Origin of the sequence: Rhizobium sp. BK456 (genome assembly GCF_014194045.1) — a bacterium.
GTDB lineage: Bacteria > Pseudomonadota > Alphaproteobacteria > Rhizobiales > Rhizobiaceae > Rhizobium > Rhizobium redzepovicii.
In genome coordinates, this window is the sequence record NZ_JACIAO010000009.1 from 167,688 (window position 1) to 223,565 (window position 55,878).

Below are 55,878 nucleotides of genomic sequence, written 5' to 3' on the forward strand. Positions count from 1 at the left end.
TGGTCAGGTTGATGGCGATATTGGAAGACTGCGTAAGGATCGCCACGCCGCATTCGATGCGCTTCATGCCGTGCTGGTCGGGCCAGAGCAGCGCGCCGTCGAGACCGTTGATCAGTCCGTAGCAGTTGGGCCCAAGGATCGGCATGTTGCCGGCCGCCGAAAGCAGCGCCTGCTGCAGGTCGGCGCCATCGGCAAGTTCCGCCGTCGCCTCGCTGAAGCCTGATGCATAACAGACCGCGCCGCCGGCGCCGGCCGCAGAAAGGCTGCGCACGATATCTACGGTGAGCGCCCTGTTGACGCCGACGAAGGCGGCGTCCGGAGCGGAAGGCAGATCGGCGACCGAGCGATAACACAGCCGCCCGAGCACCTCGTCGAGTTTGGGATGGACGGGCCAGATCTTGCCTGAAAAGCCCATGCGGTCGCACTGCTCGATCACCCTGCGCGCCTCGCGGCCGCCGAAGACGGCGATCGTTTGCGGTCTGAGCAGGCGGTCGAGCGGGCTGGATGTCATCGGCTCAAGCTCCCAAAGGCCGAAGCAGGTCGCGGCTGATGATATGACGCTGAATTTCGGAGGTGCCGTCCCAGATGCGCTCGACGCGGGCATCGCGCCAGAAGCGGGCGAGCGGCAGGTCGTCCATCAGGCCCATGCCGCCGAAGATCTGGATCGCCTCATCCGTCACGCGGGCGAGCATTTCGGAGGCATAGAGCTTGGCAGAAGCGATCTGCCGGTCTGCCGGAAGGCCGGCATCGAGCCGCCAGGCGGCTGAAAGCGTCAACCACTCGGCCGCGTCGATCTCGGTGATCATGTCGGCAAGCTTGAACGAGACGCCCTGATTGGCGCCGATCGGCTTGCCGAACTGCTTGCGCTCGGCGGCGTAGGGCAGGGCCATCTCGAAGACGCGCCGCGCCCGGCCGACGCAGGTGGCGGCCACCGTTAACCGCGTGCCGTAAAGCCATTGATTGGCGATATCGAAACCGCGATGCACCTCGCCCAGCACCTGGGCTTCCGGTATGCGGCAATCTTCGAAGCTGAGCGTCGAGTTATGGTAACCGCGATGCGAAACGGAATCGTAGCCCTTGCGGATCTCGAAACCCGGCGTGCCACGATCGACGAGGAAGGCGGTGATCTTCTTCTTGATGCCCTTCGGCGTCTCCTCCTCACCCGTCGCGGCAAAGACGATGACGAAATCGGCGACATCGGCATGCGAGATGAAGTGCTTTGTGCCGTTCAGCACGAAGTCTCCGCCATCGCGGCGGGCGGCGCATTTCATGCCGCGCATGTCCGAACCGGCATCCGGTTCGGTGATGGCGAGCGCGTCGATCTTGTCGCCGCGCACCGCCGGCAGGAGGTAACGCTCGCGCTGCTCACCCTCGCAGGCCATCAGGATGCCGGAGGGCCGGCCGAAGAAAACCGTCAGCCCGAGCGAACCGCGCCCGAGCTCCCGTTCGACCAGCGTGAAGGTGACATGGTCGAGCCCGGCACCGCCGATCTCCTCGGGGAAATTGCAGGCATAGAAGCCGAGATCGATGCATTTGCGCTGGATTTCGCGGCCAAGCTCCGGCGGGACGATGCCGGTCCGCTCGACCTCGTTCTCATGCGGATAGATCTCGGTTTCGACAAAGGCGCGAACCGTCTCGACGATCATTTCCTGTTCCTGGCTGAGACCGAAATCCATGCCCTGTCTCCTACCGTTTCTGGCCGACGTACCGGCCGGCGCCTTCGGGCAGCGCCAACGCCGCTTGGGCGCTGGCGATCGCCTTGACCTTGTCGAGCACCGCGGCCGGCGCCGGCGCGGCCTTGCCGACCTTGCTGTCGACATGCAGCAGCATGTGCTCGGCGGTTGCGAGGGGCTCGCCCGTCGCCGTGTCGGAGAGGGTATGGAAGAGATGCAGCCGCTTTTCGTCGACCGACAGGATCCGGCAGGTCGAGTGGATCGCCTGGCCGAGCTTCGCCTCGCCGAGATGGCGGATGTGGCTTTCCACCGTATAATAGCTCTGCCCCGCCTCGACATAGGCGAGATCGACGCCGATCAAGCGCAGCAAAGCATCTGATGTATCGCCGAAAATCTGCAGGTAGCGGTGCTCGGTCATATGGCCGTTATAGTCGACCCAAGCCGGGCTGACCTTCGTCTCGACGAGCCTCAGCGGCTTCGACGGGTCGAATGACTTCGTCGCGCCGCCGCCCGCTGCCCAGAGCGATTGCTCGAAATCCTTCAGCAGCTTGCCGGCGCCCCAACCCTTGCCGCCGTCGCCGCCCTTCAGCGCCTGCAGGATGCCGACGAGGTTTTCGTCGCGGATGCGTTCGAGCGCACGGATCGACAGGCCGTCCGCCTGCTCGTCGGACTGTCTGCCGATCTTTTCGATCAGGGCGTCGTCGAGATCGACGACATCGGTGAGTTTGGTCCAGGGCCACGCAAGGCAGGGGCCGAACTGGGCGAGGAAATGACGCATCCCGGCCTCGCCGCCGGCGATGCGGTAGGTCTGGAACAGGCCCATCTGCGCCCAGCGCAGGCCGAAGGAGTAGCGGATGACATCATCGAGCGTCTCGACGGTGCAGATATCATCATGGATGAGCCACAGGGCCTCGCGCCAGAGCGCTTCGAGCAGTCGGTCGCCGACGAAGGCTTCGATCTCCTTGGCGATGTGGACACCCTTCATGCCGATCAGCGGCAGTCTTTCCATCGCCGCCTGGATGGTCGCCGGCGAGGTCTTTGCCCCGCCGACGATTTCGACCAGCGGCAGCAGATAGACGGGATTATAAGGGTGGGCGACGAAGAGGCGTTCGGGATGCGTCATGTCGCGCTGCAGATCGGTCGGCAGCAGCCCCGACGTAGAGGAGCCGATCAGCGCTTCCGGGCGGGCCGCGGCGTCGATCTCGGTCAGCACGCGGCGCTTGAGGTCGAGCCTTTCCGGTACGCTTTCCTGGATCCAGTCGGCGTCAGTGACGGCTTTAGCGAGCGTCGGGCAGAAGCGCAGCCTGCCTCGCGGCGGCAGCGGTGCGCCTGTCAGCATGGCATAGGCTTTTTCGGCGTTGGCGATCACCTCGCCAACGATGCGGCTTGCTTCCGGATGAGGGTCGAACACATCGACGTCGATGCCGGCCAGCAGGAAACGGGCGATCCATCCGCCACCGATAACGCCGCCGCCGATACAGGCCGCCTTGCTGATCTTAGTCATGATATCCTCAGCGTTTCGTCAGCTTCAGCTTCTTGCGCACATCTTCCGGTCCGATGATGCGCGCTCCCATGCCCTCGACCACCTGCACGGCCTTTTCGACGAGCTGCGCATTGGTGGCGAGCTGGCCTTTGCCGACGAAGAGGTTATCCTCCAGGCCGACGCGCACATTGCCGCCGGCCAGCACCGCCGCGGCCGGATAGGCCATGGCGTTGCGGCCGATCGAAAAGGCCGAGAAGGTCCAGCTCTGAGGCAGGTTGTTGACCATCGCCATGAACGTGTTGAGGTCGTCGGGCGCACCCCATGGAATGCCCATGCAGAGCTGGATCAGCACCGGGTCTTCGATCAGGCCTTCCTCGGCAAGCTGCCTGGCGAACCAGAGATGGCCGGTGTCGAAGGCCTCGATCTCCGGTCGCACGCCGAGATCCGTCATCTTCCTCGCCATGGCCCGCAGCATGGCCGGCGTATTGGTCATGACATAATCGCCGAGGTTGAAGTTCATCGTGCCGCAGTCGAGCGTGCAGATCTCGGGCAGGCATTCGGCGACATGGCTGACGCGCTCGCTGGCGCCCGCCATGTCAGTGCCTCTCGGATTGAGGGGAAGGGGGCTTTCGACATTGCCGAAGACCAGATCACCGCCCATGCCGGCGGTTAGATTGAGGACCACATCGATATCGGCCGAGCGGATGCGGTCGGTGACTTCCCTGTAGAGATCGTTGCGGCGGCTGGCGGCCCCCGTTTCCGGATCGCGGACATGGCAGTGAACAACGGCCGCCCCAGCCTTGGCGGCGTCGATCGCGGAGTCCGCGATCTGCTTGGGAGTAATGGGAACATGGCTGGATTTGGAAACCGTATCGCCGGCGCCGGTGACGGCGCAGGTGATGAAGACATCGCGGTTCATCGCAAGAGGCATGATTTTTGTTCTCCCCGTGTTGTCAGGCATTACGCGGCAGGATCGGCGGAGATGCTTTGCATTCTCGGAAGCTATCGATACATTATCGGAACTAGAGGAGATGACCTTGCTGCAGCGATCAACGGAACCGCTCGATATCGACCTTCTCGTCCTACCGGAGACGAACCTGATCCTGATCGCGTCGGTCATCGAGCCGCTGCGCGGCGCCAACCGCATCGCCGGCAGCGAACTCTATCGCTGGCGGCTCTTGACGCCGGACGGAGCGCCGGTCCCGACCACCAGCGCGATCGCCATCCCGGCTGAGGGCACCTTCCAGGCGACGACCGAGGAGACGCCGCTTTTCGTGCTGGCCAGCTACAACTGGCGCCGCAGCGCGACGCCGGCGCTGAAGATGCAGCTGTCGCAGGCGGCCCGACACCGCACGATCATTGCCGGCATCGAGTCCGGCACATGGCTGCTGGCGGAAGCAAGTCTGCTCGACGGGCTGCCGGCGACCGTCCACTGGGAGGATTACGAGGATTTTGCGCTGGCCTATCCTGAGGTCAGGGCCGTCAAAGACCGTTTCGTCATCGACGGCAAGCGGTTGACGACATCGGGTTCGCTGCCGACCGTCGACCTGATGCTTGAGGTGATCCGGCAGCGGCAGGGTTATTCGCTGGCGCTCGAGGTCAGCCGGCTGTTCCGTTACGAGCAGCCCTCCTTTCATATCGATGAACCGCTGTCGGCGGCCTCGGCGGGACTGCGCATGCATGATCCCCGCGTGACGCAGGCGGTACGACTGATGGAGGAGCATATCGAGCAGCCGCTGATTTTGGCGCGGCTCGCCCGCAGGGTGGGCGTCAGCGCCCGGCATCTGCAGGATCTTTTCCAACAGAGTATCGGCGCGCCGCCGCATGTGCATTATCTGGCGCTGCGGCTGAATGCGGCGCGCCGCAAGGTGATCGAAACAACAGCCTCCTTCGCCGACATCGCGGCGGCGACCGGCTTCAATTCAGCCTCGGCCTTTGCAAGAAGCTACCGGGCGAGTTTTTCCGAGAGCCCGTCCGAAACCCGTCGCCGCCTGCGCCGCCGCATCACGCCATCGCCGGCGCCGCCATAGGCTGGAAGGCTTCGCGCACCATTTCGGCGAGTTCCCGGACGGCCTCGCTGGAACGGAACGTGCTGCGGCGAAGCACGACCTTCGAGGAATCGACCGGCGGAAAACCGTCTTCGGCGGTCAGTTCCCGGCAGCCGGGCGGGATGCTGCTGCGGGAAAGCGTGGTGACGGCAAGGCCTGCGGTCACCGCGTTCTTCAGTCCCGAGCCGGTATCGGCGATGAAGGCGATACGGTAGCTGCGGCCGATCTGTTCCAGCGAGCGGAGCGCAAAATCGCGTGACCAGGTGGAATTGCGATAGGTCGCGACGGGCAGTGGATCGATGTCATGCAGCCGGTGGACCATCGATGTGACCCAGACTGTGGGATCAATGCAGAGGACCTCGCCCTTGTTCTGGTCGCTCCAGTCGAAAACGACGGCGAGATCGAGTTCGTCCCGTTCCAGCGCGGCGAGGTTTCGGACCGTGTAGTCGCAGGACACCGTGACCTCGACCGCCGGATGGCGCACGGCGAAAGCCGCAAGGGCTGCCGGCAGCACCGTCTGGCTGTATTCCTCGGGAATTCCGATCCGCACTGGCCCGTCGAGCGGCTTGCTGCGGATCGTCGCGGCGGCCTCGTTGAGGAGGTCGATCACCCTGCGGGCATAAGGCACCAGCTGGATGCCCTGGCGGGTGAGCAGTACACCGCGGGCGCCACGCTCGAAGAGGATCTCGCCGATCGCCGCCTCGAGCCTCTTAATCTGGGTGCTGACGGCCGACTGCGTCCGCCCGATGCGTTGGGCAGCTGCAGAGAAATTCGACGTCTCGGCAACGACCAGGAAGGTCCTCAAGAGGTCGCTCTCGATAGGTTCATGCATGACAGAGCCATAGAAAAAATCGATAAGAGCTATCTCTACTATTCGTTTGTCTTATGTCAATTACCGGCGCAGAAATGAGCGGCGTTCGACTTCCTTCTTTGAGACCATTTGCGTGACCATTGAAAATCCGACCACGCGCCTCGCAGGCAGCGAGCACGAGAAGGGTGTGCTTCTCATCGTTGCCGCGACGCTCGCCTGGAGTGCGAGCGGCGTTTACTCGCGGCTGCTCACGACCGACGTATGGACGGCGATCGCCTGGCGGTCGTTGTTCGGAGGCCTGTTCCTGCTGATCCCCTGCCTTTTCCTCGAAGGGGGCATCTCGCGGCGGCAATGGCGTTCCGTCTTCCATCCCTCCGGTCTTGCGATGATCGCATGCCAGACCTTCAGTCAGGGATGTTTCATCGGGGCGCTCTACATGACCACCGTCGCCAATGTGACGATGATCTATGCGACGACGCCCTTCATTGCGGCTCTGTTCGGCTGGCTCATCCTCGGAGAGAGGGTCGCCAGGCGGACGCTGATCGCCGGCGCCGTGTCCCTCTTCGGCGTCGGCGTCATCGTCGCCTCGTCGATCGGCGGCGGCACTGGTTGGGGCGACCTCTTAGCGCTCGGCATGACCGCGTCCTTCGCGCTCGTCATCATCATTCCGCGCATCAATCCCGGCGTGCCGAGCCTGCCGCCGACCGTCGTCAGCGCTTTCCTGACCCTCGTCATCTTCGCGCCGTTCGGTTCGGTCGGCTCGCTCGACCTGCACAACTGGATCGTCCTTGCCGCCTTCGGCGCCACCAATTTCTCGCTAGCGCTGGTGCTCTTCCTCGCCGGCGCAAAACGGATGCCGCCGGCAGAAGCCGCGCTGATCGGCACGATGGAAATCGTGCTGACGCCCTTCTGGGTCTGGCTGCTGTTTTCGGAACAGCCGCCGGTCGCCACCTATTTCGGCGGCGCAATCATCCTCGGCGCCGTGTTCTGGCACACGGCAATCGACTTCAACCGCAGCCAGCAGTCACGCGACCGCTAAGCATGTCGCGCAAAAGTGTGCAGCGGTTTTCCCAGGCAAAGCGCGAAGCGCTTTTGCCGTAACGACATGCGTAAAAACAAAGATCTAAAGCGCAAGGAGCGAATCTGAAAGATCGCGACGCGCTTTAGAGCCGGCTTTGCAGCGTCATGGGGTCTTTAGCCTCAATTAGCCGAAGAACGCACGAAGCTGAGCGAAAAATCCGCTTGGTTGAGGATCTGCCATCTTACGCACGCGGCGAGCGACTGTTGCCGCGCTGACGCGTTCACCAAAATGACAGAAGCAGACAAGCTCGTGCAGTTCCCCGTCGCTGAGTTCGAAGAACCGTTTGGCTTCTCCGTAACTATCATTTTCCATTCCTGCCGCCCGCAGAATGGGATCAGCGAATGCAACCGAGATCGGCGTGTCGTCATCCCGCATGGCTATGCGATCTGCGATCGGCTGATATTCCGTTTCGTGAAGCGTCTTAAGAAACGGTCTGGGGCTGCGTTCGAGACTTTCGGCCCACCGTTCAATCCGTTCGCGCCGCGTCAAGTCAAGGCGCTTGCAGGTCGTGCTGACCTTCGCAATCGTTTTCAACTGCTCCAGTGCATACTGTTCCATTTCGGCCTCCTATCTCCGAGAAAAATAGATGGTCCGCTCCCAAAAATAGCGTGGCTCAGGTCGCAGCCGATGTCCAATCACGATTGGCAACGGCATCTGCCGCTGGTCGGACAGAGGCGATCACAGCGCGACAACCGGCAGAGAAACCTTGCATTGCTCAGGCCATTTGATCGGAGATCTGCAATTCAAATCTTCTGAACCGATCCGGAAAACCGCCCTATTCCGGGGATCAACTCATAGCTTCCGGCGGCATGCTATCGGAGTTTTCCGACTGTCGTCTTTGAGTTGCGCCCATGTCGTTTTTTCGGGCGCTGTTTTCCGCCGGGCATGGTTTGCTTGTGATGTTCAAGGCGCTCGTCACTGGCGACAGAACCGTTGGAAGGCCGACCGAAGATTCCAAGATGAATCGAAAGGAGGTTCTGGAGTCCGAAACCAGCTCTTTGCGCAGCAAATCGGCGGATTGCGGCGGTGATGACGAGCGGAAACGACAGGCCAGACCTATCGTCTTCACTCTTCCCCTCCATCCAATCTGTCCCCGCCTATTTGCGAAATTCGTATATCGCCCGATGCGGCGTTGTGAATACCGGGCTGCAGAGGAGGCAGGCCGGAGGAAAAATTGCCATCGATTGCATCGGTTGCAGATCGAGGCATTCAACGAATGGGAGGAATCCATGAGCAAGAATAGAGGCGTCGTTTATCTCCGGCCGGGCAAGGTCGAAGTTCGCGACATCGACGACCCGAAGCTGGAAGCGCCCGACGGCCGCCGCATCGAGCACGGCGTCATCCTGAAGGTGATCTCCACCAATATCTGCGGCTCCGACCAGCACATGGTCCGCGGCCGCACGACGGCGATGCCGGGCCTGGTCCTCGGTCATGAAATCACCGGCGAGATCATCGAGAAAGGCGTCGACGTCGAGATGCTCGACATCGGCGATATCGTCTCGGTGCCATTCAATGTCGCCTGCGGCCGTTGCCGCTGCTGCAAGTCCCAGGATACCGGCGTCTGCCTGACGGTCAATCCGGCCCGCGCCGGCGGCGCTTATGGTTATGTCGACATGGGCGGCTGGATCGGTGGACAGGCGCGCTACGTCACCATTCCCTATGCCGATTTCAACCTGCTCAAAATCCCTGATCGGGACAAGGCGATGGCGAAGATCCGCGATCTCACCATGCTCTCCGATATTCTGCCAACCGGCTTCCATGGCGCTGTGCGCGCAGGCGTCGGGGTCGGATCGACCGTCTACGTCGCAGGCGCCGGCCCTGTCGGCCTTGCGGCTGCCGCTTCGGCGCGCATCCTCGGCGCCGCCGTCGTCATGGTCGGTGATTTCAATAAGGATCGCCTGGCGCATGCGGCAAGGGTCGGTTTCGAACCGATCGATCTCTCCAAGAGCGACCGCCTCGGCGACATGATCGCCCAGGTCGTCGGTAGCAATGAAGTGGACAGCGCCATCGACGCGGTCGGCTTCGAAGCGCGCGGCCATTCGGGCGGCGAACAGCCGGCGATCGTGCTCAATCAGATGATGGAGATCACCCGCGCCGCAGGTTCGATCGGTATTCCCGGCCTCTACGTCACGGAGGATCCTGGTGCCGTCGACAATGCCGCCAAGCACGGCAATCTGTCGCTCCGCTTCGGCCTCGGCTGGGCCAAGGCGCAGTCTTTCCACACCGGCCAGACGCCGGTGCTCAAGTACAATCGGCAGCTCATGCAGGCGATCCTGCACGACCGGCTGCCGATTGCCGATATCGTCAACGCCAAGGTCATTCCGCTCGACGAGGCCGCCGCCGGATATGAGAGCTTCGACCACGGAGCGGCGACGAAATTCGTCCTCGATCCGCATGGGGACGTCGCGAAAGCCGCTTAGCGGTTACGATTGAACACTCGACGCGATGGGATGGCCGGCCGCAAGCCGGCCATCCTGCATTCATCAGGAATTTGCCGGCGGAATTACTGGATGCTGAACGGGAAATATTTTGCGTTGATCATGTCGTAGGTCCCATCCGCCTTGATGCTCTTCAACGCTTCGTTCAAGCGTGTAAGACGCTCCTTGTCATCCAGGCGCAGCGCGATGCCGGCACCTTCGCCGAAGTATGTGACGTCGACCAGATCCGGTCCTTTGAACTCGCAGCAGGTTCCCGCCTTGGTGTTGGCGATCCAGTCGTAGATGGCGAGTTTGTCCTCCAGGATGATATCGACGCTGCCATCCGACAACCCCTTGTACAATTCAGGCGAAGACCGGAAGATCTTCTTTTTCATCTCCGGATAGAGATGGTTGGCGTAGGATTCCTGCGCCGTCGACGACGTCACTCCGAGAATCTTGCCGCTGAGGCCAGTGGGGCTGACATCGCTGATCGGCGAATCCTTCCGAGCGATGAACACGGAGGGACTGTTGTAGTATTTTTCCGTGAAGGCAACCTTTTGACGCCGCTCGAGACTCATCGACATGGACGAGATGATTGCGTCGTATTTATCGGCAACGAGGTTGGGGATTATGTCGTCCCATTTCTCGATGATGAACTGGCATTCGAACTTGCCGACCTCGCAAAGCGCATTGGCAATATCGATGTCGAAGCCCTGAAGCTTGTTGTTTGCATCGAGATAATTGAAGGGCGGAAATGCGCCTTCGACGGCAATTCGCATCGGCATACGATCTTGCGCGGCAGCCTGGATTGGCGCGGCCGCGGCCAACAACATACCGAAGCCCCCCGCCATCAGCGCTGCGCGCAACATCATCTGAAGGGATATGCGCAGCATCGTCGTGTGCTCCTTGGGGCTATTCGATCTCGCCCATAGTGCGCCCCAGCTTTTAATTCTACGTGAACGCTTCTTTGCTAGCGTCGACGCATGCGCCCATATCGTGGTGTTCAGGGGTCTAGGCTTGCACATCGTTGTTCCTTCCAGCTCCAATACGTTTCAGCAATCCTGGATCGCCTCGGGAAGGATTCTCTTTCTGATCGCCGTCAGCGGGCTGGGAGCGATTGGGCTCGTCGTGCTTTCGGCGCTCTGGGCAGGAACCGAGAGCGACGCCGCCGCCCTTGATCGCCAGCGCCAGCTCGTGAATGCGCGCCTGCGAGAGCAGGTCGATCAGGTCGCACATGTTATCGGCCAGTTCGGCAACGGCTACCTCACACGCGTTTATCCTGCCGCCCGGTCAAACGGAGGCTCCTCCAGCCTCGACGCCGTCCTGACGGCGGCGGCCGGCAGTGCGATCAGCCAGACCGCAATGTCCGCCTTCGGTTACGACCAGGCTTTCGTCGTCGACGAGAAGGCCCAACTACTCATGCTGTCGGACGCCCAGACGGAAAAGCGTTACCGCTGGATGAAGCCCCTCTTTGCGCCTCTCCTTCAGGATGCCCGCCTGGGGGTGAGACAAGGGACGGCGTCGAAACGAACGCCGTCCTCGATGGAAAGCCGCGTTGCGAGTGCCGCCCGCCCCAACCGTGCATTGGCCAATCTGATGCGGTTGGAAGGCCGCCCGACGATCGTCGGGGTCGTCGCCATCAACGACGCCGATCAGGGACGGCAGCAGCCGATACGGCAATTCCTGGTCGTCGTTCGGTTTATCGATGGCGCGGCGCTCGATGAATTAAGCCGGCAACAGGGGCTCAACGGGGCGCGCTTTGCGCGTACCGCCGATGCCGACGAGCACGAGGTTGCGTTTCAGATCGACGCGACGGCAAACGGCGAACCGATCGGCTTCATCGTCTGGCGGCCCGATCTTCCGGGATCGAGAGTGATCGGCCGTTTGATGCCGGCGCTTTCGATTGCAGCCTTGGTGATCGCGGTCCTGTTCTCGTTTCTGCTGGTGCGCCTGCGAAGCAGTCTCGGCGAGTTGAAGAAGAGCGAGCTGCATGCGCGGCAGCTTGCCTTGCATGATGTGCTGACCGATCTTCCCAACCGCGCCTTGTTCGCGATGCGGTTCGACGAGTGCCTGGCCGAGACGCGCAATTCGTCCGAGCGCTCGGCCGTTGCGCTTCTCGACCTCGACCGCTTTAAAGCCGTGAACGACACGTTCGGCCATGCGGCCGGCGATGAACTCATCAGGATGGCTGCGGAGCGGATCCGCGCCATACTGCGTCCAGCCGACACGCTTGCCCGGCTCGGAGGCGACGAATTTGCCCTGCTTCTCCGGGACATCAAAGATCATGATCAGGTTTTGCCGGCAATCTGCGAAGCCATCGTTGCCGAACTTGGCAAGCCCTTTCCGCTTTTGCACGGCGAGGCAGTCGCCCGCGTCGGCGGCTCGATCGGCGTGACCGTCGTGCCGGATGCCGGCCGAAATGCCGACGACATCATGCGCTATGCCGACGTCGCGCTTTACGAGGCAAAGATGGGCGGCAGAGGTCAATGGCGCCTCTATTCGCCCTCCATGGACGGCGGCAGGAACGCGCGCGACATTCTCAAAAACGAATTGCGCGAAGTTCTCGCCAAAGGCACGGCTTCATCCGCCGGCTCACCTTCGGATCCTATTACAACCAGGCCGGACTTCGGATCGCTCGAGGTCTATTACCAAACGGTGCACCGCGCCGAGGGCGGATACGCAGCGTCGGGCGCGGAGGCGCTGGTGCGCTGGCGTCACAGCCAGCGTGGTCTGCTGACGCCCGCCAGCTTCATCCCTGTCGCCGAGGAGGGCGGCCTCATCGACGCTCTCGGTTTCTGGGTGCTGCGCGAAGCCTGCCGAGCCGCCTGCAAATGGCCCGACGATACGTTTGTTGCCGTCAACGTGTCTCCCGCCCAGTTGAGACGGCCGAATTTTGCCGAGGAAGTCTTCGCCGTGCTTGAAGAGAGCGGACTGCCGCCATCGCGGCTCGAGCTCGAGCTTACCGAGTCCTCGCTCATCGAGGACAACTCGGACGTCTATTCTGTGCTGAAGTCGCTGCGCAGCCGAGGTGTTCAGATTTCGCTCGACGATTTCGGAACCGGCTTTTCATGCCTCAGCCATCTGATGCGCTTCGACATCGACCGCATCAAGATCGATCGATCGTTCGTCTCGCTGCTCGGCACAAAAGCCAACGGCGCAGCGATCATCGGCGCCATCGTCGCGCTCAGCCGCAACCTCGGTATTTCGACGACGGCGGAAGGGGTTGAAACCGAATATCAACGCGACTTCCTGGCCGCCCTTGGCTGCACCGACCTCCAAGGCTATTTCTTCTCCAAACCGGTTCCTCTCCGCGAACTCGGTTGTTTCCGCGAAGCTGAGAGCGCCGCCGGATTACTGACAACCGCTTCAGGCGCCGTCGCCTGAAGGCTTCCGATCTTCCACAGGTCACGGGAACTTTCGCCGCGGGCGGCGGTTGACGCCCGGAGAACGGAGGATGGGATGGGCGAGATAAGCGAGTGGCGGCACCTTTGCGTCGACATGCAGCGGATGTTTGCCGAAGACACGCCTTGGCATGTTCCCTGGATGGCGCGGGTCTCGCCGCAGATCGAGGAACTCGCTGGGCGGCACCCGTCCCGAACGATCTTTACCCGCTTCCTGCCACCCGATCATGCCGACGAGATGCCGGGGAAATGGCGGGATTATTACCGGAAATGGTGGATGATGACCGGCGAGCATCTTCCGCGCGACCTCGTCGATTTGGCCTCATCGCTGACATCACTGGTTCCGCCGGCAAGGCACTTCGACAAACGCACCTATTCCCCCTGGATCGACGGCCGCCTCCATCCGATCCTTCAGTCGGAACGGGTCGATACGCTTGTGATAACAGGCGGTGAAACCGATGTCTGCGTGCTTGCCACAACACTCGGCGCCATCGATTTCGGCTATCGGGTGATCGTGCTGAAAGACGCCGTCTGCAGCGGCGCCGACGATACGCACGACGCCTCGCTGGAACTCCTGCACGACCGCTTTTCCGTGCAGCTCGAACTGATGGAGACCGAGGAATTTTTGCGAGGCGTTGGCTGAAGCAGTTCCCGTCAGCGCACGCCCAGTTCGCGATGCGACCGTCGGAGTTTTGCGGGCGTGACGTGATAGGTGCGCCTGAACCAGTTCACCAGATGGGCGCAATCGGTAAAGCCGCATTCATAGGCGATCTGGGCGATAGACCGATCGCTGTTAAGTACCATCCACTTCGCGGCTTTCAGGCGGATCTGGCGCCAATATTCGCCGGGAGCGACCTGCAGATGTTTTTGGAAAAGCCGGGAAAGCTCCCGTTCCGATGTACCGACGCTCGCCGCGATGTCGGCGAGCGAACAGAGCTCGTACATCTTCTGCCGCATCAGCCCGATCGCATTCACGACGCGGCGATCCCCGCACTTCATGCCGAGATCGGGCTCTTCGATCGCGCCTTGCCTGTCGAAACCGTGATCGCCGAGAAGGTAGTGAAACGCCTTGTGCGCACGGGATTCCCCGCAGGCATTCGAGACCAGATACATTGCAAGCTTTATCGACGCCAACCCGCCGGGACAGGTTATGACGTCTCCGTCGACCACGACCGGCCGGTCGGTGATCGGAGTGATATCCGGAAAAGTCTGGCGCAGCAGCCCCGCCAGCGTGAAATGGACGGCGCATTTCTTTCCGGCAAGCAGGCCCGCCTCGGCCAGCACGAAACTTCCTGAACAATTGCCGGCCACCGGCACGCCGTTGCAAACGGCGGCAGTAACGAAGTCATAGAGTTCCGGCGGGATCCTGTGGTCGGCATGGAGTATGCCTCCATGCACGACGATGAAGTCGTAATCACTGGGATTCCCGTATGTCCTGCCGGGTGTCAATTCCAGGCCGCAGCTCGACCGTATCGGATCGAGACTGTGCGACAGCAGATCCCAGTCACAATAGATGCGCCGGCTGAAATCACCTTCGTCGCCTGCAAGCCGGAGAAAATCCGTGAAGCAGGCAAGCGGCATCAGCGTGAAGTTCGGTGTCGCGACGATCCCCACCCTGAGCGGAGAGGTGATCTCGGGTGGCGGCTTGCTCGGCCCCAGCTGGGAGTAGTCGCGCTGCAAACGATGGTCCTCCGGGCCATGGAAATTGTCCTAAACGTACAATACCGCGGCAACCAAGACAAATACCATCGATTTGCGTTGGGAGGCGCGGTCCGAGGCTCGGAAAACCGGCATTCCCTCCCGCCAAGCAGACATGCCAAAGCGCAAAAGGGGAACATAATGAAGAATCTTCTCGCAATTTCGACGGTCGCTTTGATCGCCGGCATCGCATCCAACGCCAGCGCCGCTTGCGGTACCGTCACCGTCGCCAACATGAACTGGCAAAGCGGCGAACTTCTCGCCCATGTCGACAAATTCATCCTCGAGCACGGTTTCGGCTGTCAGGTGGAGTTCGTGCCCGGCGACACCGTGCCGACGATCACCTCGATGGTGGAAAAAGGGCAGCCCGACATTGCCGGCGAGGCCTGGGTCGATCTCGTTCCGGAAATCGTCAGACGCGGCGTCGACGAGCACAGAATTGTAAATATCGGACCAGCCTTGACCGATGGCGGCATTCAGGGTTGGTATATACCGAAATTCATCGTCGACGCTCATCCCGAGATCAAGACCGTCGATGATGCCTTCGCGCATCCGGAGCTTTTCCCCGCGCCCGAGAATACCGCGAAAGGAGCGGTCTTCAACGGTCCGACCGGATCGGGCGGCTCGGTCGTCACTGCCCAGCTTTTCAAGGCGTATGGCGGCGAGGCCAAGGGCTTCGACCTCGTCGACCCCGGAACCCAGGCCGGCCTCGACGGCGCCATGGCGCGGGCCTATGAGCACAAAGAGGGATGGATGGGCTATTACTGGTCGCCGACCGCCCTTCTTGGGAAATATTCCATGGTGCGTCTCGAAGCCGGCGTCACCAACGATGCGGCGGAGTGGAAGCGCTGCAACACCGTTTCCGATTGTCCCGATCCGAAAAAGAACGAGTGGCCGAAGGACCATGTGGTGACGCTGGTGTCGCAGAAACTGGCGGAAAGCGGAAATGCCGGCGTGATAGACTATCTGCGCAAGCGCTCATGGGACAATCAGACCGTCAGTTCGGTCATGTCGTGGATGACCGATACCCAGGCCGGCGGTGACGACGGCGCGGTGCACTTTTTCAAGGAGCATCCGGAGGTCTGGAAGTCGTGGCTGAGCGCCGATGTGGCGGAGAAAATCACCGCCGCTTTCTGAACGATAAGCGCGCGGGCCGCCGGGGCCCGCGCGTCCGCACGGCAAACCGTGAAACCCGCTAGGATTCAACATGACGAGTTCCTTTCCGAAGACCTTCTCGGACATCACGCTCGCAGGCCATAGGCTGCGCAACAGGATCGTGTTCGGCGCCCATACGGCAAATATGTCGGTGAATGGACTGCCGGGCGATCAGACCACCGCCTATTATGTCGAACGGGCGATCGGCGGGGCAGCGATGATCGTCGTCGAGCCGATGCCGGTCCATCCGGCGACCGTGCTGACGCGCGGCAATTTCCGCACATCGGACGATTCCGTCATCCCGGCGTTCAAGAGGCTGACCGACAGCGTCAAGCAGCATGGGGCCGTCATCGTCCAGCAGCTCTATCATGTCGGAAGCCACGGAGACTCCGATCTTTCCTTTCATCCGCATTGGTCGCCTTCGGGAGGACCGAGCTATCACGACAGCGACGGCTCGCATGCGATGACGGAGGACGAGATCGAGGAGACCATCGAGGCCTTCGTCAAGGCGGCGCTGCGCTGTCGGGCGGCAGGTTTTGACGGCGTCGAGGTCTGGGCCGCCTATGGCGGGCTTCTCGATCAGTTCTGGACACCCTTCTATAACCGCCGCGAGGATCGCTGGGGCGGGAGCCTCGAAAATAGAACGAGATTCTCCAGGGAAATTCTCAGCCGCATCCGGCAGGCCTGCGGCCCGGGTTTCATCATCGGGCTGACCGTCAGCGACGAGCCGGGCTGTCCCACGGCTCTCAATCGTGATCAGTTGACCGAGATCGTTGCCGGCCTCGATGAAAAGAGGCTGATCGATTACGTGACCTGCGGCTCGGGCGGATATTTCGACTATGGCAGCCTGATGCCGACCTTTCTCTATCCCGAGCGACTGGGTGTCGAGCTGTCGGCCCGCCTCAAGCAGGTCGTGAACCATGCGCTGGTGACGGCGGAAAGCCATATTCGAACGCCCGAAAATGCGGAAATCACGCTCGGGGAGGGGGCCGCGGATCTGGTTTCGATCGTCCGCGGCCAGATCGCCGACCCGCATCTTGCCAACAAGGCGCGCCTGGGCACGCCTGAAGATATTCGCGGTTGTCTGTCCTGCAACCAGATGTGCTGGGGCCGCCGCTCGCGCGACTATTGGATCAGCTGTCTGATCAACCCTTCCGTCGGGCGCGAGGCCGAATGGGGCGGTGACCGGTTCGAACCTGTCGACAATCCCCAGTTCGTGCTGGTCGTCGGGGGAGGGCCAGCCGGATTGGAAGCGGCGCGCGTGGCCGCCGAACGAGGCCATCGGGTTATTCTTGCGGAAGCCTCGGACCGGCTGGGCGGCGCTTTCCGCCTTGCCGGCGAGCAACCCCGGCGGGCGCAGATCCTCGACCTCATCCGCTGGTACGAAACCTGCTTCGAAAAACTCGGCGTCGAGGTTCGCTTCAACAGCTATATCGAGGGAAGCGACGTCGCCGAGATCGGCGCCGACGTGGTGATCTTAGCGACCGGATCGCTGCCGCAGGAGACAGGCTTTCAGAAGGCTATGCCCAACCACCCGTCGCTCGCCGGCATTGAACGAGGAAACGTCTTCTCCGCCGAAAGCGTCATGGCCCGCCAGGCACGGCTCGGCAAACGTGTTGTCGTGGTGGACGAAACCGGCGGCTGGAAGGGCTGCGGCACGGCCTGGAAGCTTGCCGAGCAGGGGCACGAGGTCGTGCTCGTCACACCCGACGCACTCATCGGAAAGGAACTGCAGCGCACCTCCGCCGACGTTCCCCTGCGCCGGACGCTCAGCATGCTCGGCGTTCAATTCCGATCGGAGACCAGCATAGAGAGCTGGCAAGGCAATGCCGCAATCCTCGTCTCCCACCTGACCGGAAAACGAGAGACGATCGGAGCCGACAGCCTCGTCTTCTCCACAACCAATGTTGCCGCGAACTGGCTCGCCTTGGAGCTGGCCGAACTCGCTATCCCCTTCGTCGAGATCGGCGATGGTGTGGCACCAAGGCAGGCTCCCTATGCCTTCTATGAGGGACGGCGCGCCGGAATGGCGATCGGAGCCGTAGAGGACACGCGAAACGGCGCAACGGCGAAGATTCGTGCGGCATAGTCGGATTGAAGATCGTCATGCTGATCGCCAGCCCGTCTGCAGAGCAAGTCGCGACAGCGCCGAGTTAAAACCGCGAGGCACTCTCGAAAGTGAGGAACGGCATCATGCGAATTCCTCTTCGAATATCTTCACCGGCCGGTCCCACTGGATGAGCACGACACAGCCGGTATCGCTCCAGACCGAATGCTCGCTGCCGGGTGCATTGACGATATAACTGCCGCTGATGTAATCGCCCGTCTCGTCGGATTGAACGCCGTCGAGCACCAGGATGGTCTCGAGCCCTTCGTGGCGATGGCGGGGAACGGAGGCGCCGGGCTCATATTTCAGCAGCGCCACGCCCGGCTGATCACCCTCGAAGGGGCGGATCCAGTGAATGGTGACGGCATCGCGGAAGGGGCCGAATTCCAGCGCCTTCCAGCCGCCTGACGTCAGGCGTTCGCGGGTCGTTTCAGGCATGGGCGATACTTTCCAGAATGTCGTCGACATGCGCGGTCCAGCCGACGATCGCGCCTTGGGCGCGGATCATGGCGATAGCTGCGGCTTTGAATTCGGGGAAGTAGCTCTCCGTCGCCTCCTCGGCGAGAAGGCATTCATAGCCGCGGTCGTTTGCTTCGCGCATCGTCGTCTGCACGCAGACTTCGGTGGTGACACCAGCAAAGACCAGCTGACGAATGCCCTTCTCTTGCAACACGGTGCCAAGTTCGGTGGCGTAGAAGGCGCCCTTGCCGGGTTTTTCGATGACGACTTCACCCTTCACAGGAGCGAGTTCCGGCAGGATTGCCGTGCCGGGTTCGCCTGAGATCAGGATGCGGCCCATCGGACCTTCGTCGCCGATCCTGAGCGACGGATTGCCACGGTCGCGTTTGGCCGGCGGCAGGTCAGAAAGGTCCGGCCGGTGGCACTCCATCGTATGGATCACAGGCAGGCCGGCATTGCGGAAGCCCAGGATGAGGCGTTTGACATCAGGCACGATCCTGGTGATACGGCTGACATCATTGCCGAGGCTTGCGCCGAAGCCGCCGGGTTCGGCGAAATCACGCTGCATGTCAATGACGATGAGGGCGAGCTCATCGTGCTTCACCGGAAAGGCGAAAGGTTCAGCTTTGATCTTCGCCATCAATGATGCCCCGCCATGTGGGCGCCGATCACGCCAATATCGGCCGAGCGCGCCGGTGTCTCGTAGACCAGCTTGCCTTCCGAAATGACCATGATGCGGTCGGACATCTCGAGCAGTTCGTCGAGGTCCTCGGAAAGCAGCAGCACGGCAGCGCCCAAATTGCGTGCCTTCATGATGCGGGCGCGGATTTCGGCGACGGCCGAGAAATCGAGACCGAAACAGGGGTTCGAGACGATCAGCAGATCGACATCGCCGGTCAATTCGCGGGCGAGCACGGCACGCTGCACGTTGCCGCCCGAAAGCGCTGCGATCGGCGAGGCGGAAGAGGCCGTCTTGACCTTGAAGTCGGAGATCAGCGCCGAGGCACGCTTCTTCATGCTGCCCTTGTTCAGCCAGATCGCGTCCTTGCCGTTCTGCTTCAAGTCGAAGGTGCGGAACGCAAGGTTCTCGCTCACGGTCATCTTCGGCGCACAGGCATTCTGCAACGGCTCTTCGGGGATGAAACGCACCCTGTTCTTGCGGGTCTCGTCGCGGGTGGCGCCGTAAGCCTCGCCATTGACCATGACCTGGCCGCTATCGGTCGGGCGCTGGCCGGCCAGAATTTCCGTCAGCTCCTTCTGGCCGTTGCCCGATATGCCGGCAATGCCGACGATCTCGCCGGAGCGGACCGTAAGCGCGTCGATCTCGATCGTCTTCAGGCCGGAGCGATCCGGAGCTTTCACCTGGCTTACAGTGAGCACGGATTTGGCCGCTTCCGCCACCGGCAGACGGCTGTCGAGCTCGGCGAGCTTGACGTCGCCGATCATCATCGCCGCCATCTCGGCGGTGGAGAGCTCGCCGACCTTACCGGTGCCGACCAGCTTGCCGCGCCGCAGGATCGAAACGGCATCAGCGAACTTCGTCACCTCGTGGAACTTGTGGGAAATCATCAGCACGGTGAGCTCGCCGCGCTCGGTCATCCCGCGCACGATGCCAAGCATCTCGTCGGCTTCGGCGGGCGTCAGCACCGAAGTCGGCTCGTCGAGGACGAGGAAGGAGCGGCCGAGATAGAGCTGCTTGACGATTTCGAGCTTCTGCTTTTCGCCGGCGGCAAGCTCGCTCACCGGCCTGTCGAGCGGGATCTTGAACGGCATGCGCTCCATGAAATCCGCCAGATCCTTGCGTTCCCTGGCCCAGTTGATCACCGCGGGCACTTCGGTGCGGCTGATGACAAGGTTTTCCGCGCCGGTCAGAGAGGGAACCAGTGTGAAATGCTGGTAGACCATGCCGAGCCCATAGGCCGCTGCATCCTTGGGTGAGGCAACCGCCACCTCGCGACCGTCGACCGACAGCGAGCCTGAGGTTGCGTGATAGAAGCCCATGATGCATTTGACGAGTGTCGACTTGCCGGCGCCGTTTTCGCCGAGAAGCGCGTGAAAAGAGCCGGCCGGAACGGCGATCGAGACGTTGTCGAGCGCGGTGAAGCTGCCGAAACGCATGGTCATGTCGAGCGTCTCGATGCCGACGGCCTTGCCGGCTTGCGGAAGGGGCGTGTCGCGGACTGTGCTCACTTCATTGCTCCTTTTCGACGATGATGGCGACGGGACCGCCGCCGGGCGGACCCTGGTGTTCGGCGCCGCCGGACACATAGAGATCGGTAATGCCGAAGATGCCGGCGAGAACGCCGCCGACGAAGGCACGGGCATGGCGGGTGCCTGCAATATCCGAGTCATCGAGCATCGTGTGGCGCCTGCCGCCAATCCTGCCGGACGGGTCCGGCTCGGCCTTGGCGAGAACCGCCGCCAGCCGGCTGTTTTCCGGCAGGCGTTCGCGGGCTTTCCTGACGGAATGCGCGTCGATCGCATCCCGCATGACCGCGTGGTCGATCGACAGCGGACCGGACCATTTTGCGCTCATGCCGAGGACGATGATTTCGTGATCGGTGAGTTCGACCCCGGACGAGGTTGAGGCGCAGCGGGAAAAGAGATCGAAACGTGTGCAGATGTCGGCATCGCCGATCGATGTCGCATCTATCTCGCCGAGGACCACGGCGACGCCGAGAGCCGAAGCGCCGCGCGAGAGGCCCATGGATTTCAGCGTGTCGTGGGTTGCGACCGTCCTGCCTGCTGCCTCGGCCTCGGCAATCCGGCGCGAGGTGAGCAACGGGCACTTGATCTGCACGAAATGGACATCGGCGGGATCACCGATGCCGGCATCCCTCATCGCGGACTTCACGCCTTCGGCAACGAGCAGGATCTGTTCCCGGCGCCCGAGATGTTCGGTGGGCAGCGCGGGGGTACGCGACACACCAATGGCCAGCGCCCGTTCGCCCGGGGTTTCTACGGTTTCACGCGCAAAAACCGTCCAATGCGGCGAGAGCCCACCCTCGGTGCCGCCGGACATGATGATCGAGACGCCGTCGACGCCATATCTGCTGAACAATGTCTCGAAGCTGCGGGTGGCATAACCGCGGGTAAAATCATTGACGCAGCCGTTGCCTTCCGTCTTGCCGAGAACGGCGACAACGTTGTTCGCCTGAAGGCCGCTAGCAAAGAGCGCCTCGACGCCGGCAACGTCATCGGGGCCGTCGGCCGGCACGCGAAAGACATGGGCACGCAATGACGGCATCAGGGCAGCGCCTCGACTAGAGCCGCGGAACTGGAGACCGAGCCGAAGACGCCGCCCTGCATCTTCACCATCTTAATGGCAGCGAGGTGGTTTCCATAGTCGGTCGCACCGCAGCAGTCCTCCAGCAGCAGGCATTCGTAGCCGCGGTCGTTCGCCTCGCGCATCGTCGTCGAGATGCAGACATCGGTGGTGATCCCGGTGAGGATAATGTTCTCGATGCGCTTCTGGTTGAGGATGAGTTCGAGGTCGGTGGCGCAGAACGAACCCTTGCCGGGCTTGTCGATGATCGTCTCGCCTTCGATCGGGTAGAGTTCGGGGATGATGTCCCAGCCGGGTTCGCCACGGGTCAGGATGCGGCCGCAGGGGCCGGGATCGCCGATGCCGGCGCCGATGCGCTGCGAGCGCCAGCGTTTGTTGGCCGGCAGATCGGCGAGGTCCGGGCGGTGGCCCTCCCTTGTGTGGATGATGTGGTAGCCCTTGGCCCGCATGGCGGCCAGCACACGTTTGATGGGTTCGATCGGCGCCTGCACCAGCGACAGGTCGTAGCCCATGTGGTCGACATAGCCACCCTTGCCGCAGAAATCCGTCTGCATGTCGATGATGATGAGGGCGGTGTTATCAGGCCTCAGCGCGCCGTTATAGGGCCACGGATACGGATCGGCGTCGATAAAATGCCCTTTGGTTTCGACCATCGCGTCCATCATTCTCTCTCCTATTCCGCGGCAGGTTTGAGGGGGTCGCCGTAACGGCGCATCGGCTTGTCAAATCCGCAGGACGTGCCGTCCTTGACCTTTATCTCGTCTTCCCACGGCAGGCGGTATTTGCCGGCGGCAAGGTCGTGCATGTAGGTGTAGGGCGCATCCTGCGCGCCGCCGGCGACGGCGACGTAGCCGCGATGGCCGAACTGATAGATATTGTTCTCCACGCCCCAGCCGAGCCGGGCCTCGCGCACCAGGTCGGGACGCACCTCCGCGGTGATGATCTCGTTGGGCCGGCCGGAGGTGCCGTGGGCGATGATCGTACCGTCGAAATTGCAGATCATGCCTTCACCCATGGAATCGAACGTGCCGTCCGAGCCGCACATGCAGACATTCGCGGTGATCATCAGATTGCAGAAGGCGTTGGCCTGGTTGGTGAAGCGCCAGGCATCGCGGATCGGTGCCGTATAGCCGGCGGTGCGTATCATGATTTCGGCGCCCTTATAGGCACATTCGCGCGCCATCTCCGGGAACATGCCGTCATGGCAGATGATCAGCGCGAGCTTGGCGCCTCGGGGGCCTTCGATGACAGGGATGCCAAGATCGCCGGGCTCCCACGGCTCGACGGGGATCCAGGGATGCATCTTGCGATAATAGAGCTTCAACTCGCCCTGATCGTCGACGACGATACCGGAATTGTAGGGCATGCCGCCGGGGTTGAGCTCCATGATCGAGAAGCAGCCCCAGATCCGGTTGTCTCTGCAAGCCTGCTTGAAGGCCGCGACCTCCGGCCCGTCGAGCGTGCACATGATCTCCGGATTGATGTCCATGGAAAGGCCGTGCAGCGCGTATTCGGGAAAGACGACGAGGTCCATGCCCGGCTGGTTGCGCCGCGCTTTGGCCACCAGATCGACGATCACCTGCGTCTGTTTTGCCAGATCCGCTTTGGTGACGGTCACCGGCAGCTGGAGCTGCACCAGGCCGATACCGATGCCGTGTTCGGATTTGTTGAGACCGCCAAGTCCGTTCATCGGGATGCTCCGTTATTTCGTGAGCGACAGCGCACCCGGCGCACCCGCGAGCGAGCGGGTGGGCGAGGAGGTGGCGATCAGGATGATGAGGGTCAGCACGTAAGGCGCGGCGTAAAAAAGGTAGTAGCCTTGTGTGACGCCGACCGATTGCAGCGCCGGGCCGAGCGCGCCGGCACCGCCGAAAAGCAGGGCGGCCAGGAAACAGCCGATCGGGTTCCAGCGGGCGAAGATGACAAGGGCCACGGCCATCAGGCCCTGGCCCGACGAAATGCCTTCGTTCCAGGAGCCCGGATAGTAGAGCGAGAGATAGGCGCCGCCGATTGCCGCCAACGAACCGCCCACTGCCGTTGCCAGCAAGCGAACCCGGTCCGGGTGGATGCCCATGGCCCGGGCTGCGTCGGTGCTGTCGCCGACGACGCGCAGGATCAGGCCGATGCGCGTGTTCTTGAAGGCCCAGAACAGGAAGAGGGCAAGTGCCGCGCCGATGAAGAACAGCACGTTGATATTGAGCGCCGCCTGGACCTGCGGAGTGCTCGACCAGCCGCCGAGCGGGATCGAGGGCAGTTTCGGGGCAACCGGCTGGATGAAGGATTTGCCGAGGAAGAACGCCATGCCGAGACCGAACTGCATCATGGCGATGCCGATGGCGATGTCGTTGACCTTAGGGAATTTGCAGATCCAGCCGTGGATGAGGCCGAAGATCGCGCCCGCCACCATTGCGGCCAGCACGCCGAGGGTCGGGGAGCCAGTCATGACGGCCACCGCATAGGCCGTCATGGCGCCGAAGACGAGCGTGCCTTCGAGGCCAAGATTGATGCGGCCGGAGCGTTCGGTGATCGTCTCGCCGAGGCTGACGAAGATGAAGGGCGTGGAAACGCGGATGGCGCCGGCGAAGATCGCCAGCGGCACGCCCCAGATGCCGATGCCTGTCTCCTCCATCAGAGGCTCCTTTTCCAGAGGTCGGGATTGAAGATCTTGAAGCGGCCGTAGAAGGTTTCGCAGAAGAGAATGACGATGAAGAGTGTCCCCTGCAGCACCAGAACCGTCGCATCCGGCAGGCCCATGCGCCGCTGGATGAGGCCACCCGAGGCGTCGATGCCACCGAGCAGGATCGCGACCGGAATGATCGCCAGCGGATTGTGCCTGGCGAGGAAGGCGACAAGGATACCGGTATAACCGTAGCCGGCGGCAAGCGAGGCGTTGGCACTTCCCTGCACCGCCGCCACTTCGATCATGCCCGCCAGACCGGCAAAGCTGCCGGCAAGCGCGGTAAATCCGGCGATCAGCCTGCCCACCGGCAGTCCCTGGATCTGCGCGGCGCGCACGTTGCCGCCGGCGATGCGGGCGGCAAAACCGTAGCACGTCGCCTCAATCACGATCCAGGAGAGCATGCAGGCGAGGATGCCGATGACGAGACCCCAATGCACGTCCATGCCGGGAATATTGCCGAGCATGTATTCCGCCGGCAGCGGCCTGGTCGACGGCTTGTTGAGGCTCGCCGGATCGCGCAGCACCCCTTCGACGAACTGGTTCATCAGGGCAATGGCGATATAGGAGAGCAGCAGCGAGGAGATGGTTTCGTTGACCCCGCGATAATGGCGCAGGAAACCGGCAAGGCCGATCCAGATACCGCCGACCACCATGGCAGCGATTGCCATCAGAATGAGGGTGAGGAAAACAGGCGCGGTGCCGGCGAGCGGCAGAGCCATGGCTGCGGCGGCAACGCCGCCCAGCACGACCGCTCCTTCCCCGCCGATGATGACGAGGCCGAGACGGGCGGGCAGGGCGACGCAGAGTGCCGTCAGGAGAAGGGGTGCGGCACGACTTAAGCTGTTCTGCACCGAAAACCAGCTGCCGAAGCCGCCGGTATACATCAGTTGGAAGAGGGTGGCCGGCGACTTGCCGACCGCCAGGATGAAGAGGGAGAAGAGCGCAAGACCGATCAGGATGGCCGCGAGGCCGATGACAACAGGCTCGGCTCGCCGCGCGATCCATTCGAGGACGGGGCGCAGCGAAGCCGGTTTTTCCACGATGGCTATTGCGGGATTATTGGCCTCTATGGTCATGGCGCTTCTCCCTTCGCGGTTTACGCTGTGGACCCGACCACGCCCTCGACCAGATAATTCATGCTCTCGAGTTCGATCGCGTCTTCGGCGTAGCTCTTGTCGGCAGCCACGACAGTGTCGCCCTTATTGTCCTTCAACGGACCCTTGAAGACCGAGAAGCCGCCCTTCATCATCTCCGCCTGCGTGGCCTCAAAAGCCTTGCGGCCCTCCGCGGACACGCCTGGGCCGAGCGCGCTCATCTTCACGAAGCCGTCCTTCAGGCCACCACGCACGAAGTTGCCGAGCTTTTCGCCGGCCTGCGCCTTCTTGACGAAGTCGCTGTAGACGTTGCCCCAGGCCCATTCGGCGCCGGTGAGGTACTTTTCGGGAGCAAGCGGGCTCTGGTTGGCGTGATAGCCGCAGACGAAGGCGCCGCGGCCGGCGGCCGTCTCGACGACCACTTTGGGGCTGTCGACGTGGCAGGTGATGACGTCGGCGCCCTGGTCGACCAGCGCATTGGTGGCCTCGGCCTCCTTGACGGCAAGCGACCATTCGCCGGTGAAGATCACCTGGCAGGTGATACCCGGATCGACCGTGCGTGCGCCGAGCAGGAAGGCATTGATATTCTGCAGAACCTGCGGGATCGGCTTGGCGGCGACGAAGCCGATCTTCTTGCTCTTCGTCGCATGACCGGCGGCGATGCCGTTCAGATACTGGCCCTGGAAGATATAGCCGAAATAGGAGCCCGTATTGGCCGGGTTCTTGCCTTCCTGCCAGAGACCGCCGCAGTGCCGGAACTGGATGTCGGGATGTTTGGCGGCCACGGCCAGCATGTGTGGGTCGAAGTAGCCGAAGGAGGTCGGAAAGAGCAGGGTCGCGCCGTCCAGGTTGATCATGGATTCCATGGTCTTCTGGACGTCGACGGTTTCCGGTACATTCTCTTCTTCGACCAGCGTCACGCCTGGTAGCGCCTTGATGACGGCCGCACCTTCGGCATGCGCCTGGTTGTAGCCGTAGTCGTCCTTGGGGCCGACATAGATGAAGCCGACGGTCAGCGCGGTTTGGGCTGCGGCGGAGGAGGCGATCAGACCCGGCATGGCGCCGGCAAGCGCACCGGCAGCGGAAGCCTGGAGGAAATTGCGGCGGTTCATGGAAAGGAGTTTGGTCATCGGAAATGCTCCTTGCGGCGCTGGGCCGGTTGTGAACGGGTACAGGAAAGTGCATGCAATGCATGTGCCAGAAATTAATCTGTTGTTTTTTATAATTTATCCGTTATCGCAAGACTTGCGCGTTGCAAAGTGCATACAGATTGATCGAATTCTTGCGCAAAAAGTAATCAATAGATATTTCTTGTTCATTGTGACTGCGTGGTTGGCACAAAGTCGAGTTAGCCGAGGTATCTCGGGCATGAGAAAGCGAAAATTTAACAATATCTTCGCCGCCCGATTTGACTTATCCAGTCTCGAACGTCATCTGTATGCAGAGTGTTGACGTGAGCAGATTCGTATCGTGAAGCAGACCAGGCGCAGAGAAGTGATCCGCACCGGAACCACCGTCGAACAGATGGTGCGGGCGATCGCCGACATGATCGTCACAGGTGAAATCCTGCCGGGCGCGAAGTTGGACGAGGTATCGCTCGCGGTTCGTTTCGACGTTTCGCGCACGCCGGTACGCGAGGCTCTGCGTGAGTTGGGCGCTATGGGATTGATTGCACGCGAGCCGAACCGCAGTGCCGTCGTTACCAATGTCACCGAGGCTTATCTGCATTCGATGTTCGAAGCGATGGCCGAACTCGAAGCGATCTGCGCCAGGCTCTCGGCCGAGCGTATGACGGTCGACGAGCGGCGCGCGCTGGAGTTGGAGCATCGGGCATCGGTGAGGCTCGTGCACGCCGGCGCGGAAGAGGAATATTCGGCTCACAACACCGAATTCCATACCCGGCTTTATCGCGGCGCGCATAATGATCATGTCTTTGAGATGGTGACCCAGACACGGGCGCGGCTCGCGCCTTTTCGGCGGGCGCAGTTCCGTCTGCCCGGGCGCCTGGCAAAATCCTATGAGGAGCACGGCCGGATCGTGACCGCAATCATGCGCGCGGATGCCGCGGCCGCAGGGCAGGCGGCATATTCCCATGTGGAAATTGTCAGCGATGCCAGCGCGGTCTTTGCAACGCCCGGGGAATAAAGAGAGCCCAACGCCTAAAATCAGGCGCTGCCGGACCCGATACGAAGACGAAAAGATCAGGGCCGGCAAACGCCGAGGTTATTTCCCGGTTTCTACTCCGCCGCTTCGATGAAGCGGTGGCGTTCATAGAGGAACTTCAGCACGGCTTCACGGCATTTGAGATATGTCCGATCAGAGGCGAGTTCGATGCGATTGCGGGGACGGGACATGGTCACATCGAGCACTTCGCCGATGCGGGCCGCCGGGCCGTTGGTCATCATCACGATGCGATCGGACAGCAGCACCGCTTCGTCGACATCATGGGTGATCATCACCATCGTATTGCCAAGCCGGGCGTGGATTTCCATCACCGCGTCCTGAAGATGGGCGCGGGTCAGCGCATCGAGCGCGCCGAAGGGCTCGTCGAGCAACAGGATCTTCGGCTCCATTGCAAGCGCGCGGGCAATGCCGACGCGCTGTTTCATGCCGCCTGAAATTTCCGAAGGCCGCTTATCCCTCGCATGCGCCATCTGCACGAGGTCGAGGTTGGCCATGACCCAGTCATGCCGCTCGGCATTGGTCTTCGTTCGGTTGAAGAGTTTGGAGACGGCGAGATTAACGTTCTCGTAGACCGTCAGCCAGGGCAGCAGCGAGTGGTTCTGGAAGACGACGGCGCGCTCCGGACCGGGTCCATTGACCTCACGGTTTTCAAGCAGCACGGCGCCTGCCGAAACCGGGGTCAGGCCGGCGATGAGGTTGAGCAGGGTAGACTTGCCGCAGCCCGAATGGCCGATGATCGAGACGAATTCGCCCGCGGAAATCGTCAGGTTGATATCCTTCAGGACCTCGGCGCGCACGCCGCCCCGATCGAAATGTTTGTCGATATGATCAAGCTTCAGATAGGCGTTCATAGGTGCGTTCCTCAGTTGGCCATGGCGCCGCGGGTGATGAGTTTGCCCAGTGCTGCCACCAGCTTGTCGAGGGCGAAGCCAACGATGCCGATATAGGCGAGCGCGACAATGATGTCCGGAAGACGCGACGAGTTCCATGCGTCCCAGATGAAGAAACCGATGCCGACGCCGCCCGTCAGCATTTCGGCCGCTACGATGGCGAGCCAGGAGAGGCCGACGCCGATCCTGAGGCCGGTGAAGATGTAAGGCGCTGCCGAAGGCAGCATGATCTTCCAGAAAAACTCGAACTGGTTGAGGCGCAGCACCTCGGCGACATTGCGGTAGTCCTGCGGGATATTACGCACGCCGACGGCGGTGTTGATGATCACCGGCCAGATCGACGTGATGAAGATCACGAAGATCGCCGAGGGATTGGAATCCTGGAAGGCTGCGAGCGACAGCGGCAGCCAGGCGAGCGGCGGGACCGTACGCAGCACCTGGAAGATCGGATCGAGGCCACGCATAGCCCAGATCGACTGGCCGATGATCGCACCGATGATGACGCCGGTGACCGCGGCAAGGCCAAAGCCATAGAGAACGCGCTGCAGCGAAATGAGCACGCGCCAGCCGAGCCCGATATCCTGGGAGCCGTAGTTGAAAAACGGATAGGCGATCAGGTCATAACTATCCTGCCAGACCCGATGCGGCGAGGGTAAAGACGCATCCGCCGACGAACAGAGCACCTGCCAGACAAGCAGGATGAGTGCCAGCACGACGACTGGCGGAACGACATTGCGAAGTGCGGTCAGTGCCGCTCGACGAAAATCGATCCGCGATCCGTGCTTGCCGGAAAATGGCAGAACCTTTGCCGCCAGCTTGGCAGAGGCGGCCGTGGAGGGATTTTCTTTATTTGCCAGGGCGGACATCAACGTGCTCCTCACGTGAATGAAAGGCCGGCGCGCCGGTCGCGCGCCGGAGCGGGTCAGGAGACAGCCTTGATCGAAAGGCTGTCGAGATAGGCGGAGGGATTTTCAGGGTCGAAGACCTTGCCGTCGAAGAAAGTCTCCTTGCCGCGAGAAGACGATGCGGGAATATCGGCCGCCGCAACGCCGAGATCCTTGGCGGCCTCGCGCCAGATGTCTTCGCGGTTCACCTGGTTGACCAGCGCCTTGATGTCGGTGCTCGCCGGGAGATTTCCCCAGCGGATGTTTTCCGTCATGAACCAGGTATCGTGGCTCTTGAACGGGTAGGAGGCGCCGTCTTTCCAGAACTTCATATAGAGGTCGGTGGCCTTGACCTCGCGGCCATTGCCATAATTGATATCGCCCTTGAGGCGGCCGAGCACGTCCTTCGTCGGAACGTTGAACCATTGGCGCTTGCCGAGAATGTCAGCCATCTCCGCCTTGTTGTCCATGCTTTCGCACCACTGCTGAGCCTCCATGACAGCCATCAGCAGGGCCTTGGCAGCATTGGGATTCTGTTCGATCCACTCCGCGCGCAGTCCGAGCGCCTTTTCAGGATGCCCCTTCCAGAGCTCGCCGGTGGTAGCTGCGGTAAAGCCGATGCCCTGGTTGACGAGCTGCTCATTCCACGGTTCGCCCACACAGAAGACGTCCATGTTGCCGACCTTCATGTTGGCAACCATCTGCGGCGGCGGCACGACGATGGTCGAAACGTCCTTGTTCGGATCGATGCCGCCCGCGGCGAGCCAGTAGCGGATCCAGAGGTCATGGGTGCCGCCCGGGAAGGTCATGGCGGCCTTGATCTCCTTGCCCTCAGCCTTCTTTTTCTCGAATGCCGCCTTCAGCTTGGAGGAATCCAGCTGCACGCCGGTTTCGGCATATTCCTTGGCGACGGAAATACCCTGGCTGTCGAGGTTGAGCCGGGCGAGGATTGCCATGGGCACCGGCTTATTGTTCTGCGTCACCTTGCCGGTATGCATGAGATAGGGGAGCGGCGACAGGATATGGGCACCGTCAATGCCGTTTGCTGCGCCGCCCAGCACGAGATTGTCGCGGGTCGCACCCCAGGATGCCTGTTTGGCCACATCCGTTTCCGGAAGGCCATGCTTGTCGAAAAAGCCCTTTTCCTTGGCGATGATCAGCGGTGCGGAATCCGTGAGAGCGATAAAGCCGAGCTTGGCACCTTTCACCTCAGGCCCTGCCCCAGCTGCGAAGGCGCCGGACGGAAAGGCAGCCTTGACGGCGCCGATGAGGGCAGCCGCTGCGGTCGTCTTGAGCAGGCTGCGGCGGGTCATGCCGGTTGTTGAAATCCCAGTCGTCGAAATTTTTTTCATCTGCAGGTTCCCCTCTGCTGGCTGAATTCGAACGCAAAAAAACGCCGCCGGAATTTACGTCCAGCGATGGGAGCATCCTGGAGTGCAAAGACCTTGCGACGTCGGTGTCTGTGTAGGCGCTTATACCGCGCCTATCCGCGCCGGTCGCCGTTGACCGATGCGCCTTAGAACCTGCAATCAGCGTGCCAATCCTGAAAGCGGCCGTTAACAGACTGAATCAACAGGAGATATTTCGCAAATCCGCTATTGATTATATTTTAGGCATTAATGCTAAGTGCCGATTCATTGGGCGATTGTTGCTATGCTCGCAGTCGTGAATGCGCCTATTTGTGCAGTGCACACGCGTCATTTCGGTCGCTGGCTGGTGCCATCAAGCCGAAATCGTCGCTCCAGTCACAGGTTTTGCCGACAAGGGCGGAGAGGCCTCGACCAAAAATGCCGATGGGCGCGCCCGCTGCCGGAAGGTTCGCGACGACGATCCGCGCTGGTGAGAGATCACGGCTGTTTCGTCAAGCCGGAACGAGGTGGCCGCGAGAAACTTGCTCGATCGTCGTTACGCCGAGCAGGGCCATATTGCTGTGGAGCTCAGACTTTAGGATGTCTGCCGCCCTCAATACACCAGGCAGACCGGCAACGGCCGCCGCATAAAGAAACGGCCGCCCGACAAACACGAAACGTGCCCCGAGCGCCAAAGCCTTAATAATATCGGTTCCGCGGCGAAAGCCGCCGTCGATCATGACTGGGATCGTGTCACCCAGACGCTCCACGATCTCGGGAAGCGCCGCGAGGGGAGATATGGCGCCATCGAGCTGGCGGCCGCCGTGATTGGAGACGATCACCCCGTCAGCCCCTGTCTCGACGGCACGCGCCGCATCGTCCGGATGAAGAATGCCCTTGACGATCAGCTTGCCGCTCCAGCGGCTGCGGATGCGCTCGAGATGGCTCCAGTTCAGATGGTCTCTCCGGCCGAAGTCCCGCGTGACGTTCGAGGCGATGATGGGTGCGCCTCTGGTTGCGTAGGAGTTTTCAAAATGCGGGATGCCGTGGCGGGCGACAGTGCGCAGAAATGTCCCGATAGCCCATTGCGGGTGCGAGACACCCTGCCAGGCCAAAGCAAGGCTCGGCCGCAGAGGCGTCGAGAAGCCTGCCCGGATATTGTTTTCCCGGTTCGGGAGCGTGGCGGTATCGACGGTCAGCAACAAGGTGCTAAAGCCTGCCGCCGCAACGCGGTCCACCAGCGCATCGATGCGTTCGGGTTCACCGGGCAGGTAGGCTTGGAACCAGCTCGCGGGCGCGGCGGCAATAACCTCCTCGAGTCGAATGAGCGAGGATCCGCTCATGATCATCGGAATCCCGACCTGCGCCGCACCGGCAGCAAGAATAATGTCGCCGCGATAGGCCATGAGCGCACTGATACCCATTGGGGCAATCCCGAATGGGGCGGCATAGGTCTGACCGAATAAGGTCGTCTCCGTGCTTCGCTTTGACACATCCCGCAGAATACGCGGTCGAAACGCATAAGCCTGAAAGGCCTCGAGATTATTTCGCAGCGATGCGTTGGTTTCGGTTCCACCGGAAATATAGGCATAGAGCGGCTTCGGCAGATGCCGTTTTGCCTTTGGCTCGAAGTCATCGAGGCAGAGCATAGCCTGCGCCAGCCGGGTCGAACGGCGGGACTGGAGGCTGCTTACTTTCATGGCTTGCTCCGTTGGATTACAGGCGAATTCGTTTTCTGAGAGAGGGCCACCGCTACCGACAGTCAGCCTCCCCGCCGCAATCTTCGTTTGCCTCGAATGCTTCCTTGCGACCCTTCCGAATGGACGGAAATATCAAGGTAACCAGCATACCGGCGGTAATCAACAGACCGCACGATGTGCTATCGCTCGAATGGTTCGCCGAGCGAAGCCACACCGTTCAGTTTCAGTAAGCGACGGTCGGCGGAGATGATGCCGAGCACGATGATGGTGACGAGATAGGGCAGGCTCGACAGTAGCTGCGAGGGAACGTCCAGTCCGGTTGCCTGGGCCGCAAGACCCATCAACGAGACTGCGCCGAAAAGGCAGGCCCCAAGGAAGATGCGACCGGTGAGCCAGGTCCCGAAGACGACGAGGGCGATGGCGATCCAGCCGCGTCCGGCGATCATCCCGTCAGCCCAGAGTGGTGTGTAAACGACCGCCGCATAGGCACCGGCGAAACCTGCCATCGCGCCGCCGAAGGCGATGGCGAGGATGCGGACCGATATCACCGAATAGCCGATGGCGTGGGCGGCCTTCGGGTTCTCACCGACGGCGCGGACGATGAGACCAAGCTTGGTGTAGGCAAGTATGGCCCAAAGAGCCAGCGTCGCGGCGAGCGAAATCCACACGGCGATGTCCTGAACGAAAAGGCCCCCTATCACCGGCAGTTCCGACAGCGCTGGAAGAGCAAGCTTTGGAAGACCCTTGACCGTCAGGCTTTCATAGGTCTTGCCGAAGAGGGCCGAAAGGCCTTGGCCAAGAATGCCGATGGCAAGGCCGGCAGCCACCTGGTTTGCCCGGAACCCGAGCGTGACGAAGGCAAAGAGCAGTGAAAGGGCGGCGCTGCCGAGCCCTGCGACGATGAAACCAAGAAAATGTCCGCCGCCATGATAAACGACGATGAAGGCGAGCACGGCGCCAAGGGCCATCAATCCCTCGACCCCGAGGTTGAGGACACCGGCGCGCTCGGCCACCAATTCGCCGAGTGCCGCCAGAAGAAACGGTGTCGCAGCCGCAAGCATGCCGGCAAGAATGAACTCGATGGCGTTCATGGCAGGCTCCGCTGGGCGGTGCGGCGCCATTCAAGACGGTAGCGCACGAAGGCGACGGCGATCAGGTAGGCGAGCAGCAGACTACCCTGGAAGACGCGGACGGCGGCGATCGGCAGGCTGGCCGAGACCATGGCATTGTCGCCGCCGATATAGATAACCGCCATGACCAGCGCCGAGACCACGATACCGATTGGATGCAGGCCGCCGAGATAGGCGACGATGATGGCCGCATAACCGTAGCCGCTCGCGACCGAACGCTGCAGTTGGCCGAGCGGACCGGCGACTTCGGCGGCGCCGGCAAGACCGGCAGCAAAACCGCCGATCAGCAGCGAAAGCCAGATCGCCCAGCCTTCCCTGAAACCGGCGTAGCCGGCAGCCCGCGGCGCCAAGCCGCCGACCTGCAGCTTATAGCCGATGAAGCTCTTCTGCATGAAGACCCAGGCCGCAACCGACAAAACGAGGGTGATGAGGAAGGAGACATTGACGCGAGTGCCGACAATCAGGGTCGGCACCATCGCATCATACTGGAACATCACCGACTGGGGGAAATTAAAGCCGTTCGGATCCTTCCAGGGCCCGAGCAGCAGATAGTTCAACAATTGCGCGGCAACGAGGCTCAGCATCAGCGAAACGAGGATCTCATTGGCATTGAGGCGCACGCGCCAGAAGGCGGTGAGAGAAGCCCAAATCGCGCCGCCGATGGCGCCGAGCAGCAGCATCGCCGGCCAGATCCACTGGCCCGACGCCTGGGGAAACCAGACCGGGATGGCGGAGGCGAAGATCGCCCCAAGGATAAACTGGCCCTCGGCGCCGATATTGAAAACCTTGGCGCGAAAGCCGATTGCCAGCCCCTGGGCGATGAGGAGGAGAGGCCCGGCCTTTAGGAGAACTTCCGAAAATGAAGCCCAGGAGAGGAAGGGCTCGAAAAGCATCGCATAGACGACCGCGACGGGGTCGCGGCCCATCAAGACGTAAAGGCCGAGATTAAGTGCGATCGCCCCCCCGAGCGCGATGACGGGTGCGCCCAAGGCCGCGGCCAGCGAGGCGCGCTCCCGGCGGACCAGGGTGGGAAGGGAAGCAGGAGACCAGACGCTCATTGTTGAACTTTCTCGGGCGAGACATGGGCCCCGATCATGTATCGGCCGATCTCCTCGGGCTTGGTGTCCCGGGTTGCAAGCGGCGGGCTGAGCCGTCCGTGATGCAGCACCTGGATGCAATCGCAGAGTTCGAACAATTCTTCCAGCTCCTCGGAAATGACGAGGATCGCCATGCCCTGATTGCGCAATGCGACCAGGCGGCTGCGGATAGCAGAGGCAGCGCCGACATCAACACCCCAGGTCGGCTGCGCCACGAAAAGCAATTTCGGAGACAGCATGATTTCGCGGCCGACGATGAACTTCTGCAGGTTGCCGCCGGACAGGGTGCCGGCTTCCGCATCCGGGCCGGATGTCCGGACATCATACTGATGGATACAATCCGTGGTGAACGTCATCGCCCGTGCCCTTTCGATGAGACCACGCCGTAAAAGCTTGAGCGGATGGGCCGTCAGCAGGCTGTTGAGGACGAGCGACATTTCGGGCACCGCGCCGCGTCCGAGCCGGTCTTCCGGAACGAAGGCAAATCCGAGCTGCCGCCGCGCGGCGGCATCGAGCCTGCCGACATCCATTCCCATCATGTAAATCCGGTCGCGTTGTTCGCGCCCCAGCATGGTCTCGCCTGAAATCAGCGCAGCAAGCTCGCTTTGGCCGTTGCCCGAAACACCGGCGATGCCGAGGATTTCGCCGGCACGCACCTCAAGGCTGAGGCCGGAAAGCGGCACCGCGAAGGGATCGTCGGGCTGGTGGTCCAAACCGATGATCTCCAGCCGCTTTTCCCCGCCAGACAGCGGCAGCGCGGAGATGGGTGCGGGCATATCGCGGCCGATCATCATCCGGGCCAGGTCATGGGCATCATGCTCGCGCGGATCGACATCCCCGGTCACGCGCCCGCCGCGCAGGATCGTCGCGCGGTCACAGATCGCCCGAATTTCTTCGAGCTTGTGGGAAATCAGCAGGATGGAAACGCCGCCATCACGCAGCCGAAGCAGGGTGTCGAAGAGCTTCTCCACCATTTGCGGCGGAAGGACGGAGGTGGGCTCGTCAAGGATCAGCAGCTTCGGATTGGTCATCAGGCTTCGGATGATCTCCACCCGCTGCCGCTCGCCGACGGACAGCGCATGCACATGGGCAAGCGGATCGACTTCAAGGCCGAACTCCCGTCCAAGCGACCGGATACGTTCCTTGAGATCGGCTTTCCGACCCGGCACCACCAGCTGAATATTCTCGATGACCGTCAAGGTCTCGAACAGCGAAAAGTGCTGGAAGACCATGCCGATGCCCTTGCGCCGCGCCTCCGCGGGGGAGGCGAGGCGCAAGGGTGTGCCTTCCCAGACGATATCTCCGTCGTCCGGCTGCTCGACACCGTAGATCAGCTTCATCAGCGTCGATTTTCCCGCCCCGTTTTCTCCGAGGATCGCGTGGATCGATTGCGGAGCCACGTCCAGATCGATTGCCTGATTGGCATGGACTTGGCCGTAGCTTTTCGAAATGCCGCGCAGCGACAGGAGCGGGGTGGTCATGACTTATTTCGGCAGCGGCGTCGAGACGCCCTTGACGTGCCAATTCATGGCGATGATCTCGGGGTCGGCCATGGTTGCGCCAGATGCGACACCCTCGCTGCCGTCGGCCTTGGTGATCGGCCCGGTGAAGGGCGAGAAGCTGCCGTCGGCGATCTTTGCCTCGATCTCCTTGATCTTGGCCATCACGTCTGCCGGAACATCCGGATTCCAATCGACCACTTCGACGACCTTGTCGGCGACGCCGAGGAACGCATTGGCGCCCTTGAACGTGCCGGCGAGATGGGCGTCGACCGATGCCTTGAAGAACGGCGACCAATCCGTCGAGATGCATCCGAGATAGGTTTTCGGTGCGTATTTCTTCATCGAGGAGTTGAGGTTGAAGGCGTAGACGCCGGCTTCCTCGCAGGCCGAGATGACGGACGGCGTGTCCTGGGCGTTGGAGAAGATCACGTCGCACTTCTGCGCGATCAAGGCTTTGGCGGCTTCCTGCTCCTTGGCCGGGTCGAACCAGGAGTTCACCCACACTACCGAGACCTCGATATCGGGCTTGACGGCCTGGGCGCCGAGGGTGAAGGCGTTGATCGAAGTGATGAGTTCGGGAATCGCGAAGGCGGACACGGAGCCGAGCTTGCCGGTCTTGGAAAGTGCTGCGGCAGCCATGCCGAGCAGATAGGTGCCCTGGAAATATTTGGCGGCGAACGGCGAGAAATTGGGAGCAACCTGGAAGCCGGAGGCATGCAGGACCGTCACGCCTGGATCACGGCGGGCGATCTGCAACGCGCCGTTCTGATAGCCGAAGGAGCCGGCGATCAGGAACTTGTTTCCGTCGGCGACGGTCTTTGTCATGATGCGGTCGGCGTCCGGGCCTTCGGCGATATTCTCAAGCACGGTGACCTTCACCTTGTCGCCGTAAGCGGCCTTGATCGGCTCGAGGCCGGCGGCAAGGGCGTGCCCCCAGCCGACATCGCCGATCGGCGAAGGGACGACGAGCGTGATGCCGAGCGGCTGGTCGGCGGCGAAAGCAAGGCGGCTGCCGAGCGCGCCGGCAAGGCCGGTGGCGGCAGCGGCCGTCATCAGGTTTCTGCGGGTCAGTTTGGTCATGTTCTCAGTTCCCTCTTTTGGCTTTTTTAAGATTCTACGGCGGATAGGGCGGCCTCGGCGTAGGCGGCCAGTTTGGCCTCGTCGAGACCGGGGAATTCCCCCTTCTGCCAGACGATGCGGCCATTGATCATCGTCATATCGGTCGCCATGCCGATGCCGACGCGGGCAATCAGGCTCAACGGATCGTGCCGCGTGCCGACATAATCCATCCGACGCGTGTCGATCGCAAACAGGTCGGCTGCCATGCCGGGCGCCAGCCGGCCGATGTCGCGCCTGCCGAGCAGGCTCGCACCGCCTGTCGTACCGTAGCCGAGGAAATCGACGGGCGGCGGCACGGGATGGGCGCGGCTGGAGGATACCAGGCACTGCAACATATAGGCGGAGTGCAGGCAGTGCATCAGGTTGGAATTGTCGTTGGAGGCGGCCCCGTCGCAGCCAAGGCCGATACGCAGTCCGAAGGCAGCCATGGCGGGAATGTCGGTGACCTCGGCGCCGACCAGATAAACCGGCTCCGGGCAGTGCGCCACACCGGTGCGGCTCGCCGCCATCTTCCTGAGTTCGTCGTGAGTCAGCTCCCAGCAATGGGCATAGAAGGCGTCGGGCCCGGCAAAGCCGAGTTCTTCCAGATAATCGACCGTGCGCATGCCATGACGAGCCTGAATAACCGGGCTTTCGCCCTCGCCGACATGGGTGTGCATCATGACGCCGCGATCGCGCGCCAATGCCACCGATTCCACGAAGGTCTCGCGATAGCAGTTCACCGGCTGGCAGGGCGCCAACACGACTTGGCGCATACTGAACGGGTTGGCATCGTGGTAAGTGTCGATCAGCCGGGCGCAGTCGGCGATAAATTCGTCGGTCGTTTCCAGCATCGCGTCGGGAATGGTCGAGCCCTCCGACTTCGGCAGGGTGTTGCCGCCGCGGCCGGCGTGGAAGCGCATGCCGAGCAGCTCGGCTGCCTCGAACTGGCGGTCGATCAGCCGCTTCCCGGCGGGGCGGGGGAAATTGTATTGGTGATCCAAGGCCGTGGTGCAGCCATGTTTGATCATCTCGGCCATCGCCGTGACGGAGGAGTGGTAAAAACACTCCTCATTGAGCTGCGAAAAGATCGGGTAGATCCGGTCCAGCCACTCGATGACCGAAAGCTTTGTCCAGTCGAGATCGACGCGATTGCGCACGAAGCATTGGAAAAAATGGTGGTGGGTGTTGACGAGGCCGGGATAGACGAACCAGCCGGCGGCATCCTGAATGGTCGTGCCGGCGGGAAGCGCGTCCGCAGCCAGATTTTCGCCGATCGCCATAATCGCCGGACCCTCGGTCAATAGATCGACATGGCGACGGACGACCGGCCCCTTGCCCTCGTCGACGATCACGGCTGCGCAGTTCTTCAGGAGATAGCCGGTCATGTCATACCTCGCCCGGCTCGATCTGGGGTTCCGGCTTCAATTCGTGCAGCCGGTGAATACCGGGCATTTCGATAAACCTATCGAGCGCACGTAGCGCCCGCGACCAGAGCCGGATGGCGGGATAAGCATCCAGCGCCACGCCTCCATCGGGCGCTAGCGCCACATAGGGGAAGCAGGCGATGTCGGCAATTGTCGGCTGGTCGGCTGCGAGGAAGCGCATGCCGCGAACACCCTGCTCGACCAGTCCCGCCTCAAGCTCGCGAAGTGCGGCGATGCCCTGGGCCTGCAACCCGCCGATATCGCCCGGCCGCAGCAGCATTTCGTGAAGCCGCGCGCCGCCCAGGCTTGCCGTCAGCCGGCCGGAAAAGGACAGCCATTGCTGCACCTTTGCCGCTTCTTCGGCCTTGCCATTGCCAAGCCATTCGGGTGCTGCCTTGGCGGCGAGATAGACAAGGATTGCCGACGACTCGGTCAGGATCAGATCGCCATCCGCCAGGATTGGAATGGAACCTGCCGGATTGAGGGCGAGAAGCTCGGGGCCGCGATGCTCGGCGCCGGGATGGAAATCCACCGGGCGGAGTTCCAGCTTGACGCCGGTCAGCGCCGCCATCAGGCGCACCTTGTAGCAGCTGGGGGAGAGAATGTAGTCGTAGAGCTTCATTGCGCCACCAGCTGCGCGCCATAGGTATAATTGTGACGCTTAAGCCAGCGCCGGTAAGCGATCGATGTGAGATCGGCCCGCGTCGGGATTTCCATGCCGGGATCGAGCGGCAGAAGCGACGGGATCTGGTTTTCCAGGATCGACCGGTCCTGCAGGAAGATCGTCTGCTGGAAGTGGATGAGGTCGGTCATCGCGGTTTCGTCGTCGAAGAGCGCCATCCATGGCCAGACGTCGCACAGGTCCTCGGCCAGCGGCTGCACGAAGAGCGTGATGACATCCCACTCGCTCGGGCGAGGCGGGCAGGTCTTGTAGAGCACGGAGCAAGTCGGTGCCGGCACGCGGTACATATATTCCGTCGTGATCCCGCCGCTCGCCGATTTGGCGGCCTGCGGCTGGTAAAACTTCACCTGCGTTGCCCAGACTTCATCTTCTTCCTCGCGGATCTCGACCTTGTAGTTCTGAACCTCGGTGTGCGGCTCTGCGCCGAGAATGTCGGTGTGGACGAAGGGGAAATGGGCAATGTCGAGAAAGTTCTCGACGGCGCGCAGGGGCGAGCAGCGCACGCGCACCACGCCGACGTCGACGAAACGGCGGCCGGGCTGGTCGGCCTCGGGGATCGGGAAAATATCCTTCCTCGGCTCGCCGAGCGAGGACCAGACATGGCCGTAACGCACGCGCACCGGCAGAACGCGGCCGTCGTCGCCCGTTACCCTCGCATTGCCATCGGCGTCGCTCGCCACGTCGATCGGCTCGCCCATCAGCCTCGTTTTGCGACCGGCGCTGTCGAGCTGACTGAAAAGCCCAACCGGATACCATTCGTCGATCATCGCCTGCATGCTCACCGCGCGATCTCCTTTTTCTGAAGATCTTCAGCCCGGCGCCGCAGACTTTCGGCAACCCGCGAAGCGCCGATGGCCGCAGCTGGGCCGAGGTCATCCTTCAGGAGCACATGGATCAGCGTCTGCCCGTCTTCTTGGGCGGATAATAACAGAAGGAGGCTGCCGGTGGGTGCGTCGATCTCGACAAGACCGTCAGGGTTCGCCTTCACGCCGGCCGCCGCTTCAATCGCGGCAGTGCCTGCAAACGCCGTTAGCGAGCGCAGGGGAATGAGGCCATCAAGCCTCGGCGGCTTCGAAGTGGGCGTGCCCACGGCCACCCAGATCATGCTGCCCGCTTCCTCGACCTCATGGGTGGCGACACGGATGGTTTCTGGCGGCGCCAGCCCCGGATGGGCAGGAATGCGCAGACAGTTTCCGGCCTGGCCATAACTCCAGCCGTGATAGATGCAGGAAAGCGCCTCGCCGCGCACGAAGCCATGGGACAAGCGCATGCCACGGTGCGGACAGCGATCCGCCGATGCCGATATACGCCCCGAAGCGCTGCGCCAGAGGGCAATCGATCCAGATGCCGTCCGGGCCGGCATGACTGTTGCGGCCGGCAGATCCCGGGAGAGGGCGACTGGCGTCCAAAAGCCGGTCGGATCGGATGGCATGACTAGACTTCCTGAACTATATTACGTTTTGTAAAACGATACGCTCAAGGCCTCACGTTTGCATAGTTTTTTCGCATTGGCAACGATGGTTAAATAATATGCACATCGCAAAAACCGCACATGGTGTTAGGCCTTTTCGCCCATCCTCGCAGTGCGTTCTATGCACTCGACCCATACGTCGATTGGCCCCAGTGAACACCCCACCTCCATCATGTCGATCAAATCCTCCGGTCCTGAAAGCTCGAGTTCGATCCGCATGGAACTCGCATGGGATATGCTGTGCGACAGCCCGAGCTTGGCGGCATGGCGCCGGATCCAGGGGATAAAGGACGCAGCCTTGAGATCACCGACAATGGTCATCCGCTCCTGGAGGTGGCTTGTATTTTGTCTCATGCTCGCCCTTGTTTTTCCAACACCATAGCGCCTGAATGCACTTGCGAAAGGGGTATCGTCGAAGCGAGGATACGCCGTCGGAGTTTGCTCTGCAAACACCGGCGACCGTCGCGGTGCTCATAAGCCTTGTCGATCGATCGAGCGGATGGGCTTGTGGTTGGTCGTTGCTGTGTTAACTAGCTGTCTTGCGATTTTCCGCGGCGGCTCAATGTGGCGCAGAATCGATATTCAATCATTGCACGATCGGACGCCGATGAAGAATGGACAGCAGGAGAAACGCGAGATGCCGTCGTTGCCGGGTTCATCGCAAGAGCGCCAGCGGTCGCTCGCGATCGGGCTTTTGCGGGCGCGCGAAGCGGTGATGAGCCATTTCCGACCGATCCTGGCGGCGCATGATGTAACCGAGCAGCAATGGCGGGTGATCCGTGTGCTCTCCGAAGCAGGTACGCTCGATGCCAGCGAAGTGGCGGACAAGGCCTCGATCCTGGCACCGAGCCTGACGCGCATGATCCGCTCGCTCGAAGAGCGCGGCTTCATCACCAAACATAAGGACAAGGCCGACGGTCGGCGGGTGCTGCTGCGGATTACGCCTGCCGGGCGAGCAATGGTCGACGAGGTGATGCCGGAGAGCCTGAAGGTCTATGCCGATATCGGCGTACGCTTCGGGGCGGAGCGGGTCGAGCAACTGCTGGACATGCTGGACGAGCTGACGGCGCTGAGGCTCGAAGGCGCGACCGGCGGTGAGGAGTGACGGCTTTCCGCTCCATGCACAGCCTCTTGATTAATGTGTTAAATATTTAATTGACGGCCAGTCCGGCCTGCGGCAGTCTTCAGCTGTGTAGACACTGTTGGGAGGCAGAGTTGGACCTGTTGCAGAACCGCAGCCTCGTCGATCGCGCCTGGTCGCCGACGCCTTACGATCAATGGTCGGATGACCTTCACAATATCTGCGGGAATTTCAACGCGCATACGATGCAACGGGGCGACAAGGTGACCGGCACGGCAAGCCGCATCGACGTCTGCGGCATGGAATTTGCCCACGTCTCCAACGATCTCGATTATGTCCATCGCGGCTGGGACGACATTCGCCGCGATGCCCACGAACATCTGTTCCTGATCCTGCAGCTCGAGGGAGCCTGCGGCGTAGAGCATTCCGGCCAGCAGAACATTCTCGATGTCGGCGAATGCATTCTGGTCGATTCCACGCGGCCGACCACCTTCTATTTCCGCGGTCACTTCTCCAATCATCTGTCCCTGCATTTGCCGCGGCAATTGATGTATTCGGGCAGCAAGGTGGATTTCGACGTGGCCCGCAAGCTTGCGGCCGACGATCCGATGACGATGATGCTGCGTGCGCTGATCGCCAAGATGATGACGACGCCGGAAAGCGAGGCGGCCTCGCCGCATCTGCGCCAGCTGATGTTCGACACGACGCGCCAGGCATTTCTGTCGACCGACATCCAGACGGCAAGCCTGACTTCCTTGCATGACAGTGCCGGCAGGCGCATGCAGATGGTCGATATCCTGATCGACAAACACCTGACCGAGAGCGATCTCAGCGCCAAATGGCTGGCGACGAGGCTCGGCGTCTCGATCCGCACGCTGCAGCAGGACTTCCAGGGACTGGGCATGACCTGCACCACCGTCATCCGCGACAAGCGCCTGCGCTTTGCACGCGAAAAGATCGAGCAGCTCAAGGAGCAGCGCCACGCCGGAACGATCGCCGAAGTCGCCTATTCCGCCGGCTTCAACGACATTTCCTATTTCAACCGCAGCTTCAAAGAACTGTTCGATTGTGCGCCGAGCGAGCTGCTGCGCGCCGGCGAAGCGGTGCCACGGATGGTCTGACGCGCAATTTGCGCTTCCGTCCAAGACGAGGCGCGTTTCTCCCCAAGACGGCTTATCCAGCCAAAGTCATAGTCCTCCCCAATCTCACGGGAGGAGAATATCGTGAAGCAGTCTACCCTGCTCATCGGTGGCGAAACTGTCGCCACGACCCATCATGCGCCGGTTGCCAATCCATCGAACGGCGAAATCGTCGGCTATATGCCGCTTGCCGGGGAAGCCGATCTCGACCAAGCCGTTGCCGCCGCCGCCGCGGCTTTCAAAAGCTGGTCGCAGACCTCGAATGAAGAGCGCGCCGCGGCCTGCCGGGCCCTTGCCGAGAAGATCGCCGAGCACGCCGAAGAACTGGCGCAGATCCTAACCCGGGAGCAGGGCAAGCCGCTCAATGGTCTAGGATCGCGGTTTGAAATCGGCGGCGCGATCGCTTGGACACGTCATACGGCCGAACTCGATCTGCCGGTGGAAATCCTGCAGGATGACAATGAAGGACGTGTCGAGCTGCACCGCAAGCCGATCGGCGTCGTCGGTTCGATCACGCCCTGGAACTGGCCCGTCATGATTGCCTGCTGGCACATCGTGCCGGCGCTGCGGGCCGGCAATACCGTCGTCATCAAGCCGTCGCCCCTGACGCCGCTCTCGACCATCCGTCTGGTCGAGATCATCAACGAGGTGCTGCCCCCCGGCGTCGTCAATGTGATCACCGGCGAAAACAGCATCGGGGCTGCGCTTTCCGCTCATCCCGGTATTGCCAAGATGACCTTCACCGGTTCCACCGAGACCGGTAAGAAAATTATGGCCTCGGCCGTCGCCACCTTGAAACGGCTGACGCTGGAACTCGGCGGCAACGATGCGGGCATCGTGCTGCCCGACGTCGATCCGAAAGGCATTGTCGAGGGCCTGTTCTGGGGCGCCTTCATCAATAACGGCCAGACCTGCGCGGCGCTGAAACGCCTCTATGTGCATGACAGCATCTATGAGGAGGTCTGCAGCGCACTTGCCGATTATGCCGGCAAGATCACTGTCGGCGACGGCCTGGATGAGGCCAGCATCCTCGGCCCGATACAAAACGAAATGCAGTTCAACAAGGTGCGCGATCTCGTCGATGATGCGCGCACACAAGGCGGCCGCATTCTGACCGGCGGCGCGCCGATGGACCGGCCCGGCTATTTCTATCCGATCACGCTGGTTGCCGATGTCGATCATGGTGTCCGGCTGGTCGATGAGGAGCAGTTCGGTCCGGCCCTGCCGATCATCCGTTACAGTGATCTCGACGAGGTGATCGCCCGCGCCAACCAGAATCCGGCGGGTCTCGGCGGTTCGGTCTGGTCTGCCGATGTCGAGAAGGCCAAGCGCTATGCAAGGCAGCTCGAATGCGGCTCGGTCTGGATCAACAAGCACGGCACGATTCAACCCAATGCACCCTTCGGGGGCGTCAAACAATCCGGCATCGGCGTCGAATTCGGCGCCGAAGGACTGAAGGAATTCACGACGATCCAGACGGTGTTGAGCTGAGCCATGACGACTTACGATTATATCATCGTCGGAGGCGGATCCTCGGGCTGCGTGCTGGCGAACCGCCTGTCGGAAAATCCGGCGCATAAGGTCCTGCTGATCGAGTCCGGCCGCCGCGACGCCGATCCGTGGATCCATATACCCGCGACCTTCTTCAAGGTGCTGGGCAAGGGCATCGACATCCATCCCTACGCATCGAACCCCGACAAGGGCTTGAACGGCCGGCCGTGCATCGTGCCGCAGGGAAATGTGCTCGGCGGCGGCAGCTCGGTGAATGCGATGATCTATATTCGCGGACATCGCAACGACTACGATACCTGGTCGCAAATGGGCTGCCAGGGGTGGTCCTATGACGACGTGCTTCCAGCTTTCCGCTCGCTGGAACAGAACGAGCGGCTGAACGGCCATTTCCACGGAAAGAAGGGTGGGTTGCACGTCTCCGACCCGCGCCACCGCCACCCGCTGAGCGAGGCCTTCGTCAAGGCGGCGACTGAAATCGGCATTCCCCAGAACGACGATTTCAACGGCGCCGATCAGGCGGGTGTCGGCTTCTATCAGAGCACCACCCATGGCGGCCGGCGCTGGAGTTCGGCTCAGGCCTTTTTGCGCGAAGCGGAGAAGCGGCCGAATCTCACCGTTCTGACGGAGCGCAAGGTGGCGCGCCTGCTGTTCGAGGGGCAGAGGGCGGTCGGCGTGGAACTGCTCGATGGAACGATCTTCAAGGCGTCGCGCGAAATCGCGCTCACCGCAGGCGCCATCGCCACGCCGAAGATCCTGCAATTGTCGGGGATCGGCGACGGTGCGCATCTTACCTCGCTCGGCATCCAGGTCGTTGCCGACCTGCCTGGTGTCGGCGCCAATTATCAAGATCATCTCGAAGTGCCGGTGCAGGGCGAGACGCGCGAGCCGATCTCGATCCTCGGTCATGACAAGGGTCTGCGTGCCGCCGGCCACATGCTGCGTTACCTCACCTCGCGTCGCGGGCTGCTGTCATCGAACGTCGTCGAGTGCGGCGGCTTCGTCGATACCGCAGGCACCGGCCAGCCGGATGTACAGTTCCATGTCCTGCCGGTGCTGATCGGCTTCGTCGACCGCGAACCGGAGCCCGGCCACGGTCTCAGCATCGGGCCGTGTTATCTGCGGCCGCGGTCGCGCGGCTGGATCAAGCTGAAGAGCGCCGATCCCAGGGAGCAGACGGATTTCAACGCCAATCTGCTTTCCGATCCCGCCGATATCGAGACGCTGGTGCGCGGTGTCGAAACGGCGATCCGCATCCTCGATGCGCCGGCGCTTGCCAAGCTGGTGAAGCGCCGCGTGCTGCCGAAGCCTGGGACCGAAAAGGATCCGGAGGCTTTGCGCGATTACATCCGCCAATCAGCCAAAACAGTGTTCCATCCGGCGGGAACTGCGCGCATGGGCCGCGCCGACGATCGCATGGCGGTGGTCGGACCGGACCTCAAGGTGCGCGGCGTCGAGGGGCTGCGCGTCTGCGACGCTTCGGTGATGCCGACGTTGGTGTCGGGCAATACCAACGCGCCGACGATGATGATTGCGGCAAAGGCTGCCGCCTTCATGACAGGGAAGGCGATTTCCGGCTGAGCCTGGTATCGCCGATCGTAATATCCCGTGGGGAGCGGGACAACACACTGGAGGAGACAATGCCTATCAATCCAAAAGGGCTGGTAATCGGCCTTTTCCTGACGCTCTTTTCGGCGTTCAGCGCAAATGCTGCAGCATCCTGCGGCGACAATAGCGGTAAGCCGGCAACCGGCGAAGCAATTGTGGTCGGCGCGATTACCGGCAAGACGGGACCGGATGATTTTTCCAATTCCACCAAGGCGGCCAAGGCCTATTTCGATTGCCTGAACGCCAACGGCGGGATCAAGGGACGGCCGGTGAAATATCTGGTCGAGGACGACCAGTGGAATCCTGAGATAGCAGCACAGCTCGCCGCCAAGCTCGTCAATGACGAGAAGGCCGTGCTGATGGTCGGCAATTCGAGTTTCGTCGAATGCGGCGCCAATGCCGATTTCTACAAGAAATCCGCCATTCTCGTCGTCGCCGGCGTCGGCGTTCCCCGCGAATGTTTCTTCGCGGCGAACTATGCCCCGACCAATGCCGGTCCTCGCGTGTCGATGCTCGGCGCAATGGGCTATGCGCTCGATCAACTGAAGGCAAAGTCGGTCGTCTGCATCGGGCCGAACATCCCGAATGTCGGCACCTGGTCCTGCGACGGGATCATTCAGCTCGCCAAAGAGAAGGGCCTGACGGCCGAGACGATCTTGATGGATCCCGGCACCGCCGATTCCACATCGACCATCCTGCAGGCGGCAGCTTCCAAGCCGGATGTGATCATTCTCGGCCTGCCCAAGGGCGTCACCGTGCCGCTGCTGACCGCTGCGGAAGAACAGGGGCTGAACCAGAGCATCAAGTTCCTGAGCGCCGCCTCCGCCTATGATCTCTCGGTGCCTGGCACGATCGGCGCCGGCTGGGACGGCAATTTCATCGTCAACATGGAGTTCAACGATCTCGAGGCGACGACGCCTGATAATCAGAACTGGCTCGCTGTCATGGATCAGTACGGCCAGAAGTCCGATCCGCGCGACACCTTCGCCCAGGCCGGCTATCTTGCTGCACGGATCGCCGAGACGGCACTGATGACGCTCGATCCCGCCAACGTCAACCGCGAGACGGCGTCGGCTGCGGTGCGAGGAATCAAGGGCTTCAAAAGCGATATTTTCTGTGCCCCCTGGTACTTCGGTGACGGCCAGACTCGCCACAATGCCAATTCGACCACGCGCATGGCCGTCAGCGAAGCCGGCAAGTGGAAAGTCGTCTCCGACTGCGCGCCGTCGCCGGACCCCGAGCTGAAGGACATCCGCGCCTTCGAAAAGTCCGCGGGCATCAACTGAGCCTGCGACTGCCATCGTGCTCCGCGGCTGCTACCCCGCGGAGCCGGGCGAGTGCTAGAGGATCGGGTTATGAATATTCTTCCCTTCGTCATTTCCGGGCTTGGAATCGGCGCCGTCTATGCCCTGTCGGGTGTCGGACTCGTCGTGCTGTTTCGCGCGACCGGCGTTCTCAATTTCGCTTTCGGTGCTTTTGGTGCGATGGGCGCGCATTGCGCCTGGCAGCTGCTCGAGTGGAAGGTTCCGCTCATCGTCGCCATCCTTGCGGCGGTCGTGGTCTCGACGGCAATCAGCTTTCTCTACGGGCGGATCTTCGCTCCCATGCTGTCGCATCGCGATACCGTCGTGCGCGCCGTCGGCACACTGGCGCCGGCTCTGGTTCTGATCGCCGTCATGGGTGTCGTCTGGGGCGAGCTGCCGCGCCGCCTGCAGTTTCCGACCGACCAGATGTTCGTCTCGCTCTTTGCCGTGCGCCTGACCTACACGCGCATCATCGCCCTTCTTCTAGCCGTTGCCATGGTCGTCGCGATCACCTTGCTGCTCTCTCGCACGCGGCTCGGCCTCGATATGCGCGCACTGGCCAATGACCGCGATCTCAGTGCCGTCCTCGGCGTGCGCGTCCTCCATACCGAGACCGCCGCCTGGATCATCACCGGCATCTTCTCAGGCCTTGCCGGCCTGCTGCTGGCCGATCTCGTGCGCCTGCAGGGCACCTTCCTGACCCTGCTGGTCATTCCCGCCATTGCCGCGGCGATCCTCGGCCAGTTGCGGTCGCTTTGGGAGACGGCGGCTGCCGGCATTCTGATCGGCATTGCCGAGGCGGCGCTGACCCCGATTGCCTGGATATCGCCCTATCGGGCGGCGGCGCCCTTTATCATCGCGCTCGCCGCCGTCACGATCCTCGGAGGCACGGCGAAGGCCGCGTTGAAAGACCGATGAGCGTTCAGCCGCAAACAATCGCCTCCAACGCTGAAGGCCTGTCGACAATGCGCCTGCCGAAACAGCTTCTGCATGTCCCCGTGACGACGGCGCTCTTCGCGGCTGTGGTCGTCCTTCTCGCCAATTCCTTCTGGCTTTCGGCGGCAACGTCGGCCGTCGCGCTGTCGCTGTCGGTTGCTGGCCTTGCCATTCTCTATGGCCAGCTCGGCTTGGTTTCGCTCTGCCAGTTTGCCCTCGTCGGTGTCGGCGGCTGGGTAACGCTGCGCATCGGTCACGCCTTTCATCCACCCTTCGAGGTCAGCCTGCTTGCCGGCGGCATCGTCGCCTCCGCGGTCGGGCTCGCCTTCGGCGTGCCGGCCTTGCGGCTGCGTGGTCTCTACCTCGCGCTCGTCACCCTAATGCTCGCCGGCGGCTTCCAGATAATCATCAGCGCTTGGGGTTTCCCTGATGGCGGTCCTGGCTTTCTCGGTCGGGCGGACGGCTCCGGACGCGAAATGCTGGCGAGGCCTGTCATCGCCGACGGCGAGGTTGCCTATTTCCTCTATGTGTGCGCGGCAGCTGCGATCGGTCTTTTGATCGCGCAATGGCATAAGCTTGCGCGTCCCGGCAGGACCTGGGCGCTGATCCGCAAGGGCGAGACTGTCGCCGTCGCCAGCGGCGTCAACGTTCTCATCTACAAGGCCTGGGCCTTTGCGCTCAGCGGCTTGCTCGCCGGCCTTGCCGGCGGGCTGCTGGCCGGCAATGTCGGCCAGCTCGACGGGCGCGCCTTCGGCGCCTTCGAGAGCCTCAACCTCTTTGCGCTCGCCATCGTCGGCGGTGTCTTCAACTGGTACGGCGCGCTGATCGCCGGGCTTCTGTTGCGCGCGGTGCCGGCGCTGCTGACCGATCTCGGCATCGACGGTTATATCACGATCGGTATTTTCGGCGTCGCCCTGTTCCATGCGCTGGCAACCGCGCCGACCGGCATAGCCGGCCAGATCGCGGGCTTGATCGCCCGTCTGAACAGCGGCCTATCAAGGGGGAGGGCACGATGATCACCATCGACAATCTCGTCGTCCAGTTCGGTGGGGTGAAGCCGATCAACGAGCTCAGCGCCGTGCTCACCGCACCGGTCGCGGGCCTGATCGGCCCGAATGGCGCCGGCAAGACGACGTTGCTCAACGTGCTCTCCGGTTTCATCAGGCCGGTTCAGGGGACCGTGTCGCTCGGCGCCCAGGCGCTGTTGCCGATGACGCCGCTGCAGCGCGTACGCGCCGGCCTGCGCCGCTCGTTCCAGACCGAACAGGTGGTCGGGGACCTGACCGTCGCCGGCAATATCGCGGCGATCGCCGATCATGTGGTCGGCGCGCCGCATCGCTCCGAAGCCGTGGACGAGGCGCTTTCCTTCGTCGGACTCAGCGCGGCTGCCGACCGGCTGGGGCAATCGCTCAATCTCTTCCAGCGCCGCCTGGTCGAACTGGCGAAATGTGTCGTCGGCAAGCCGAAGCTGATCCTGCTGGACGAGCCGGCCGCCGGTCTGACCGAGGAGGAGGGCAAGGCGTTTCGCGAGTTGGTGCTGCGCATCCCCGCGGAATTCCGGGCGCAGATTCTGGTCATCGATCACGACGTCGATCTTATCCGCTCCATGTGCAGCGAGACCATGGTGCTCGACTACGGAAAGCTGCTGGCCCTCGGCCCGACGCAGACCGTGCTTGCCGATCCGAACGTGCGGCGCGCCTATCTGGGGGAGTTCTGAGATGAGCGGGAATTCCGAGGTCCGCGTCGAAAACCTCGTCGTCGAACGCGGCGGCAAACGCGTCATCCATGACATTTCCTTTTCGGTCGCGGCCGGCGAGGTGACGACCCTGCTCGGCGCCAATGGGGCGGGAAAATCGAGCACGGTCATGGCCATGGCAGGTGTTCTGCCGCGCGGCGGCGCGGTGCGGCTGGGAGACATCGCACTCGAAGGATTTGTGCCCGACCGCATTCGTCGGGCAGGCCTTGCGCTCGTTCCGGAAGGGCACCGCGTGCTGGGGCAATTGTCGGTGGAGGACAATATCCTCGTCGCCGCGCTCGATCCTGCGGCGACTGCCCGCCGGCAGGGGCTGGAGCGCGCCTATGAGATATTCCCTGAGCTTGCCGAGCGCCGGCGTCAGTCGGCTTCCGATCTCTCCGGCGGTCAGAAGCAGATGGTGGCGATGGCGCAGGCTTTCGTCGCAAAGCCACGTTTCATGATCGTCGACGAGCTTTCGCTCGGCTTGGCGCCTGCCGTCGTCAAGCGTCTGGCCGAGGCGCTGAAGATTGCCGCTGCCGGCGGCATCGGCGTGCTGCTGATCGAGCAATTCGCCAATCTCGCGCTGGATCTCGCCGATAAGGCCCTCGTGCTGGAGCGCGGCCGCCTTGTCTTCGACGGTCCCGCCGCGACGCTGAAAGCCCAGCCGGACATCCTCCATGGCGCCTATCTGGCGAGCTGAAGTGAGGAGGTTGTTATGCGTTTTTCCGCTGATCACCGCGCTATCGAGACAGCTCGGGGCCAGGAGTTCGCCGGGCTTGCCCGCACGCTGTTCGGCAATGTCAAGCTCGATTTCACGGCAGCCGACGAGGAGAAGAGTTCGATGCTCTCCGCTATGCTGGGAGCCTGCCGGCTGACGCGGCTGGAAGCCGATCGGCATATGGTTTTCGGCGAGCGGGTGACGGCCAGGCCTGACGATCCCGACGCGATCAAGCTGATCCTGCAGGCCGAAGGCAGCGCCTCGATCACCCAGGGTGGCTTGCACGCGCCGATCTCCACCGATGCGCTTGTGATCTATGATCCGCGCCGGCCCTATGTGCTGACCAACAGCACGCCGGTCCGCCAATTGCTGCTGCAACTGCCGCGGCAGGCATTGCCGCAGGCCGCGGTCGAGCGGCTGGCAGCACCCTTCACCGCGCATGCCGAGTATGACGGCATGTGCGGTATTCTGCTGTCGCTGATGGAAACGACCATGCACGAGATCGGCCATCTCGACGAAGCGCGGCGTTCGAGCGTCGGCCAGACGATGATCGATCTCGTTCGCACGATGATCGGCGAGGGGCGGCCGGAGGGACTGGTCGCCAATCCCCTCGATCTGCTGCTGGCGCGCATCAAGGATTTCATCGCCGGGAATATCGCCCGGCCGGATCTGACCGTCGCCATGATCGCGCGGCGCATGGGCTGCTCGGTGCGTTACGTTTATCGCGCATTCGAGACCGAACGGCTGACGCCGTCCGAGTATATCTGGGACCTGCGCCTGCAGCAGGCTGCGGCCAGGCTGCGCAAAGCCGCCGGCCATAGCGGCGAGATATCCGAGATCGCCTTTGCGCTCGGCTTTTCCTCCAGCGCGCATTTTTCGCGGGCTTTCCGCGCCCGCTACGCCGTTTCGCCGTCGCAATGGCGCAAGGCTGCGCTTTTGTAGGGCGGCCGGTCTGCGCCGAGCCGCCCAGATTCTTATCGCATCGATTCCGCGACGCGCAGCGTATCGGTAAACTGCTCGAAGCGCCGGATCTTGCCGTCCGCGGCACGCCAGGCATGGACGACGCGGGCCTTGAAGGATTTACCGGTCTGCCGGTGCGTGCCGCTGTAGTCGCCGATGGCGATCACATCGTCGCCGGCGTCGAGAAGACGTTCCAGCTTGAAGGTGTAGCCATCGAATGCCTCACCGAGGGCCTGGAAGACGTGTCTAAAGACCTCCTGCGGGCCGACATAGGTGCCGGCGCAGGGAAAGCCGTCCATCTCGGTCCAGCGGCAGTCGGGCGCAATGTCGGCCAGCATCCCGTCTATATCGCGGCGGTCGTTGGCGTCGTAATGCGCCTTCACCATGTCGAAAGCTGTTTTCATGGTTCTGTCTCTCACACCGGTTCCTGGCCCGGCAGGTAATAGGTCATCGAGGCCTTGCGGATGAAGGCGCCGGCAGGACTGTTCTGGATGCGTCCGTCGCCGGTAATGCCGAGGAATTTACCGGTCGAGCGCATATCGTTGAAATTGTAGAAGAAGGTGGAGGCGACCGCGATTTTGAACTCCCGGAAGGTAAAGACGTACTGGTTGTCGTCGAACTTGTAGGTGGTTGTCAGGTCGACATCGCCATGGCCGCGCTGGACGCCGACCAGGCACTGCCAGGCGTAGCGCTCAGCGGAGAGGTAGGTGTGTTCGTAGACATGGTTGGGGCTATAGGTGAAATGCGCCCTGAGCCCGATGAGATCACGGCTTTCGGCCGGCGCCGGCCCGCTTGAAGTGCCACCTTCGATGACGCCGGGCCGGAAGATCTGCGCCACCTGCGGTTCGCCGACGGCATCCCTCGCGTCGCGGACGATCGAATAGATCGAAAACGCTCGGCGGGTCTCGACATTGAGGATCAGCGTTTCGGCTTCTCTCGGGCGGCGGGCGAAGACGATTTCGATGAAATAGGTATTCGGCGCGACCTCGATCACCTCAGCCTTGTCAATTGCGCTTTCCTTGCCGTCGGACCATCTGGCCTCGCCTCTGCCGAAGGCAAGGTCGAGCCGGCGGCCGTCGTCGAAGCCGATCTTATAGGAAGAGCCGGAAAGCGCTTCGCTCGCCGGCAGGCGGTTCGTGTCGATGCCATAGGCGAATTCGTCGTAGGTTTTCCAATCCTTCGGATTTTCGTTCATCGTTGTCTCCTCCTAGCATTCTGCAAAGGCGAGGGTCGGCAGATCGACCGTGCCGGCTCCGCCGTCGACGGTCAGGATCGCGCCGTTGATCATTGAGGCGTCCGAGGAGGCCAGGAAGCAGACGGCGTTGGCGACATCCTCGGTACTCGCGGGGCGACCGAGCGGCACGTCCTTGGTGACGAGCGCATAAGCCTCTTCGATGCTTTTCAGCCTAAACTTCTCGATGATTATCTGCATCTGCTCGTCGGCCATGTCAGTCGTCACCCATCCCGGGCAGACGGTGTTGGTGCGCACGCCCTTGCGGCCGTAGTCGCGCGCCAGCGATTTTGCGAGCCCGATACAGGCATGCTTCATGGTGACGTAGCCCGCCGCATCCGGCCCGGCGAACAGCCCGGCAATCGAGGCGAGAACGACGATATTGCCCTTGTTCTTGATCAGATAGGGGAGGGATTCGCGGGCGCTGACGAAGGCGGTGTTCAAATTGAGCCGAACCGCGAGATCCCAGGTCTCGTCAGACATGCTGATCGTCGGCCCGACGCCGTGGCCGCCGGCATTGGCAATCAGGATATCGAGCCCGCCGAAAGTCTCGACGACCGTTTCGAGCGCTTTCCGCATCGCAATGCCATCGGCCGCGTCGGTGGTGATGACGGTGGCGCCGATCTCATCGGCAACGGCGCGAAGCGGTTCGGGGCGCCGTCCGACGAGCACGACGTTGCCGCCTTCCCTACGGATGCGCCGCGCGACGGCGGCGCCGATGCCCGTGCCGCCGCCGGTGATCAGCGCTGTCTTCTTGCTGAAACGCATATCTCTTCCTCCTGGACCTTTCGATCATCATGGTCGAAAGGCCGGGAGGCGTCCTGTCCAGCTGTGCAGTCCGTTTTGACTGAGCGTGCAAAACGATGCTGAATGCGGGAGGTCAGTAGACCTTCACGTCGCCCGCCGGCCTGGCGGGTTCGGTCTTGTGGAAATCCTCAAGCAGCTTGGCCGTGGCATTGGCGAGCAGCATGACGTCGTTGCCGATCGCGACGAAGGTGGCGCCGAGTTCGAGATAGCGCTTGGAAAGGGCGAGATCGCCGATCAGGATGCCGGCGGCCTTGCCGTGCGACTGGATCCTGGCAAGCGCCTTTTCGACTTCGGCCTGCACTTCGGGCGCGCCCGGTCTGCCGAGATAGCCCATGTCGGCGGCGAGATCGGACGGGCCGATGAAAACGCCGTCGACGCCCTCGGTCGTCGCGATCGCGTCGAGCGCTGCGAGTCCCGCCCGGCTTTCGACCTGCAGCAGCAGGCAGATCTCGTCATTGGCGGTCTGGAGATAATCGGGGATGCGGTTGAAATCGGAGGCGCGGGCAAGGGCGGCACCGACGCCGCGCACACCCTGCGGCGGATAACGCACGGCGCGGACCATGGCCTCCGCCATCTCCTTGCTGTCGACCATCGGAATGAGCAGCGTCTGCGCACCGATATCGAGCATCTGCTTGATGATCCAGGTCTCGCCGACCGGCGGGCGGATCACCGCATGGCTTGCCGATCCCTTCATCGCCTGCAGCTGCGAGGCGAGAAGCGGCACGTCGTTCGGCGCATGTTCGGCATCGAGCAGCAGCCAGTCATAACCGACGCCGGCGCAGATCTCGACCGTATAGGGACTGGCGAGCGCCTGCCAGAGGCCGATCTGCGCCCGCCCCTCCTTCAGGGCTTGCTTGAAGAGGTTTTTGGGCGCCGGCATGTTTCACTCCTTCATGCAAAATAGAGGCTGACCGAGCCGTAAGGGCCGAAATCGGCGTTGATGGTATCGCCGTGCCGTGCCTCGATCGGACGGATGAATGAACCAGCCAGCACGATCTGTCCAGCCTCGATGCCATCGCCATATTGCGCCAGCCGGTTGGCGAGCCAGGCAACGCCGCGAGCAGGCTGGTTGAGGACGCCCGCCCCAAGCCCTGTTTCCTCGACCTCGGCGTTGCGGCTGACGATCGCTCCCATCCAGCGCATGTCGATCTCCCCGGGCCGCACGGCGCGGCCGCCGGTGACGATGCCGGCATTGGCGGCATTGTCGGAAATGGTATCGACGATGGTGCGCGGCTTCTTCGTCTGCGGATCGACGCGCAGGATGCGGGTGTCGAGGATTTCGAGCGCCGGCGTCACATAATCGGTGGCGTTCAGCACGTCGAAGATCGAGATATCAGGCCCGCGCAAAGGCGCCTTCATGACGAAGGCGATCTCCGCCTCGATTCGCGGCTGGATGAAGCGATCGGCCGGCACGGTGGCGCCGTCTTCGAACATCATGTCGTCGAGAAGCACGCCGGAATCGGGGATGTCGATGTTGAGCGCATATTGCATCGCCTTCGAGGTCAGCCCGATCTTCCAGCCGATTGGCTTGCGGCCGGCCGCGATCTTCTTTTTCATCCAGGCGCTCTGTACGGCATAGGCGTCGTCCATATCCATTCGGGGATGCCTCAGCGACAGAAGGCCGGCCTGGATGCGGGTGCGCTCAGCCTGGTCGAGGCTTTCGGCGGCCGCCTGGATTTCATCCTCAGACAGCATCACAACACCTCGTCGGCGATGGTGTTTTTCAGGATGCCAAGGCCGTCGGCCTCGACTTCGACGACATCGCCGGGTTTCAGCCAGATCGGCGGATCGAAGCGGGCGCCGGCGCCTGTCGGCGTGCCGGTAACGATGACGTCGCCGGGAACGAGCATGGTGAAGGTGGAGGTATAATTGATGATCTTGCGGAACGAGAAGATCATCCGGCTGGTGCGGTCGCTCTGGCGGACCTCGCCGTTGACGCGGGTTTCGAGCTTGATGTCTTCGAGCTGAGCGGCATCGGTGAAAGGGATCAGCCAGGGGCCGATCGCGCCGGTGCGATCGAAGTTCTTGCCCTGGGTGACGTTG

Annotated in this window: 56 protein-coding genes (2 of these 56 running past the window's edge); 19 read left to right on the plus strand and 37 right to left on the minus strand. The window is 62.2% G+C overall.

What is annotated here, in order from left to right; translation table 11 throughout:
* The 4 genes in view from FHX03_RS24300 to FHX03_RS24315 are tightly spaced (at most 10 nt apart) and all read right to left on the minus strand, a layout consistent with a single transcriptional unit that may run on beyond the window.
* Positions 1-511, minus strand: partial view of an acetate--CoA ligase family protein gene (locus tag FHX03_RS24300; RefSeq protein WP_183855824.1) — the beginning only. The gene continues 1,544 nt to the left of window position 1, outside the view; only the first 511 of its 2,055 coding nucleotides appear in the window; the start codon lies at positions 509-511; the stop codon falls past the left edge of the window.
* A 4-nt stretch (positions 512-515) separates the two neighbouring features.
* Complete coding sequence (locus tag FHX03_RS24305; RefSeq protein ID WP_097626186.1) at positions 516-1,676, minus strand: acyl-CoA dehydrogenase family protein; 1,161 nt, start codon at positions 1,674-1,676, stop codon at positions 516-518.
* A gap of 10 nt (positions 1,677-1,686) precedes the next feature.
* Positions 1,687-3,177: a carnitine 3-dehydrogenase gene (locus tag FHX03_RS24310; protein ID WP_183780112.1), complete on the minus strand. Its 1,491-nt coding sequence runs from the start codon at positions 3,175-3,177 to the stop codon at positions 1,687-1,689.
* Between the two features lie 7 nt (positions 3,178-3,184).
* Entirely contained in the window at positions 3,185-4,087 is a 903-nt protein-coding gene (locus tag FHX03_RS24315; protein WP_131711204.1) for a 3-keto-5-aminohexanoate cleavage protein, read from the minus strand.
* A gap of 106 nt (positions 4,088-4,193) precedes the next feature.
* Between FHX03_RS24315 and FHX03_RS24320 the strand changes: the two genes are divergently transcribed.
* A complete protein-coding gene (locus tag FHX03_RS24320) occupies positions 4,194-5,186 on the plus strand; it encodes a GlxA family transcriptional regulator (RefSeq protein ID WP_375166343.1) in 993 nt (330 codons plus the stop codon).
* Here FHX03_RS24320 and FHX03_RS24325 read toward each other — a convergent pair.
* Positions 5,161-6,036 carry a LysR substrate-binding domain-containing protein gene (locus tag FHX03_RS24325; RefSeq protein ID WP_041672096.1) on the minus strand — a complete coding sequence of 292 codons (876 nt, stop codon included), beginning with the start codon at positions 6,034-6,036 and terminating at the stop codon, positions 5,161-5,163. The two genes, FHX03_RS24320 and FHX03_RS24325, sit on opposite strands and share 26 nt — an antisense overlap.
* Positions 6,037-6,148: 112 nt before the next feature.
* Here FHX03_RS24325 and FHX03_RS24330 point away from each other — a divergent pair, with 112 nt between their 5' ends.
* Positions 6,149-7,054 carry a DMT family transporter gene (locus FHX03_RS24330; protein WP_183780117.1) on the plus strand — a complete coding sequence of 302 codons (906 nt, stop codon included), beginning with the start codon at positions 6,149-6,151 and terminating at the stop codon, positions 7,052-7,054.
* A 165-nt stretch (positions 7,055-7,219) separates the two neighbouring features.
* Here the strand turns inward: FHX03_RS24330 and FHX03_RS24335 are convergent, their stop codons facing one another.
* Both FHX03_RS24335 and FHX03_RS24340 read right to left on the minus strand, forming a co-directional pair.
* Positions 7,220-7,654, minus strand: coding sequence for a hypothetical protein (locus FHX03_RS24335; protein ID WP_097626191.1), 435 nt, complete (start codon positions 7,652-7,654; stop codon positions 7,220-7,222).
* 229 nt (positions 7,655-7,883) lie between these two features.
* The gene (locus FHX03_RS24340; protein WP_131711207.1) at positions 7,884-8,165 is read right to left on the minus strand and encodes a hypothetical protein; all 282 of its coding nucleotides are present in this window, start codon (positions 8,163-8,165) and stop codon (positions 7,884-7,886) included.
* Between the two features lie 160 nt (positions 8,166-8,325).
* Between FHX03_RS24340 and fdhA the strand changes: the two genes are divergently transcribed.
* A complete protein-coding gene (gene fdhA, locus FHX03_RS24345) occupies positions 8,326-9,516 on the plus strand; it encodes a formaldehyde dehydrogenase, glutathione-independent (protein ID WP_097626332.1) in 1,191 nt (396 codons plus the stop codon).
* Positions 9,517-9,599: 83 nt separating this feature from the next.
* Here the strand turns inward: fdhA and FHX03_RS24350 are convergent, their stop codons facing one another.
* Positions 9,600-10,406 carry a transporter substrate-binding domain-containing protein gene (locus FHX03_RS24350; protein WP_183855826.1) on the minus strand — a complete coding sequence of 269 codons (807 nt, stop codon included), beginning with the start codon at positions 10,404-10,406 and terminating at the stop codon, positions 9,600-9,602.
* 103 nt (positions 10,407-10,509) lie between these two features.
* Here FHX03_RS24350 and FHX03_RS24355 point away from each other — a divergent pair, with 103 nt between their 5' ends.
* Positions 10,510-12,897 (plus strand): putative bifunctional diguanylate cyclase/phosphodiesterase, encoded by a 2,388-nt coding sequence (locus tag FHX03_RS24355; RefSeq protein ID WP_183855942.1) that lies wholly within the window; start codon positions 10,510-10,512, stop codon positions 12,895-12,897.
* Between the two features lie 75 nt (positions 12,898-12,972).
* The gene (locus tag FHX03_RS24360) at positions 12,973-13,557 is read left to right on the plus strand and encodes a cysteine hydrolase family protein (RefSeq protein WP_183855828.1); all 585 of its coding nucleotides are present in this window, start codon (positions 12,973-12,975) and stop codon (positions 13,555-13,557) included.
* Between the two features lie 11 nt (positions 13,558-13,568).
* On the opposite strand, the gene FHX03_RS24365 is transcribed toward FHX03_RS24360, so the two are convergent.
* The gene (locus tag FHX03_RS24365) at positions 13,569-14,594 is read right to left on the minus strand and encodes a GlxA family transcriptional regulator (protein ID WP_183855830.1); all 1,026 of its coding nucleotides are present in this window, start codon (positions 14,592-14,594) and stop codon (positions 13,569-13,571) included.
* A gap of 159 nt (positions 14,595-14,753) precedes the next feature.
* Here FHX03_RS24365 and FHX03_RS24370 point away from each other — a divergent pair, with 159 nt between their 5' ends.
* Both FHX03_RS24370 and FHX03_RS24375 read left to right on the plus strand, forming a co-directional pair.
* Entirely contained in the window at positions 14,754-15,749 is a 996-nt protein-coding gene (locus FHX03_RS24370; protein WP_183855832.1) for a glycine betaine ABC transporter substrate-binding protein, read from the plus strand.
* A gap of 70 nt (positions 15,750-15,819) precedes the next feature.
* Positions 15,820-17,856, plus strand: a complete 2,037-nt coding sequence (locus tag FHX03_RS24375; protein WP_183855834.1) for an FAD-dependent oxidoreductase — start codon at positions 15,820-15,822, stop codon at positions 17,854-17,856.
* 102 nt (positions 17,857-17,958) lie between these two features.
* Here FHX03_RS24375 and FHX03_RS24380 read toward each other — a convergent pair whose 3' ends face one another.
* From FHX03_RS24380 to FHX03_RS24420, 9 genes are read right to left on the minus strand one after another with little or no spacing between them, the layout of a single operon-like run.
* Positions 17,959-18,312 (minus strand): cupin domain-containing protein, encoded by a 354-nt coding sequence (locus FHX03_RS24380; RefSeq protein WP_183855836.1) that lies wholly within the window; start codon positions 18,310-18,312, stop codon positions 17,959-17,961.
* Positions 18,305-18,973, minus strand: coding sequence for a cysteine hydrolase family protein (locus FHX03_RS24385; RefSeq protein ID WP_018449130.1), 669 nt, complete (start codon positions 18,971-18,973; stop codon positions 18,305-18,307). Before FHX03_RS24385 ends, FHX03_RS24380 begins: the two co-directional genes overlap by 8 nt.
* Positions 18,973-20,523, minus strand: a complete 1,551-nt coding sequence (locus FHX03_RS24390; RefSeq protein ID WP_131711221.1) for an ABC transporter ATP-binding protein — start codon at positions 20,521-20,523, stop codon at positions 18,973-18,975. Before FHX03_RS24390 ends, FHX03_RS24385 begins: the two co-directional genes overlap by 1 nt.
* 1 nt (position 20,524) lies before the next feature.
* Positions 20,525-21,580 (minus strand): cyanuric acid amidohydrolase, encoded by a 1,056-nt coding sequence (atzD, locus tag FHX03_RS24395; protein ID WP_131711222.1) that lies wholly within the window; start codon positions 21,578-21,580, stop codon positions 20,525-20,527.
* Complete coding sequence (locus tag FHX03_RS24400) at positions 21,580-22,281, minus strand: cysteine hydrolase family protein (RefSeq protein WP_183855944.1); 702 nt, start codon at positions 22,279-22,281, stop codon at positions 21,580-21,582. The genes atzD and FHX03_RS24400 overlap by 1 nt, the downstream gene beginning before the upstream one ends.
* Positions 22,282-22,292: 11 nt before the next feature.
* Positions 22,293-23,309 carry a formamidase gene (locus tag FHX03_RS24405; RefSeq protein ID WP_183780132.1) on the minus strand — a complete coding sequence of 339 codons (1,017 nt, stop codon included), beginning with the start codon at positions 23,307-23,309 and terminating at the stop codon, positions 22,293-22,295.
* Between the two features lie 12 nt (positions 23,310-23,321).
* Positions 23,322-24,248: an ABC transporter permease gene (locus FHX03_RS24410; protein ID WP_097618446.1), complete on the minus strand. Its 927-nt coding sequence runs from the start codon at positions 24,246-24,248 to the stop codon at positions 23,322-23,324.
* The gene (locus tag FHX03_RS24415; protein WP_183855838.1) at positions 24,248-25,375 is read right to left on the minus strand and encodes an ABC transporter permease; all 1,128 of its coding nucleotides are present in this window, start codon (positions 25,373-25,375) and stop codon (positions 24,248-24,250) included. The genes FHX03_RS24410 and FHX03_RS24415 overlap by 1 nt, the downstream gene beginning before the upstream one ends.
* Before the next feature lie 20 nt (positions 25,376-25,395).
* Complete coding sequence (locus FHX03_RS24420) at positions 25,396-26,523, minus strand: BMP family ABC transporter substrate-binding protein (RefSeq protein ID WP_097626204.1); 1,128 nt, start codon at positions 26,521-26,523, stop codon at positions 25,396-25,398.
* Between the two features lie 340 nt (positions 26,524-26,863).
* Here FHX03_RS24420 and FHX03_RS24425 point away from each other — a divergent pair, with 340 nt between their 5' ends.
* On the plus strand, positions 26,864-27,538 hold the full coding sequence (locus tag FHX03_RS24425) for a GntR family transcriptional regulator (protein WP_027683086.1): 675 nt from the start codon (positions 26,864-26,866) through the stop codon (positions 27,536-27,538).
* 92 nt (positions 27,539-27,630) lie between these two features.
* On the opposite strand, the gene FHX03_RS24430 is transcribed toward FHX03_RS24425, so the two are convergent.
* From FHX03_RS24430 to FHX03_RS24440, 3 genes are read right to left on the minus strand one after another with little or no spacing between them, the layout of a single operon-like run.
* Positions 27,631-28,428: an ABC transporter ATP-binding protein gene (locus FHX03_RS24430; protein WP_183780141.1), complete on the minus strand. Its 798-nt coding sequence runs from the start codon at positions 28,426-28,428 to the stop codon at positions 27,631-27,633.
* A gap of 11 nt (positions 28,429-28,439) precedes the next feature.
* The gene (gene ntrB / locus FHX03_RS24435) at positions 28,440-29,333 is read right to left on the minus strand and encodes a nitrate ABC transporter permease (RefSeq protein ID WP_064654446.1); all 894 of its coding nucleotides are present in this window, start codon (positions 29,331-29,333) and stop codon (positions 28,440-28,442) included.
* Positions 29,334-29,389: 56 nt separating this feature from the next.
* Entirely contained in the window at positions 29,390-30,703 is a 1,314-nt protein-coding gene (locus FHX03_RS24440) for a CmpA/NrtA family ABC transporter substrate-binding protein (protein ID WP_183855840.1), read from the minus strand.
* 317 nt (positions 30,704-31,020) lie between these two features.
* On the opposite strand from FHX03_RS24440, the gene FHX03_RS24445 reads away from it, so the two are divergent.
* On the plus strand, positions 31,021-31,194 hold the full coding sequence (locus tag FHX03_RS24445; protein WP_165503924.1) for a hypothetical protein: 174 nt from the start codon (positions 31,021-31,023) through the stop codon (positions 31,192-31,194).
* Positions 31,195-31,212: 18 nt separating this feature from the next.
* Here the strand turns inward: FHX03_RS24445 and FHX03_RS24450 are convergent, their stop codons facing one another.
* The 10 genes from FHX03_RS24450 to FHX03_RS24495 all read right to left on the minus strand — a co-directional run bounded on the left by FHX03_RS24450 (position 31,213) and on the right by FHX03_RS24495 (position 41,161).
* Complete coding sequence (locus FHX03_RS24450) at positions 31,213-32,400, minus strand: alpha-hydroxy acid oxidase (RefSeq protein WP_183855842.1); 1,188 nt, start codon at positions 32,398-32,400, stop codon at positions 31,213-31,215.
* 179 nt (positions 32,401-32,579) lie between these two features.
* Positions 32,580-33,491, minus strand: a complete 912-nt coding sequence (locus tag FHX03_RS24455) for an ABC transporter permease (RefSeq protein ID WP_183855844.1) — start codon at positions 33,489-33,491, stop codon at positions 32,580-32,582.
* Entirely contained in the window at positions 33,488-34,588 is a 1,101-nt protein-coding gene (locus FHX03_RS24460) for an ABC transporter permease (RefSeq protein ID WP_183855846.1), read from the minus strand. Before FHX03_RS24460 ends, FHX03_RS24455 begins: the two co-directional genes overlap by 4 nt.
* Positions 34,585-36,108: an ABC transporter ATP-binding protein gene (locus FHX03_RS24465; RefSeq protein ID WP_097626210.1), complete on the minus strand. Its 1,524-nt coding sequence runs from the start codon at positions 36,106-36,108 to the stop codon at positions 34,585-34,587. The genes FHX03_RS24460 and FHX03_RS24465 overlap by 4 nt, the downstream gene beginning before the upstream one ends.
* A 3-nt stretch (positions 36,109-36,111) precedes the next feature.
* Entirely contained in the window at positions 36,112-37,209 is a 1,098-nt protein-coding gene (locus tag FHX03_RS24470) for a BMP family ABC transporter substrate-binding protein (RefSeq protein WP_097626211.1), read from the minus strand.
* A 26-nt stretch (positions 37,210-37,235) separates the two neighbouring features.
* Positions 37,236-38,615 carry an amidohydrolase gene (locus FHX03_RS24475; RefSeq protein ID WP_183855848.1) on the minus strand — a complete coding sequence of 460 codons (1,380 nt, stop codon included), beginning with the start codon at positions 38,613-38,615 and terminating at the stop codon, positions 37,236-37,238.
* 1 nt (position 38,616) lies between these two features.
* Positions 38,617-39,276 (minus strand): glutathione S-transferase family protein, encoded by a 660-nt coding sequence (locus FHX03_RS24480; protein ID WP_183855850.1) that lies wholly within the window; start codon positions 39,274-39,276, stop codon positions 38,617-38,619.
* Positions 39,273-40,118, minus strand: a complete 846-nt coding sequence (locus tag FHX03_RS24485; RefSeq protein WP_183855852.1) for an aromatic ring-hydroxylating oxygenase subunit alpha — start codon at positions 40,116-40,118, stop codon at positions 39,273-39,275. Before FHX03_RS24485 ends, FHX03_RS24480 begins: the two co-directional genes overlap by 4 nt.
* Positions 40,115-40,768, minus strand: coding sequence for a Rieske (2Fe-2S) protein (locus FHX03_RS24490; protein WP_183855855.1), 654 nt, complete (start codon positions 40,766-40,768; stop codon positions 40,115-40,117). Before FHX03_RS24490 ends, FHX03_RS24485 begins: the two co-directional genes overlap by 4 nt.
* 126 nt (positions 40,769-40,894) lie before the next feature.
* Positions 40,895-41,161, minus strand: a complete 267-nt coding sequence (locus FHX03_RS24495; protein ID WP_131711234.1) for an acylphosphatase — start codon at positions 41,159-41,161, stop codon at positions 40,895-40,897.
* A 235-nt stretch (positions 41,162-41,396) separates the two neighbouring features.
* Between FHX03_RS24495 and hpaR the strand changes: the two genes are divergently transcribed.
* The 10 genes from hpaR to FHX03_RS24545 all read left to right on the plus strand — a co-directional run bounded on the left by hpaR (position 41,397) and on the right by FHX03_RS24545 (position 51,779).
* A complete protein-coding gene (gene hpaR / locus FHX03_RS24500; protein WP_375166082.1) occupies positions 41,397-41,912 on the plus strand; it encodes a homoprotocatechuate degradation operon regulator HpaR in 516 nt (171 codons plus the stop codon).
* A 110-nt stretch (positions 41,913-42,022) separates the two neighbouring features.
* On the plus strand, positions 42,023-43,009 hold the full coding sequence (locus FHX03_RS24505; RefSeq protein ID WP_097626218.1) for a helix-turn-helix domain-containing protein: 987 nt from the start codon (positions 42,023-42,025) through the stop codon (positions 43,007-43,009).
* 102 nt (positions 43,010-43,111) lie between these two features.
* On the plus strand, positions 43,112-44,518 hold the full coding sequence (locus tag FHX03_RS24510; RefSeq protein WP_097626219.1) for an aldehyde dehydrogenase family protein: 1,407 nt from the start codon (positions 43,112-43,114) through the stop codon (positions 44,516-44,518).
* A gap of 3 nt (positions 44,519-44,521) precedes the next feature.
* Complete coding sequence (locus tag FHX03_RS24515; RefSeq protein ID WP_183855856.1) at positions 44,522-46,117, plus strand: GMC family oxidoreductase; 1,596 nt, start codon at positions 44,522-44,524, stop codon at positions 46,115-46,117.
* Between the two features lie 59 nt (positions 46,118-46,176).
* Complete coding sequence (locus FHX03_RS24520) at positions 46,177-47,430, plus strand: ABC transporter substrate-binding protein (RefSeq protein ID WP_097626221.1); 1,254 nt, start codon at positions 46,177-46,179, stop codon at positions 47,428-47,430.
* 69 nt (positions 47,431-47,499) lie between these two features.
* Positions 47,500-48,366 carry a branched-chain amino acid ABC transporter permease gene (locus tag FHX03_RS24525; RefSeq protein WP_097626222.1) on the plus strand — a complete coding sequence of 289 codons (867 nt, stop codon included), beginning with the start codon at positions 47,500-47,502 and terminating at the stop codon, positions 48,364-48,366.
* Positions 48,363-49,400, plus strand: a complete 1,038-nt coding sequence (locus FHX03_RS24530; protein ID WP_183855858.1) for a branched-chain amino acid ABC transporter permease — start codon at positions 48,363-48,365, stop codon at positions 49,398-49,400. The genes FHX03_RS24525 and FHX03_RS24530 overlap by 4 nt, the downstream gene beginning before the upstream one ends.
* Positions 49,397-50,101, plus strand: coding sequence for an ABC transporter ATP-binding protein (locus FHX03_RS24535; protein WP_131711239.1), 705 nt, complete (start codon positions 49,397-49,399; stop codon positions 50,099-50,101). The genes FHX03_RS24530 and FHX03_RS24535 overlap by 4 nt, the downstream gene beginning before the upstream one ends.
* A 1-nt stretch (position 50,102) precedes the next feature.
* The gene (locus tag FHX03_RS24540) at positions 50,103-50,819 is read left to right on the plus strand and encodes an ABC transporter ATP-binding protein (RefSeq protein WP_097626225.1); all 717 of its coding nucleotides are present in this window, start codon (positions 50,103-50,105) and stop codon (positions 50,817-50,819) included.
* Between the two features lie 15 nt (positions 50,820-50,834).
* A complete protein-coding gene (locus FHX03_RS24545; protein WP_183855860.1) occupies positions 50,835-51,779 on the plus strand; it encodes a helix-turn-helix domain-containing protein in 945 nt (314 codons plus the stop codon).
* 32 nt (positions 51,780-51,811) lie between these two features.
* On the opposite strand, the gene FHX03_RS24550 is transcribed toward FHX03_RS24545, so the two are convergent.
* The 6 genes from FHX03_RS24550 to FHX03_RS24575 all read right to left on the minus strand — a co-directional run.
* Positions 51,812-52,201 (minus strand): nuclear transport factor 2 family protein, encoded by a 390-nt coding sequence (locus FHX03_RS24550; protein ID WP_097626227.1) that lies wholly within the window; start codon positions 52,199-52,201, stop codon positions 51,812-51,814.
* Between the two features lie 11 nt (positions 52,202-52,212).
* Entirely contained in the window at positions 52,213-52,992 is a 780-nt protein-coding gene (locus FHX03_RS24555) for a MoaF C-terminal domain-containing protein (RefSeq protein ID WP_183855862.1), read from the minus strand.
* A 12-nt stretch (positions 52,993-53,004) separates the two neighbouring features.
* Entirely contained in the window at positions 53,005-53,796 is a 792-nt protein-coding gene (locus FHX03_RS24560) for an SDR family NAD(P)-dependent oxidoreductase (protein WP_183855864.1), read from the minus strand.
* A 112-nt stretch (positions 53,797-53,908) separates the two neighbouring features.
* Entirely contained in the window at positions 53,909-54,715 is an 807-nt protein-coding gene (hpaI, locus tag FHX03_RS24565; RefSeq protein WP_097626230.1) for a 4-hydroxy-2-oxoheptanedioate aldolase, read from the minus strand.
* Positions 54,716-54,726: 11 nt separating this feature from the next.
* On the minus strand, positions 54,727-55,530 hold the full coding sequence (gene hpaH, locus FHX03_RS24570) for a 2-oxo-hept-4-ene-1,7-dioate hydratase (RefSeq protein ID WP_131711242.1): 804 nt from the start codon (positions 55,528-55,530) through the stop codon (positions 54,727-54,729).
* On the minus strand, positions 55,530-55,878 hold the 3' end of the coding sequence (locus FHX03_RS24575; RefSeq protein WP_183855866.1) for a fumarylacetoacetate hydrolase family protein. 524 nt of this gene lie beyond the right edge of the window; 349 of the gene's 873 nt are visible here — the last part of the coding sequence; the start codon falls outside the window, past its right edge — the gene reads right to left on this strand; its stop codon occupies positions 55,530-55,532. The genes hpaH and FHX03_RS24575 overlap by 1 nt, the downstream gene beginning before the upstream one ends.

Excerpts from the sequence above, each read along its gene's own strand:
- FHX03_RS24550 (WP_097626227.1), bottom strand. The coding sequence starts at position 52,201 with ATGAAAACAGCTTTCGACATGGTGAAGGCGCATTACGACGCCAACGAC.
- FHX03_RS24430 (WP_183780141.1), bottom strand. The coding sequence starts at position 28,428 with ATGAACGCCTATCTGAAGCTTGATCATATCGACAAACATTTCGATCGG.
- FHX03_RS24560 (WP_183855864.1), bottom strand. The coding sequence starts at position 53,796 with ATGCGTTTCAGCAAGAAGACAGCGCTGATCACCGGCGGCGGCACGGGC.
- FHX03_RS24305 (WP_097626186.1), bottom strand. The coding sequence starts at position 1,676 with ATGGATTTCGGTCTCAGCCAGGAACAGGAAATGATCGTCGAGACGGTT.
- FHX03_RS24460 (WP_183855846.1), bottom strand. The coding sequence starts at position 34,588 with ATGAGCGTCTGGTCTCCTGCTTCCCTTCCCACCCTGGTCCGCCGGGAG.
- FHX03_RS24540 (WP_097626225.1), top strand. The coding sequence starts at position 50,103 with ATGAGCGGGAATTCCGAGGTCCGCGTCGAAAACCTCGTCGTCGAACGC.
- hpaH (WP_131711242.1), bottom strand. The coding sequence starts at position 55,530 with ATGCTGTCTGAGGATGAAATCCAGGCGGCCGCCGAAAGCCTCGACCAG.
- FHX03_RS24530 (WP_183855858.1), top strand. The coding sequence starts at position 48,363 with ATGAGCGTTCAGCCGCAAACAATCGCCTCCAACGCTGAAGGCCTGTCG.
- FHX03_RS24515 (WP_183855856.1), top strand. The coding sequence starts at position 44,522 with ATGACGACTTACGATTATATCATCGTCGGAGGCGGATCCTCGGGCTGC.
- FHX03_RS24535 (WP_131711239.1), top strand. The coding sequence starts at position 49,397 with ATGATCACCATCGACAATCTCGTCGTCCAGTTCGGTGGGGTGAAGCCG.
- FHX03_RS24385 (WP_018449130.1), bottom strand. The coding sequence starts at position 18,973 with ATGGCGAAGATCAAAGCTGAACCTTTCGCCTTTCCGGTGAAGCACGAT.
- FHX03_RS24525 (WP_097626222.1), top strand. The coding sequence starts at position 47,500 with ATGAATATTCTTCCCTTCGTCATTTCCGGGCTTGGAATCGGCGCCGTC.
- FHX03_RS24450 (WP_183855842.1), bottom strand. The coding sequence starts at position 32,400 with ATGAAAGTAAGCAGCCTCCAGTCCCGCCGTTCGACCCGGCTGGCGCAG.
- FHX03_RS24315 (WP_131711204.1), bottom strand. The coding sequence starts at position 4,087 with ATGCCTCTTGCGATGAACCGCGATGTCTTCATCACCTGCGCCGTCACC.
- FHX03_RS24335 (WP_097626191.1), bottom strand. The coding sequence starts at position 7,654 with ATGGAACAGTATGCACTGGAGCAGTTGAAAACGATTGCGAAGGTCAGC.
- FHX03_RS24350 (WP_183855826.1), bottom strand. The coding sequence starts at position 10,406 with ATGCTGCGCATATCCCTTCAGATGATGTTGCGCGCAGCGCTGATGGCG.
- FHX03_RS24370 (WP_183855832.1), top strand. The coding sequence starts at position 14,754 with ATGAAGAATCTTCTCGCAATTTCGACGGTCGCTTTGATCGCCGGCATC.
- FHX03_RS24555 (WP_183855862.1), bottom strand. The coding sequence starts at position 52,992 with ATGAACGAAAATCCGAAGGATTGGAAAACCTACGACGAATTCGCCTAT.
- fdhA (WP_097626332.1), top strand. The coding sequence starts at position 8,326 with ATGAGCAAGAATAGAGGCGTCGTTTATCTCCGGCCGGGCAAGGTCGAA.
- FHX03_RS24405 (WP_183780132.1), bottom strand. The coding sequence starts at position 23,309 with ATGAACGGACTTGGCGGTCTCAACAAATCCGAACACGGCATCGGTATC.
- FHX03_RS24410 (WP_097618446.1), bottom strand. The coding sequence starts at position 24,248 with ATGGAGGAGACAGGCATCGGCATCTGGGGCGTGCCGCTGGCGATCTTC.
- FHX03_RS24455 (WP_183855844.1), bottom strand. The coding sequence starts at position 33,491 with ATGAACGCCATCGAGTTCATTCTTGCCGGCATGCTTGCGGCTGCGACA.
- FHX03_RS24465 (WP_097626210.1), bottom strand. The coding sequence starts at position 36,108 with ATGACCACCCCGCTCCTGTCGCTGCGCGGCATTTCGAAAAGCTACGGC.
- FHX03_RS24360 (WP_183855828.1), top strand. The coding sequence starts at position 12,973 with ATGGGCGAGATAAGCGAGTGGCGGCACCTTTGCGTCGACATGCAGCGG.
- FHX03_RS24490 (WP_183855855.1), bottom strand. The coding sequence starts at position 40,768 with ATGCCATCCGATCCGACCGGCTTTTGGACGCCAGTCGCCCTCTCCCGG.
- hpaI (WP_097626230.1), bottom strand. The coding sequence starts at position 54,715 with ATGCCGGCGCCCAAAAACCTCTTCAAGCAAGCCCTGAAGGAGGGGCGG.
- FHX03_RS24445 (WP_165503924.1), top strand. The coding sequence starts at position 31,021 with ATGCGCCTATTTGTGCAGTGCACACGCGTCATTTCGGTCGCTGGCTGG.
- FHX03_RS24415 (WP_183855838.1), bottom strand. The coding sequence starts at position 25,375 with ATGACCATAGAGGCCAATAATCCCGCAATAGCCATCGTGGAAAAACCG.
- FHX03_RS24520 (WP_097626221.1), top strand. The coding sequence starts at position 46,177 with ATGCCTATCAATCCAAAAGGGCTGGTAATCGGCCTTTTCCTGACGCTC.
- FHX03_RS24420 (WP_097626204.1), bottom strand. The coding sequence starts at position 26,523 with ATGACCAAACTCCTTTCCATGAACCGCCGCAATTTCCTCCAGGCTTCC.
- atzD (WP_131711222.1), bottom strand. The coding sequence starts at position 21,580 with ATGCCGTCATTGCGTGCCCATGTCTTTCGCGTGCCGGCCGACGGCCCC.
- FHX03_RS24310 (WP_183780112.1), bottom strand. The coding sequence starts at position 3,177 with ATGACTAAGATCAGCAAGGCGGCCTGTATCGGCGGCGGCGTTATCGGT.
- FHX03_RS24545 (WP_183855860.1), top strand. The coding sequence starts at position 50,835 with ATGCGTTTTTCCGCTGATCACCGCGCTATCGAGACAGCTCGGGGCCAG.
- FHX03_RS24480 (WP_183855850.1), bottom strand. The coding sequence starts at position 39,276 with ATGAAGCTCTACGACTACATTCTCTCCCCCAGCTGCTACAAGGTGCGC.
- FHX03_RS24475 (WP_183855848.1), bottom strand. The coding sequence starts at position 38,615 with ATGACCGGCTATCTCCTGAAGAACTGCGCAGCCGTGATCGTCGACGAG.
- FHX03_RS24440 (WP_183855840.1), bottom strand. The coding sequence starts at position 30,703 with ATGAAAAAAATTTCGACGACTGGGATTTCAACAACCGGCATGACCCGC.
- FHX03_RS24380 (WP_183855836.1), bottom strand. The coding sequence starts at position 18,312 with ATGCCTGAAACGACCCGCGAACGCCTGACGTCAGGCGGCTGGAAGGCG.
- FHX03_RS24375 (WP_183855834.1), top strand. The coding sequence starts at position 15,820 with ATGACGAGTTCCTTTCCGAAGACCTTCTCGGACATCACGCTCGCAGGC.
- FHX03_RS24325 (WP_041672096.1), bottom strand. The coding sequence starts at position 6,036 with ATGCATGAACCTATCGAGAGCGACCTCTTGAGGACCTTCCTGGTCGTT.
- FHX03_RS24400 (WP_183855944.1), bottom strand. The coding sequence starts at position 22,281 with ATGGACGCGATGGTCGAAACCAAAGGGCATTTTATCGACGCCGATCCG.
- FHX03_RS24470 (WP_097626211.1), bottom strand. The coding sequence starts at position 37,209 with ATGACCAAACTGACCCGCAGAAACCTGATGACGGCCGCTGCCGCCACC.
- FHX03_RS24495 (WP_131711234.1), bottom strand. The coding sequence starts at position 41,161 with ATGAGACAAAATACAAGCCACCTCCAGGAGCGGATGACCATTGTCGGT.
- ntrB (WP_064654446.1), bottom strand. The coding sequence starts at position 29,333 with ATGTCCGCCCTGGCAAATAAAGAAAATCCCTCCACGGCCGCCTCTGCC.